Source organism: Brevibacterium sp. ACRRH (assembly GCF_022346365.1).
GTDB lineage: Bacteria > Actinomycetota > Actinomycetes > Actinomycetales > Brevibacteriaceae > Brevibacterium > Brevibacterium paucivorans.
In genome coordinates this window covers 1-57,671 of the sequence record NZ_JAKRMN010000011.1, presented here as the reverse complement: position 1 = coordinate 57,671, position 57,671 = coordinate 1, and the positions used below count along the sequence as shown (strand labels likewise).

General features: G+C 60.6%; 57 protein-coding genes and 1 tRNA gene. 33 read left to right on the top strand and 25 right to left on the bottom strand.

Features of this window, described 5'->3' with window-relative positions:
- Nucleotides 1-75 precede the first annotated feature (75 nt).
- The 5 genes from gcvP (at nt 76) to MHX53_RS10460 (ending at nt 6,976) form a co-directional block, all read left to right on the top strand.
- Complete coding sequence (gcvP, locus tag MHX53_RS10480; RefSeq protein ID WP_180965388.1) at nt 76-3,015, top strand: aminomethyl-transferring glycine dehydrogenase; 2,940 nt, start codon at nt 76-78, stop codon at nt 3,013-3,015.
- 27 nt (nt 3,016-3,042) lie between these two features.
- Nucleotides 3,043-4,179, top strand: a complete 1,137-nt coding sequence (gene gcvT, locus MHX53_RS10475) for a glycine cleavage system aminomethyltransferase GcvT (protein WP_102239301.1) — start codon at nt 3,043-3,045, stop codon at nt 4,177-4,179.
- Nucleotides 4,180-4,280: 101 nt separating this feature from the next.
- Entirely contained in the window at nt 4,281-4,670 is a 390-nt protein-coding gene (gene gcvH / locus MHX53_RS10470) for a glycine cleavage system protein GcvH (RefSeq protein ID WP_102239300.1), read from the top strand.
- A 126-nt stretch (nt 4,671-4,796) separates the two neighbouring features.
- Nucleotides 4,797-6,326 (top strand): L-serine ammonia-lyase, encoded by a 1,530-nt coding sequence (locus MHX53_RS10465; protein ID WP_102239299.1) that lies wholly within the window; start codon nt 4,797-4,799, stop codon nt 6,324-6,326.
- A complete protein-coding gene (locus MHX53_RS10460) occupies nt 6,320-6,976 on the top strand; it encodes a DNA-3-methyladenine glycosylase (protein ID WP_180965368.1) in 657 nt (218 codons plus the stop codon). Before MHX53_RS10465 ends, MHX53_RS10460 begins: the two co-directional genes overlap by 7 nt.
- A gap of 187 nt (nt 6,977-7,163) precedes the next feature.
- On the opposite strand, the gene MHX53_RS10455 is transcribed toward MHX53_RS10460, so the two are convergent.
- The 4 genes from MHX53_RS10455 to MHX53_RS10440 all read right to left on the bottom strand — a co-directional run bounded on the left by MHX53_RS10455 (nt 7,164) and on the right by MHX53_RS10440 (nt 9,947).
- Nucleotides 7,164-7,700: a TIGR00366 family protein gene (locus MHX53_RS10455; protein WP_257994591.1), complete on the bottom strand. Its 537-nt coding sequence runs from the start codon at nt 7,698-7,700 to the stop codon at nt 7,164-7,166.
- Between the two features lie 90 nt (nt 7,701-7,790).
- Complete coding sequence (locus tag MHX53_RS10450) at nt 7,791-8,858, bottom strand: replication initiation protein (protein WP_083290895.1); 1,068 nt, start codon at nt 8,856-8,858, stop codon at nt 7,791-7,793.
- 682 nt (nt 8,859-9,540) lie between these two features.
- Complete coding sequence (locus MHX53_RS10445) at nt 9,541-9,750, bottom strand: hypothetical protein (protein ID WP_070478506.1); 210 nt, start codon at nt 9,748-9,750, stop codon at nt 9,541-9,543.
- An 8-nt stretch (nt 9,751-9,758) separates the two neighbouring features.
- Nucleotides 9,759-9,947 carry a hypothetical protein gene (locus MHX53_RS10440; RefSeq protein ID WP_102239298.1) on the bottom strand — a complete coding sequence of 63 codons (189 nt, stop codon included), beginning with the start codon at nt 9,945-9,947 and terminating at the stop codon, nt 9,759-9,761.
- Nucleotides 9,948-10,184: 237 nt separating this feature from the next.
- On the opposite strand from MHX53_RS10440, the gene MHX53_RS10435 reads away from it, so the two are divergent.
- The 19 genes from MHX53_RS10435 (at nt 10,185) to trxA (ending at nt 24,712) form a co-directional block, all read left to right on the top strand.
- Nucleotides 10,185-10,394, top strand: a complete 210-nt coding sequence (locus tag MHX53_RS10435; protein WP_070478508.1) for a heavy-metal-associated domain-containing protein — start codon at nt 10,185-10,187, stop codon at nt 10,392-10,394.
- Entirely contained in the window at nt 10,394-11,335 is a 942-nt protein-coding gene (locus MHX53_RS10430) for a hypothetical protein (RefSeq protein ID WP_070478510.1), read from the top strand. Before MHX53_RS10435 ends, MHX53_RS10430 begins: the two co-directional genes overlap by 1 nt.
- Before the next feature lie 47 nt (nt 11,336-11,382).
- Entirely contained in the window at nt 11,383-13,653 is a 2,271-nt protein-coding gene (locus tag MHX53_RS10425) for a heavy metal translocating P-type ATPase (protein ID WP_070478511.1), read from the top strand.
- The gene (locus MHX53_RS10420) at nt 13,650-13,988 is read left to right on the top strand and encodes a YHS domain-containing protein (protein WP_306345856.1); all 339 of its coding nucleotides are present in this window, start codon (nt 13,650-13,652) and stop codon (nt 13,986-13,988) included. The genes MHX53_RS10425 and MHX53_RS10420 overlap by 4 nt, the downstream gene beginning before the upstream one ends.
- A gap of 85 nt (nt 13,989-14,073) precedes the next feature.
- Nucleotides 14,074-14,409, top strand: coding sequence for a metal-sensitive transcriptional regulator (locus MHX53_RS10415; protein WP_070478537.1), 336 nt, complete (start codon nt 14,074-14,076; stop codon nt 14,407-14,409).
- A 47-nt stretch (nt 14,410-14,456) separates the two neighbouring features.
- Entirely contained in the window at nt 14,457-15,602 is a 1,146-nt protein-coding gene (locus MHX53_RS10410; protein WP_070478515.1) for an NAD(P)/FAD-dependent oxidoreductase, read from the top strand.
- A gap of 3 nt (nt 15,603-15,605) precedes the next feature.
- Nucleotides 15,606-16,790 carry an MFS transporter gene (locus MHX53_RS10405; RefSeq protein WP_070478517.1) on the top strand — a complete coding sequence of 395 codons (1,185 nt, stop codon included), beginning with the start codon at nt 15,606-15,608 and terminating at the stop codon, nt 16,788-16,790.
- 89 nt (nt 16,791-16,879) lie between these two features.
- Nucleotides 16,880-17,209 carry a ferredoxin gene (fdxA, locus tag MHX53_RS10400; protein ID WP_070478519.1) on the top strand — a complete coding sequence of 110 codons (330 nt, stop codon included), beginning with the start codon at nt 16,880-16,882 and terminating at the stop codon, nt 17,207-17,209.
- 97 nt (nt 17,210-17,306) lie between these two features.
- Nucleotides 17,307-17,915, top strand: coding sequence for a YdhK family protein (locus MHX53_RS10395; protein ID WP_070478521.1), 609 nt, complete (start codon nt 17,307-17,309; stop codon nt 17,913-17,915).
- A gap of 63 nt (nt 17,916-17,978) precedes the next feature.
- A complete protein-coding gene (locus tag MHX53_RS10390) occupies nt 17,979-20,189 on the top strand; it encodes a heavy metal translocating P-type ATPase (RefSeq protein ID WP_099299404.1) in 2,211 nt (736 codons plus the stop codon).
- Between the two features lie 10 nt (nt 20,190-20,199).
- On the top strand, nt 20,200-20,505 hold the full coding sequence (locus MHX53_RS10385; protein ID WP_070478524.1) for a metal-sensitive transcriptional regulator: 306 nt from the start codon (nt 20,200-20,202) through the stop codon (nt 20,503-20,505).
- A gap of 411 nt (nt 20,506-20,916) precedes the next feature.
- Nucleotides 20,917-21,243: a hypothetical protein gene (locus MHX53_RS10380; protein ID WP_083290898.1), complete on the top strand. Its 327-nt coding sequence runs from the start codon at nt 20,917-20,919 to the stop codon at nt 21,241-21,243.
- A gap of 41 nt (nt 21,244-21,284) precedes the next feature.
- Nucleotides 21,285-21,464, top strand: coding sequence for a hypothetical protein (locus MHX53_RS10375; RefSeq protein ID WP_099299416.1), 180 nt, complete (start codon nt 21,285-21,287; stop codon nt 21,462-21,464).
- A gap of 67 nt (nt 21,465-21,531) precedes the next feature.
- Entirely contained in the window at nt 21,532-21,996 is a 465-nt protein-coding gene (locus tag MHX53_RS10370) for a carboxymuconolactone decarboxylase family protein (RefSeq protein WP_228073733.1), read from the top strand.
- Between the two features lie 15 nt (nt 21,997-22,011).
- Nucleotides 22,012-22,085, top strand: a tRNA-Cys gene (locus MHX53_RS10365).
- 140 nt (nt 22,086-22,225) lie between these two features.
- The gene (locus MHX53_RS10360) at nt 22,226-22,615 is read left to right on the top strand and encodes a metalloregulator ArsR/SmtB family transcription factor (RefSeq protein WP_070478528.1); all 390 of its coding nucleotides are present in this window, start codon (nt 22,226-22,228) and stop codon (nt 22,613-22,615) included.
- Between the two features lie 2 nt (nt 22,616-22,617).
- Nucleotides 22,618-23,559, top strand: coding sequence for a cation diffusion facilitator family transporter (locus MHX53_RS10355; protein WP_070478530.1), 942 nt, complete (start codon nt 22,618-22,620; stop codon nt 23,557-23,559).
- Nucleotides 23,560-23,679: 120 nt separating this feature from the next.
- Nucleotides 23,680-24,294 carry a CueP family metal-binding protein gene (locus MHX53_RS10350; RefSeq protein WP_180965366.1) on the top strand — a complete coding sequence of 205 codons (615 nt, stop codon included), beginning with the start codon at nt 23,680-23,682 and terminating at the stop codon, nt 24,292-24,294.
- A gap of 94 nt (nt 24,295-24,388) precedes the next feature.
- Nucleotides 24,389-24,712, top strand: a complete 324-nt coding sequence (gene trxA / locus MHX53_RS10345) for a thioredoxin (RefSeq protein WP_099299417.1) — start codon at nt 24,389-24,391, stop codon at nt 24,710-24,712.
- A 65-nt stretch (nt 24,713-24,777) separates the two neighbouring features.
- Here trxA and MHX53_RS10340 read toward each other — a convergent pair whose 3' ends face one another.
- On the bottom strand, nt 24,778-25,014 hold the full coding sequence (locus tag MHX53_RS10340) for a hypothetical protein (protein WP_180965365.1): 237 nt from the start codon (nt 25,012-25,014) through the stop codon (nt 24,778-24,780).
- Nucleotides 25,015-25,032: 18 nt separating this feature from the next.
- Between MHX53_RS10340 and MHX53_RS10335 the strand changes: the two genes are divergently transcribed.
- Nucleotides 25,033-25,983 carry a replication protein RepA gene (locus MHX53_RS10335; protein WP_099299418.1) on the top strand — a complete coding sequence of 317 codons (951 nt, stop codon included), beginning with the start codon at nt 25,033-25,035 and terminating at the stop codon, nt 25,981-25,983.
- 232 nt (nt 25,984-26,215) lie between these two features.
- Here MHX53_RS10335 and MHX53_RS10330 read toward each other — a convergent pair.
- The 10 genes from MHX53_RS10330 to MHX53_RS10285 all read right to left on the bottom strand — a co-directional run bounded on the left by MHX53_RS10330 (nt 26,216) and on the right by MHX53_RS10285 (nt 35,294).
- Nucleotides 26,216-27,408, bottom strand: a protein-coding gene (locus MHX53_RS10330) for an IS3 family transposase (protein WP_102239297.1) whose coding sequence is annotated in 2 segments (ribosomal slippage) — nt 26,216-27,129 and nt 27,129-27,408 — 1,194 coding nt in all. Because the reading frame shifts where the segments join, the coding sequence is not laid out codon by codon here.
- A 42-nt stretch (nt 27,409-27,450) separates the two neighbouring features.
- Complete coding sequence (locus MHX53_RS10325) at nt 27,451-28,341, bottom strand: TIGR00366 family protein (RefSeq protein ID WP_239272659.1); 891 nt, start codon at nt 28,339-28,341, stop codon at nt 27,451-27,453.
- Nucleotides 28,342-28,483: 142 nt separating this feature from the next.
- Complete coding sequence (locus MHX53_RS10320; RefSeq protein ID WP_102239296.1) at nt 28,484-29,137, bottom strand: PIN domain-containing protein; 654 nt, start codon at nt 29,135-29,137, stop codon at nt 28,484-28,486.
- Nucleotides 29,138-29,164: 27 nt separating this feature from the next.
- Nucleotides 29,165-30,343, bottom strand: a complete 1,179-nt coding sequence (locus MHX53_RS10315; protein ID WP_239272658.1) for a PLP-dependent aminotransferase family protein — start codon at nt 30,341-30,343, stop codon at nt 29,165-29,167.
- Between the two features lie 59 nt (nt 30,344-30,402).
- Nucleotides 30,403-31,386 carry an asparaginase gene (locus MHX53_RS10310; protein WP_102239294.1) on the bottom strand — a complete coding sequence of 328 codons (984 nt, stop codon included), beginning with the start codon at nt 31,384-31,386 and terminating at the stop codon, nt 30,403-30,405.
- Nucleotides 31,383-32,267 (bottom strand): prenyltransferase, encoded by an 885-nt coding sequence (locus MHX53_RS10305; protein WP_102239526.1) that lies wholly within the window; start codon nt 32,265-32,267, stop codon nt 31,383-31,385. The genes MHX53_RS10310 and MHX53_RS10305 overlap by 4 nt, the downstream gene beginning before the upstream one ends.
- Complete coding sequence (locus tag MHX53_RS10300; RefSeq protein ID WP_102239293.1) at nt 32,264-32,581, bottom strand: lycopene cyclase domain-containing protein; 318 nt, start codon at nt 32,579-32,581, stop codon at nt 32,264-32,266. Before MHX53_RS10300 ends, MHX53_RS10305 begins: the two co-directional genes overlap by 4 nt.
- Nucleotides 32,578-32,889, bottom strand: coding sequence for a lycopene cyclase domain-containing protein (locus MHX53_RS10295; protein ID WP_102239292.1), 312 nt, complete (start codon nt 32,887-32,889; stop codon nt 32,578-32,580). Before MHX53_RS10295 ends, MHX53_RS10300 begins: the two co-directional genes overlap by 4 nt.
- Before the next feature lie 43 nt (nt 32,890-32,932).
- On the bottom strand, nt 32,933-34,447 hold the full coding sequence (gene crtI / locus MHX53_RS10290) for a phytoene desaturase family protein (protein WP_239272657.1): 1,515 nt from the start codon (nt 34,445-34,447) through the stop codon (nt 32,933-32,935).
- A complete protein-coding gene (locus MHX53_RS10285; RefSeq protein ID WP_239272656.1) occupies nt 34,440-35,294 on the bottom strand; it encodes a phytoene/squalene synthase family protein in 855 nt (284 codons plus the stop codon). The genes crtI and MHX53_RS10285 overlap by 8 nt, the downstream gene beginning before the upstream one ends.
- A 58-nt stretch (nt 35,295-35,352) precedes the next feature.
- Between MHX53_RS10285 and MHX53_RS10280 the strand changes: the two genes are divergently transcribed.
- Both MHX53_RS10280 and MHX53_RS10275 read left to right on the top strand, forming a co-directional pair.
- On the top strand, nt 35,353-35,901 hold the full coding sequence (locus MHX53_RS10280; RefSeq protein ID WP_239272655.1) for a hypothetical protein: 549 nt from the start codon (nt 35,353-35,355) through the stop codon (nt 35,899-35,901).
- Nucleotides 35,902-35,956: 55 nt separating this feature from the next.
- Nucleotides 35,957-36,508 carry a hypothetical protein gene (locus MHX53_RS10275; RefSeq protein WP_239272654.1) on the top strand — a complete coding sequence of 184 codons (552 nt, stop codon included), beginning with the start codon at nt 35,957-35,959 and terminating at the stop codon, nt 36,506-36,508.
- A 19-nt stretch (nt 36,509-36,527) separates the two neighbouring features.
- Here MHX53_RS10275 and MHX53_RS10270 read toward each other — a convergent pair whose 3' ends face one another.
- A complete protein-coding gene (locus MHX53_RS10270; protein WP_239272653.1) occupies nt 36,528-37,247 on the bottom strand; it encodes a DUF2568 domain-containing protein in 720 nt (239 codons plus the stop codon).
- Between the two features lie 272 nt (nt 37,248-37,519).
- Between MHX53_RS10270 and MHX53_RS10265 the strand changes: the two genes are divergently transcribed.
- Entirely contained in the window at nt 37,520-39,640 is a 2,121-nt protein-coding gene (locus MHX53_RS10265) for a RecQ family ATP-dependent DNA helicase (protein ID WP_239272652.1), read from the top strand.
- A 73-nt stretch (nt 39,641-39,713) separates the two neighbouring features.
- Here MHX53_RS10265 and MHX53_RS10260 read toward each other — a convergent pair whose 3' ends face one another.
- Nucleotides 39,714-40,508: a DedA family protein gene (locus MHX53_RS10260; RefSeq protein ID WP_239272651.1), complete on the bottom strand. Its 795-nt coding sequence runs from the start codon at nt 40,506-40,508 to the stop codon at nt 39,714-39,716.
- A complete protein-coding gene (locus MHX53_RS10255; protein ID WP_239272650.1) occupies nt 40,505-42,073 on the bottom strand; it encodes a carboxylesterase family protein in 1,569 nt (522 codons plus the stop codon). Before MHX53_RS10255 ends, MHX53_RS10260 begins: the two co-directional genes overlap by 4 nt.
- Before the next feature lie 340 nt (nt 42,074-42,413).
- On the opposite strand from MHX53_RS10255, the gene MHX53_RS10250 reads away from it, so the two are divergent.
- The 5 genes from MHX53_RS10250 to MHX53_RS10230 all read left to right on the top strand — a co-directional run bounded on the left by MHX53_RS10250 (nt 42,414) and on the right by MHX53_RS10230 (nt 47,322).
- Entirely contained in the window at nt 42,414-42,953 is a 540-nt protein-coding gene (locus tag MHX53_RS10250) for a peptidoglycan-binding protein (RefSeq protein ID WP_239272649.1), read from the top strand.
- Nucleotides 42,954-43,164: 211 nt separating this feature from the next.
- Nucleotides 43,165-45,033, top strand: a complete 1,869-nt coding sequence (dnaK, locus tag MHX53_RS10245) for a molecular chaperone DnaK (RefSeq protein ID WP_239272648.1) — start codon at nt 43,165-43,167, stop codon at nt 45,031-45,033.
- On the top strand, nt 45,033-45,758 hold the full coding sequence (locus tag MHX53_RS10240) for a nucleotide exchange factor GrpE (protein ID WP_102239547.1): 726 nt from the start codon (nt 45,033-45,035) through the stop codon (nt 45,756-45,758). Before dnaK ends, MHX53_RS10240 begins: the two co-directional genes overlap by 1 nt.
- A gap of 70 nt (nt 45,759-45,828) precedes the next feature.
- Nucleotides 45,829-46,866, top strand: coding sequence for a DnaJ C-terminal domain-containing protein (locus tag MHX53_RS10235; RefSeq protein WP_102239548.1), 1,038 nt, complete (start codon nt 45,829-45,831; stop codon nt 46,864-46,866).
- A gap of 6 nt (nt 46,867-46,872) precedes the next feature.
- A complete protein-coding gene (locus MHX53_RS10230; protein WP_257994598.1) occupies nt 46,873-47,322 on the top strand; it encodes a helix-turn-helix transcriptional regulator in 450 nt (149 codons plus the stop codon).
- Between the two features lie 32 nt (nt 47,323-47,354).
- Here the strand turns inward: MHX53_RS10230 and MHX53_RS10225 are convergent, their stop codons facing one another.
- From MHX53_RS10225 to MHX53_RS10195, 7 genes are all read right to left on the bottom strand, one after another.
- Entirely contained in the window at nt 47,355-48,104 is a 750-nt protein-coding gene (locus tag MHX53_RS10225) for a maleylpyruvate isomerase family mycothiol-dependent enzyme (protein WP_239272647.1), read from the bottom strand.
- Between the two features lie 85 nt (nt 48,105-48,189).
- Nucleotides 48,190-49,791 carry a DASS family sodium-coupled anion symporter gene (locus MHX53_RS10220; protein WP_102239551.1) on the bottom strand — a complete coding sequence of 534 codons (1,602 nt, stop codon included), beginning with the start codon at nt 49,789-49,791 and terminating at the stop codon, nt 48,190-48,192.
- A gap of 218 nt (nt 49,792-50,009) precedes the next feature.
- Nucleotides 50,010-51,362: a hypothetical protein gene (locus MHX53_RS10215; RefSeq protein ID WP_239272646.1), complete on the bottom strand. Its 1,353-nt coding sequence runs from the start codon at nt 51,360-51,362 to the stop codon at nt 50,010-50,012.
- Nucleotides 51,363-51,622: 260 nt separating this feature from the next.
- Nucleotides 51,623-53,761: an HNH endonuclease signature motif containing protein gene (locus MHX53_RS11850; RefSeq protein ID WP_239272645.1), complete on the bottom strand. Its 2,139-nt coding sequence runs from the start codon at nt 53,759-53,761 to the stop codon at nt 51,623-51,625.
- Nucleotides 53,762-54,082: 321 nt separating this feature from the next.
- A complete protein-coding gene (locus tag MHX53_RS10205) occupies nt 54,083-55,558 on the bottom strand; it encodes an LPXTG cell wall anchor domain-containing protein (protein WP_239272644.1) in 1,476 nt (491 codons plus the stop codon).
- A 199-nt stretch (nt 55,559-55,757) separates the two neighbouring features.
- Nucleotides 55,758-56,933 (bottom strand): hypothetical protein, encoded by a 1,176-nt coding sequence (locus tag MHX53_RS10200; protein WP_239272643.1) that lies wholly within the window; start codon nt 56,931-56,933, stop codon nt 55,758-55,760.
- 193 nt (nt 56,934-57,126) lie between these two features.
- On the bottom strand, nt 57,127-57,671 hold a 545-nt coding region (locus MHX53_RS10195), incomplete at its 5' end, for an LPXTG cell wall anchor domain-containing protein (RefSeq protein WP_239272642.1).

The following is a 57,671-nucleotide window of genomic DNA, read 5'->3' as shown; positions in this document are numbered from 1 at the left end:
CGGGGAGGCAACCGATGTAATCGTTCCTACGTAAGGACTTATATGACCACCGGTTCCCACCAACCTGCAACATCGATGGCCGTCACTTCCGCCGTAACAGGGGATGCACCTCGGCCATTTTCTGACCGCCACATTGGCGCCCGTGCCCACGAAACCCAGCAGATGCTCGACGCGATTGGCGTGGACACGCTGGAAGATCTGGTTCGTCAGGCGTTGCCACAAAACGTTCAGTTCGAAGGCGAACTTGATCTGCAACAGGGCCTGGATGAGCACGTGGTTCTGGAGCAGTTGCGGGAAATCGCGGGCAAGAACCAGATGCGTGTGCAGATGATTGGTCAGGGGTACTACGACACCATCACCCCAGCCGTTATTCGCCGCAACGTTGCCGAAAACCCAGCCTGGTACACCGCTTACACCCCATACCAGGCCGAAATCTCTCAGGGTCGCCTGGAAGCACTCATGAACTTCCAGCAGGTCGTCATCGACATGACTGGCCTGCCCATCGCCAACGCGTCGCTCCTGGACGAAGCTACCGCAACCGCAGAAGCTGTTCTGCTCATGCGCCGGGCCAACAAGAAGGGCTCCACGGTTGTTCTGGACTCCGAACTGCACCCGCAGGTGATCTCGGTGGTCCGCACTCGTGCGCACGCCATGGACTTCCAGGTGCAGGTCGCTGACCTGTCCCAGGGCCTGGTGGGCGACGACGTGTTTGGAATCGTGTGCGCCCAGGTGGGTACCTCGGGTGAAATCCGCAACCTTGACGACGCTGTGCGCGGCGCCAAGGAACGCAACGCGCTGGTGGTGTTCGCGACCGACCTTCTGGCCCTCACCCTCATGAAGTCACCCGGCGAGCAGGGCGCCGACATCGCCGTTGGCTCCGCCCAGCGCCTGGGTGTTCCGCTGTTCTTTGGTGGCCCGCACGCCGGTTTCATTTCGGTCACCAGTAAGCTGCGTCGCCAGCTGCCGGGTCGCTTGGTGGGTGTCTCGACCGACCCCGAAGGCAAGGCCGCTTACCGCCTCGCCCTGCAGACGCGCGAACAGCACATCCGCCGCGAAAAGGCCACCTCGAACATCACCACCGCGCAGGCTCTGCTCGCTGACATGGCCGGGTTCTACGCGGTCTACCATGGGCCGGCCGGGCTGACGCGCATTGCCAGCCGCATCCACCGTTTGGCGCACGCGTTCGCGCAGTGCGCGGCAAGTATTTCCGGCGCCGAGGTGGTAACAAGTACGTTCTTCGACACCGTTACGCTCAAGGTGGCTGACGCCGCGGCCGCTGTCGCAGCCGCGGATGAAGCAGGCATCAACATCCGCCACATCGATGACGCTCACGTGGGTGTGTCCTTTGGTGAGTCCCACGACGTGGCCGTGGCAAACACCTTGCTCGAAGCGCTGGGTGCAAGCGAAACCATTGACGCTGAAGAGTTCGACAAGGCTGGCGAAGGAACGTTCGGGTCGGGTCACGTGGCAGCGCCGCAGTTGCCGGAAAACCTGGTACGCACCTCGGAGTTCCTCACCCACCCAACCTTCAACTCCTACGGTTCCGAATCCGACATGATGCGCTACATGCGCGAACTCGCCGACCGCGACTTGGCTCTGGACCGCACCATGATTCCGCTGGGTTCATGCACCATGAAGCTCAACGCGGCAGTCGAAATGGAGCCCATCACGTGGCCGGAGTTCGCTTCCATCCACCCGTTCGCGCCTGCCCAGCAGACTCAAGGCTGGACCCAGTTGCTCACGGAACTGGAAGAGATGCTGGCTGAAATCACCGGGTACGACAAGGTGTCCCTGCAGCCCAACGCGGGATCACAGGGTGAGCTTGCGGGTCTGCTTGCGTTCAAGGCGTACCACGAAGCTAACGGGCAGTCGCAGCGCGACAAGATCCTCATTCCAGCTTCTGCTCACGGAACCAACGCGAGCTCCGGTGCGTTGGCTGGGTTCGACGTGGTGACGGTCGCATCGGCTGAGGACGGGTCGATCGACGTGGACGACCTGGGTGCCAAGATCGCTGAACACGGTGACCGGGTCGCCGGAATCATGATCACCTACCCATCCACGCACGGGGTTTTCGAAGCCGACGTACGCAAAGTGTGCGACATGGTCCACGAAGCCGGCGGCCAGGTCTACATCGACGGGGCGAACCTCAACGCCACGATCGGTTGGGCCAAGCTGGGTCAGATCGGTGGCGACGCTTCGCACCTGAACCTGCACAAGACGTTCGCGATCCCTCACGGTGGTGGTGGCCCCGGTGTTGGGCCCATTGCTGTAGGTGCTCACCTGGCCGAATACCTTCCAGGCAACCCACTGGATGCACAGTACGTGGACGGAAGCAACGCAGACGGCCTGCCTGTCTCCGGTGCGTTCCAGGGATCCGCTGGTGTGACCCCGATTTCCTGGGCATACATCAAGCTCATGGGTCAGCAGGGACTGCGCGTAGCAACCGAGCACTCACTGCTCACCGCCAACTACGTCTCCCGTGAACTCCAGGAGTACTTCCCAACCCTGTACACCGGTACCACCGGGTACGTGGCACACGAATGCATCCTGGACTTGAAAGAGATCACCGCTCAGTACGGTGTGACCGCTGAAGACCTGTGCAAGCGCCTCATGGACTTTGGGTTCCACGCACCAACCTTGGCGTTCCCCGTGGCGGGAACCGTGATGTTCGAACCAACCGAATCCGAATCCAAGACCGAACTGGACCGCTTCATCGTTGCAATGAAGAAGATCCACCAAGAGATCACGGCAATTGGTTCTGACTACAGCTACGAAGAGTCGCCACTGGCACACGCCCCACACACCGCAACCGTGGTGCTGGGCGAAGAATGGGACCGCAAGTACAGCCGTGAACAGGCCGTGTACCCAGTGTCCAGCCTCAAGCGCAACAAGTACTTCCCACCTGTGGGACGTATCAACAACGCGATGGGTGACCGCAAGCTGGTGCCTTTCTGCCCGCCACTGGAAGCGTTCGACGTCGATGCGAACTTCGACCTCGTCGCAATCTCGATCTAATCAACCTCACACTCAAAGGAGTCGACGATGACCAAACACACTCCGCTGTATGACGTTCACGAAAAGCTGGGCGCTTCGTTCACCGACTTTGGTGGCTGGGAGATGCCTCTGAAGTACCAGAACGAACTGGACGAACACCGCGCAGTGCGTGGCACCGCCGGTTTGTTTGACCTCTCCCACATGGGAGAAGTCCGCGTGAAAGGTGCTCAGGCTGGGGACTACTTGGACTACGCGATGCTGTCCAAGTACTCCTCCATGAAGGTGGGCAAGGCTAAGTACGGTCTGCTCATTGATGAGAACGGGCACCTGATGGACGACCTCATCACGTACCGTCTGGCAGAAGACGAATACCTGATCGTGCCCAACGCGTCGAACACACCGGCTGACGTAGAAGCGTTTACGAAGCGAGTAGACGCGTTCTTGGCTGCCAACCCAGGAGCCGACGTCACGGTGACCGACGAATCGGCCGACACTGCGTTGATTGCAGTGCAGGGTCCTGCCTCGGAAGACATTTTGCTGTCCACGCAGGACTCCGACGAAGCTCGCAACGCCATCAAGGAACTGGCCTACTACGCGTGGGCACCACTGAAGGTGGGTGGCCTGGACATTCTGTTGGCCCGCACCGGTTACACCGGCGAAGACGGGTTCGAACTGTACCTGCCCAACGCAGGCGCAGAAGAGCTGTGGAATGTGCTGACCGAGGTCGGCGCAAAGTTCGATCTGGTGCCAGCCGGTTTGGCAGCGCGTGACTCACTGCGACTGGAAGCCGGAATGCCACTGTTTGGCAACGAACTTACCAACGACATCACCCCTGTCGAAGCAGGCATGGGTGGCATGGTCGCAGGTGCGCTGAAGAACAAGACCGAGTTCGTGGGACGCGAAGCACTCGAGAAGCTGGACACGTCGAAGGTCAGCCGCACCCTGGTGGGCCTCAGCTCGTCCGGCCGTCGCGCAGCTCGAACCGAGGCCGAACTCAAAGCCGGCGAAACGACGGTAGGGACGGTCACCTCGGGACAGCCTTCCCCCACCCTGGGACACCCCATTGCCCTTGCATATGTGGACGTGGACCAGGCGGAAGCGGGAACCGAACTGGAAGCCGACATCCGCGGCAAACGCTACCCCTTCACCGTGGTAGAAACTCCGTTCTACCGCCGCGAATCCTGACCCGAAAAGTTAGAACTTTTTGTACTGAACCACCCATACATGAGGCACACTTGAAGTGATGCCCATCGTGCCCCAGCTCGGGCACCACGAAAGGAACACACATGGTTAACCTTCCAAAAGAACTGTCCTACTCCGCAGACCACGAATGGGTCAACGCAGCTCCTGACGCAATCGCTGGGGCGACCGTGCGCGTTGGTATCACCGAAGTCGCATCGGATGCGCTTGGTGAGGTCGTATTCGTGGACGCACCCCAGGTGGGTGACACCGTCACCGCTGGTGAAGCGTGTGGTGAAATCGAATCGACCAAGTCGGTTTCCGACCTCATCTCACCAGTTTCCGGTGAAGTTGTGGCCGTCAACGAAGCACTCGAAGACAACCCAACCCTGGTGAACGACGACACCTACGGTGAAGGTTGGATCTTCGAAGTCGCCGCAACTGAAGCCGGCGAACTCATGGACGCAGACGCATACGCAGAACAGAACAAGATCTAAAACCACCACAGGGGGTGCGAGACTCTCTCATGCAGAGTCCCGTGCCCCCTTTTTGGTGCTTATTTATGAGAGTTCGGCGTGGAGCAGACGACGCGCGGTAGTCGACGTGGAACAGGGAGGACAACGATGCCAGTAAGTGTTTTTGAACTTTTCTCAGTAGGAGTGGGGCCATCGTCTTCACACACGGTAGGGCCCATGCGTGCCGCAGCCAGCTTCGTTGAGCTGGTGGGGGAGCGGGTAGACGAGCTCGCCTCTGTGCGCGTGGACGTGTTCGGGTCCCTGGCGGCAACCGGGCGTGGCCACGGAACGTTCGACGCGATCCTGCTGGGGCTCGAAGGGTGCAAGCCCGAAGAAGTCGAAGCCAACGACATGGACCAGCGCAAAGCGCGCATGGCCCAGACGGGTGCCGTCCGCTTTGGCGACGTGCGCGATATCAAGCTCACCGAAGACGACATGGTGAAGCGTCCGCTCACCGTGCTTAAGCGCCACACCAACGCCATGACGCTCACCGCGTTCGACGCTGCCGGTGAAGAGCTGGCGAAAGAAACGTACTACTCCGTTGGCGGCGGGTTCGTGGTCGCAGAGTCTGATGAAAACGAACCCATCGGTGGTGAACTGCACACCCCAGACGTTATCCACGAATCCCACGACCACATCGCCGGAACCACCGTCTTAGGTGAAGACCTGTCCCAGCTGCCAGAAGAAGAGGTGGCTACTGAACCCAGCAACGCGGAAACTGGGGGAGCGGGGTCAGAGGGAACGACCTCGGCGCCGGTGTACGAATACGCTTCCGCCGCTGACCTTTTGCGCATTGCCAAGGAAAATGACCTGGCGCTGTGGGAAATCGTGATGGCCAACGAACTCCAGGAGCGCACGGAGGACGAGATCCGTGAAGGGCTGCTGCACATTTACTCCGTGATGGACGAATGTGCGATGTCCTCGCTGGACCGAACCGGGTACCTGCCGGGCGGGCTCAAGGTAAAGCGGCGTGCCCACGACTGGTTCCTGCGGTTGAAGGCCGAAGACCCCCACAACGACCCCAAGTTCTACCAGGAGTGGGTCAACCTGATCGCGCTTGCGGTGAACGAGGAGAATGCGTCCGGCGGGCGGGTCGTGACCGCGCCAACCAACGGTGCTGCCGGGATCATCCCTGCCGTGATGTACTACGCGCTGCACTTTGTGGACCGGGTCGTGGAGGCCGGGCCGCAGGGGCGCGCTGACGCGATCGTGGAGTTCCTGCTGACCGCGGCCGCGATTGGCGGGTTGTACAAGGAGAAGGCTTCGATTTCTGGCGCCGAGGTGGGATGCCAGGGAGAGGTAGGTTCGGCTTCGTCGATGGCGGCTGGGGCGTTGGCACAGGTCATGGGTGGGACCCCTGAGCAGGTGGAAAACGCGGCCGAGATCGCCATGGAGCACAACCTGGGGCTCACGTGTGACCCGATCGCCGGCCTGGTGCAGGTGCCGTGCATTGAGCGCAACGCGATTGCTGCGGGCAAGGCCATTAACGCGGCCAAGATGGCGCTGTGGGGTGACGGGACGCACCGGGTGAGCCTCGATGAGGTGATCGAGACCATGCGGTCCACCGGTGAAGACATGAGCCACAAGTACAAGGAAACCGCGATGGGTGGTCTGGCGGTCAACGTCGTCGAATGCTGATGGACGCGGGTGTGCCGGGCGGTCCTGTGGAGAGCGGGCCGGACGGGCCGGTGGGCGCGTGCGATTGGCTCAGCCCTGATGCGCGTGCCAGTGCGCGTGTGTTGCTCGGGTGCTTTTTGGTCACATCAGATGTGACGGTTCGGATCACCGAAGTCGAGGCGTACGCAGGCACCGACGACCCCGCGTCTCACGCGTACAAGGGCCGGACGGAGCGCAACGCTGTCATGTTTGGGCCCGCGGGGCACCTGTACACGTACACCATGCATGGGCACACGTGTTGCAACGTGGTGTGTTCCCCCGCTGGTGTGGCGCAGGCGGTGTTGATTCGGGCCGGTGAGGTGGTTGACGGGGCCGAGGTGGCTTACAGTCGGCGCCGGCCTGGAGTGAGTGCCGCGCACCTTGCGCGGGGTCCGGGGAACCTGACCCGTGCGCTGGGTGTGACCATGGATCACTCCGGGGTTGATCTGTGTGACCGTGGCTCTGAGGTGAGGCTTCTACGTGGCGAGTTGCGCGCAGGAGAATCCGTGGCTGTGGGGCCGCGTGTGGGAGTGAGTAAAGCCGCCGATGACCCGATGCGTTTCTGGATTGAGGGTGATCCAACGGTGTCGGCGTATCGGCGCTCGCCCCGGGCGGGCAAACCTTCGCATTGAACAGGTGTGCGAGGGTAGTTAGTCAACACAGCTCGAGCTGGTGTGGTGACTAACTACCCTTTTTGTTCGTTTTGTTCACGTTTTTGGCCCAAAATCGGCCCATTACTCTACAACCCTCAGCAAAAACAGCTCGGAAGTGTAGAGTAACTCGACTCGAACAACTCTGCGGAAGCGCCTCGCCTGGCCCCTACGTCACTGCTCCGGCGACAAGGATCCCTCCGCCGAACGTGAAGAACGTCAGAATCAGCACCATGATGGTGTAACCCATGATCTTGCGCACGTGGATTCCGGCCACAGCCAGCAACGGCACAGCGAAGAACGGCTGAGCCATGTTGGTCCACTGGTCACCGTAGGCAACCCCCATGACAACGGTTGACGGATTGACGCCCAGATTCTTAGCCGCCTCGATGAAGATGGGCCCTTGGATTGCCCACTGCCCACCACCGGACGGAACGAACATGTTGAGGACTCCTGCAGACAGGAACGCCCAGAAGCCCAGCGTGAGCGGAGTGGAAATTGCCGTGAACCAGTCAGAGATCACCGTGATGAATCCGGTGCCCACCATCATGCCCATGATCCCGGCGTAGAACGGGTACTGCACAATGAGCTGCCCCACGGAGCCCGAGGCGTTGGCCACCAGTTTGATGTACTCCAGGATTGACCGCGACATGAGCAGCCCCAGGCACAAGAACGACCAGTTCACAATGTCCAAGTTGAGCGCCAGCCCGTTCTTGGGCCTGACCCCCGGAAAGTGGACACGTCGGGGGTTATCTATGCTGCTTGGGTCAGTGTAGCTGATGTGAGTGCTTCGAAGTCATCGGGGGCTAGAAGGTTGCACCAGGAGTGTCGTCTGCGCGTGTTGTAGCGCATGCTCATAGGCATCGATGATGGCCGCATCGGTGAGGCGTTGTCCAGCAGCACGGAGCCGGTGTCCGGTCTTTAAAGCATGGCGGAACGCCGTTTCATCACGGGCCGCGCACCCTTGACTAATCCAAAGGACACGGACGCCGTCGATCAGTTCTGGGTCATATTGATCAAGTCCTGCGCCTATTTCGTTTTCAACATCTTCTGCAAGAGCTTTGAAGGCTTGGGCTTCTTCTCGACGAGCCTTCACTGCATTGATGAGTTCACGACCAGAGCTAAATTGCTGACGCATGTTTTTACCGTACTGAGGGTGTCCAGCCATCTCACGCACCTGCCTTAGAAAGTCCTGGAGGCGAATGACGCGATCGTGTTGGTGATACCAGCGATATGCCTCTACTGACTTACCAGTATAAAAAGGACTACGACTAAAACGGTGCGCAAAGTGCGGGTCATGTGCGAGAAGAGCGCCTAACTCCTGGCTCGTAGCTTTTAGCAGCTCCATATTGCTGGAATGCTTATTTTTGCCGGTATACACCGGGTCAATCAGCCAAATAAACTGAGCTTTACCACTTAGCGGATTAATCCCGGCCCATGCTGGCCCAATGCCTCGCTGGACAAGGGCGAAGATAACGCTTTTAACATAAGCATTGAGATGAACTGGATGGCCTCCAGATTCTCCGGGCTGGTCAACATCAATAACCATAACCGCAGAATATTGCTTATTCGTCAGCATGACGTATTCACATCGACCGAGTTTCTCCGAATCAGTGCGATAAAGTCTCGGAACGCTGCGCTTCTTACCGGTTTCTTCATCTACCACGACACGGTAAGCACTTTGAAAGTCACGGCTGATAGAACCGTGTAGCGCATCACGCCCAAGATGCTGGAGAAGTTTTTCCCGGTCAAGCTGACTTGCCGGAGTATCATCTAGACCTGCGCAATCCTGGCGCACTCTAGATGGCGTACCAACACGCGCACCGGTCAAAGTGCCCGGAGAGGAATCATTAGATAGAATCATGCACATGCTTTCCCCCAGCTACTACTGGGTGATAAGCGAAGGTCACTTGGTTGCCGCCGAGTGGCCTTCTTTCGTCTTTAGTATCTCTCAACTGTAAAACACATGACTGTCATTTTGTGCGAGACACACATAAAGATATGTTTTACCTGCAGTAACAGTGTTTGAAATATATTGCAACAAATGCTAAAACCGCAGAGTATCCTGCATAGATACAAGACATCGACTATGGATCATAGGGGTTAGCGGTACTCATGTGTACTGCCGTCCAAATCAAAGGCTTGGTTGTCACCGAGGCAACCAGGACTACTCCAAGCACCACAGCCTCCAGGACTACAGATAACCAAAGAGCCTTTAAAGAGAAACCACATAGATAAACCCCAGTACTTTCTTCCTCACTGCCAATGCTCACTGGAGTGAACAATCCCTTGTGACTTTTGTCGAAGCTCCGCACAATGGTTATAGGCTGCTTCCCCCCGAACGGCCACTATGTATAAGTTCTAGCCCTGCCTCTCGCCCCTCAGGCAGGGCTAGAACTCGTTAATGATTTCTGAGTCAATCGAATACGAACACTTCAGAGTACTAAGAGTGCAACTCCTACGGTAATCATCCGTTCTCGCCACGTAACTACTAGATGAGGGCACCCCTACCGGTAATCACTAATACAGGGTGCCTATCGTGATGATTACTTTGACTGCTGCTCGTCCTTGGCGGCGACAATCATGTGCGCTAGCACCTCCAGGAACTTATTGAGGTTGCCTGGATCTGCCGTGATGGTTTCGAAGACTTCCTGAGACTCCCGGGCCGCCTGCACGAGTGCGCCGAACCCTTTGTTTTTAAAAGCGTCAGTGCCAGCAACCTGTGAGGGGTTATTTTTCCTGACTAATGCCTGCACAGGGGCTGCTAACTGTCTCCGGCGTAACTGAGCACTCCAGCTGGGATTCGTCTGTTCCACTCACCAATCTCGAACGCCTGCGAATCCAGTTGACATGGCCGGCTTCGTACCATGAGCACCAGCGACTGATCGGTGTTTGGTGGTGTCCGGCCCGTACCGGTCGTCACTGCCTTCGCCGACGTGGCAAGGAAGTCCACGGTTCTCATTAGACCGGGACCACTACTCTCCGACGCGCAGCGACACCGTCCAGCGGGTCGCCCCGCAGCATCGTTTCGCCACGAGGCGCATGTCGGACGCTCCAGCCATCGTCTGCAGCACGCGTGCGATGTGGCTCATACGACCACCCCCTTCTTGCGGAATACCTGCCAGGGGTATACTGTTGACTTGTACAGGTACCCGGTAGGGGTACTACAGAGACACAAGGAGGATACATAATGGCTTCGAACAATTACCAGGTGACGGGCATGACCTGCGGGCACTGCGAGATGTCGGTCCGCGAGGAAGTCGGTGAGATCCCCGGCGTCCAGGACATCCAGGTCAGCGCGCAGACCGGCAAGCTTAACGTCACCGCCGAGGGCGAGATTGACGATGCCAAGGTCCTCGCGGCGGTCGAGGAGGCCGGCTACTCGGCGGTGCGTGTCTGATGAAGGCCGGAGGACGGCTTGCGCTCTACGGGGCCGGGCTGGTGGTGGCGTTCGGCGGGGCCTTCGGCCTTGCCGGCGCCGTCATTCCTGACAGCTTCGTAGCAGCATGGGCAGAAGGAAGTGACGTGAACACACACGGTGAAGGACACGGCGGCGCTGCGCAAGAAACTGCGGAGCCCACTCTGAACGGGGTCTCCGCAAGCGCGGACGGCTTCGTACTTTCCCCAGTCCAGGCTCCCACGGCTGCAGGCGAGGATGGAGACCTGAGTTTCCAGATCCTCGACGAGTCCGGCGAAGCGGTGACCGAGTACACTACCGCGCACGAGAAGGACCTGCATCTGATCGCCGTTCGCACCGATGGTACTGGTTTCCAGCACGTGCACCCCGAGCTTGACACGAGCACAGGCACTTGGTCGGTGCCGTGGACCTGGGACGAGGCGGGCACCTACCGCGTGTACGCCGACTTCACACCCGAGGGCGAGGGAGCCGAAGGGATCACCCTGACTCGCGCCGTCGAGGTGGCGGGCGACTTCGCCCCTGTTGAGACCGAGTCACAGACCACCGACGAGGTCGACGGATACACCGTCTCCCTGAATGGCGACCTTACCGCCGGCACCTCAAGCGAGCTCACCATCTCGGTCGAGCGCGACGGTCAGCCGGTGACCACGCTGGAGCCCTACCTGGGCGCGTTTGGCCACCTGGTGGCGCTGCGCGAAGGCGACCTCGCCTACTTGCACGTCCACGCCGAGGGCGACGAGCCCCAGGCCAGGGACACGGCCGGACCCGAGATCGGATTCGCAGCGGAGGCCCCGACCGCCGACCGTTACCTGCTCTACCTGGACTTCCAGGTCGATGGGCAGGTGCACACCGCCGAGTTCGTGATCGACGCCGAGCATGGTGACGGCTCGCAGACAGACGATTCGCATACCGGCGGCCACTGACCCGCAGGGCCTGGCGTCGCACGAGAGATGAAGAGAGAAGGAAGAGGATGAGTACATTAGCGCCCCCCATCGGTGGGCCGGACATCGAGCTGGAGATCGGCGGGATGACCTGCGCCTCCTGTGCGAACCGGATCGAGAAGAAGCTGAACAAGCTCGAGGGCGTCGCGGCCACGGTCAACTACGCCACCGAGAAGGCCAAGGTCACCGTGCCTGCCGGCTACGATCCGGGCCTGCTGGTCGCCGAGGTCGAGAAGACCGGCTACACGGCTGCGCTGCCCAAGCCCAAGGGCACCACGGCGAACACGTCGGAGACCGAGGCCGGGGAGGAGGAAGACACTGAGCTCACCTCGCTGCGCCATCGGCTAGTCGGCGCCATTGTGCTCACGGTTCCCGTGATCGCCATGGCCATGATCCCCGCACTGCAGTTCGTATATTGGCAGTGGGCCTCACTCGCGCTTGCCGCCCCGGTGATCATCTGGGCAGCCTGGCCGTTCCATAAGGCCGCATGGACGAACCTCAAGCACGGTACCGCGACGATGGACACACTCATCTCGATGGGCACCTCGGTCGCACTGCTGTGGTCCGTCTACGCACTATTCTTCGGAACCGCTGGCACACCCGGGATGACGCACCCGTTCGAGTTCACGATCGCTCCCTCGGATGGCGCGGCGAACATCTATCTCGAAGTTGGCGCGGGCGTGACGATGTTCATCCTCGCCGGCCGCTACTTCGAGAAGCGCTCCAAACGCCAGGCCGGGGCCGCGCTGCGCGCCCTCCTGGAGCTCGGCGCGAAGGAAGTCGCCGTGCTCCGCGACGGCGTTGAGGTGAAGATCCCCACCTCTGACCTCCAGGTCGGCGACGAGTTCATCGTTCGTCCGGGTGAGAAGATCGCCACCGACGGCATCGTGGTCTCCGGCTCCTCCGCGGTGGACGCCTCCATGCTCACCGGCGAGTCCGTACCGGTCGAGGTCCGCGAGGGCGACTCGGTCACCGGTGCCACCGTCAACGCGGGCGGCCGCCTTGTCGTGCGGGCGACCCGTGTCGGTTCGGACACGCAGCTTGCGCAGATGGCGAAGCTCGTCGAGGATGCGCAGACTGGCAAGGCCGAGGTGCAGCGTCTGGCTGACACGATCTCCGGCGTGTTCGTGCCGATCGTCATCGTCGTCGCGTTCATCACCCTCGGCGCCTGGCTGGGAGCCGGATTCCCCGTCGCCGCCGCGTTCACCGCAGCGGTCGCCGTGCTCGTTATCGCCTGCCCCTGCGCGCTGGGACTCGCGACTCCGACCGCGCTGCTGGTCGGCACCGGCCGCGGGGCGCAGATGGGCATCCTCATCAAGGGCCCAGAGGTGCTGGAGTCCACCCGCAAGGTCGATACCGTCGTGCTCGACAAGACCGGTACCGTCACCAGCGGCAAGATGACCCTGACAGATGTGATCACCGAATCCGGTGTGGACCGTGCCGAGCTGCTGCGCTTCGCGGGTGCGTTGGAGGACTCCTCGGAGCACCCGATCGCGCAGGCGATCGCCAAGGGCGCCACCCAGGAAGTCGGCCAGTTGCCCACGCCCGAGGACTTCGCCAATGTTGAAGGCAAGGGCGTGCAGGGCATCGTCGAGGGCACCCCGGTCGTCGTCGGACGCGAGTCGCTGCTGGCCGACTGGTCACAGAAGCTCTCTCCGGAGGTCGCACGGGCGAAGGCTCAAGCTGAGGGTGAAGGCAAGACGGTCGTCGCGATCGGCTGGGACGGTGCTGCGCGCGGCATCCTCGTCGTCGCCGACACCGTCAAGCCCACGAGCGCGGAGGCGATCCGCGGGCTCAAGGAGATCGGCCTGACCCCGGTGCTGCTCACCGGTGACAATGAGGCCGTGGCCCGCCAGATCGCCGCCGAGGTCGGCATCGAGGAGGTCATCGCCGAGGTGCTGCCCAAGGACAAGGTCGACGTCGTCACCCGTCTCCAGGGCGAGGGCAAGATCGTCGCGATGGTCGGCGACGGCGTCAACGACGCCCCCGCGCTCGCGCAGGCCGATCTGGGCCTGGCGATGGGCACCGGCACGGACGTCGCGATCGAGGCCTCCGACATCACCCTGGTCCGCGGCGACCTGCGGGCCGCGGTCGACGCGATCCGTCTGTCTCGGAAGACACTTTCGACGATCAAGACCAACCTGTTCTGGGCATTCGCCTATAACACCGCCGCGATCCCAGTCGCAGCGCTGGGCATGCTCAACCCCATGCTCGCAGGCGCGGCGATGGCGTTCTCCAGCGTCTTCGTCGTCGGCAACAGCCTCCGCCTGCGCGGGTTCAAGAGCGTCGCCACGAAGTGACGAACGAGAACCCACCCATCCATACCAATCCGATACAGAACCCACCCATCCATACGAATCCGATACAGAAGGAACACCAGAAAATGAGCAACTGCTGTAGCACGAACGAGACTAACCCCGCCGCCGAGAACGGTGGACGCGAGAACCTGCTCGGCGGGGGCGCCGATGACATGACCACCTGCCCGGTCATGGTCGGCACCCCGGTCAGCAAGAAGACCGCCGAGGCCGCCGGCCTCTACCGCGACTTCAAGGGCGAGCGCTACTACTTCTGCTGCGCCGGCTGCGGCCCCGCATTTGATTCGGACCCCGCCAAATACGCCGCCAACATGGCGTAATCCACCAGCGTGCCGGGGTGCCGCGGCACCGCTGCGGCACCCCGGCACCTGATCGGAGCGAACCGACATGACCACCCCGACCTCAATGACCGAACCTCACATCGACACCTGCCCGGCGGGAGGCGACGGCGATCCGTCCGTCCACGGATACATCAGCGACAAGGCGACGTACCGCAATCGCCTGCGGCGCCTCGAAGGCCAAATCCGCGGCATCGATCGGATGATCGATGAGGACCGCTACTGCATCGACATCTTCACCCAGATCTCCGCAGCCACCAGGGCACTCGAAAACGTCGCCCTCGGACTGCTCGACGATCACCTCAAGCATTGCGTCCTCGACGCCGCCCTCGCCGGTGGACCAGTCAGCGAGCAGAGGCTCGGCGAGGCATCCGAGGCCATCGCCCGTCTCGTTCGCTCCTGACGCCCGCACACCAAATCGATCACGACCTGCAGCCCAGGAGTTTCCCTATGACCACACAACACGTCCTCATCCTCGGTTCAGGAGCAGCCGGAGCCGCAGCCGCCCGCACTCTCGCCACACGTGACGACGTCCGGGTGACGATGGTGACCCGCACCGGGGAGACGCCTTACACGCGAATGCTCATCAAAGGAATCGCGTTCGGCCCGACCCCGCCGGAGATGATCAAGCTCCCGCTACCTCAGATTGAGGTCATCGCCGACACCGTGCTCGATGTCGATACTACGGCGAAGCGGGTCCAACTGACCTCCGGCGCGCAGGTCTCCTACGACGCGCTCATTGTCGCGACAGGGAGCGTGCCCCGCTCTCTGCCCGCGGGTGTACTCGAAGGCGACGACGTCGGACAAGGCCGGGTCACTGCTCTGCACTCCTTGGAAGATGCCATGGGTATCCGCGATCTGCTGACCAGCCTGGCACGGCCGGCGCGAGTGACGATCTATGGCGGCGGAATCATCGCAGCCGAGACCGCTTCGTCGCTGCAAGCCGACGGACACATGGTCATGCTGGTCTCTCGCAGTTCTGTTCCCGGCATCGGAGCGTTTGGGGCGCCGGTGGCTGAGCGCCTCGCCGCTGACCATGCCGCCAAGGTGCAGACTCGATTCGGTCGCACTCTCCAGCATGTCGACGAAACAGAATCCGGTGTTGCCATCACCCTCGACGACGATCAACGCATCGTGGCCGACTTACTCCTCGTTGCGCTCGGCACGACGCCCGCAGCCCCGTCGCCGTGGACGAACGGCATCGACGTCGATGATCGCCTCCGTGCCGCAGCAGACCACGTCTACGCCGCCGGAGGTGTAGCTACGCATCACGACGAAGCACTGGGCGTCTGGCGCATCGACCATTGGGAAGACGCCGCCGCGCAGGGCACGCACGCCGCACAGGCCGCACTGCACGACCTCGACATCAGCGACGATCCGGGCACCTACCTGCCGCGCAGCCCCTACATGGCGCTGGTCTACGGTCAGATGATCTCCGGAGTCGGGTACACCGCTGGTGCAGACGCCCAGGTGGAAGCCGGCGAGGAGTTCATCGTGCGCCACGAGACCGACGGCACCGTCGTCGGCGTCACCGGCATCGACGCGGTCGGCACCGTCTACCAGTGGGGTCAGCAGCTCCACGGCCTGCAGGCATAGACGATGGCGGGCGACTATACGAGGCAGATCCCGCGGCGGGGTTTCGCGCTCGCGATGGCAGCGACCATTCTCATGATGGCGGCTGCCAGCGCGCCGTCGTTGTTCTACCCCCAGATCGCAGAACAGCTCGGACTCGTCCCCGTCGCCACCACACTCGTATTCGCGGTCTACACCTTCACCCTCCTGGCCGCGCTGCTCTACCTCGGACCGCTCTCCGATCACATCGGCCGACGTCCGGTCGTAACCGCCGGTTCCCTGGCGCTGGCACTCAGCCTGGCCATGTTCTGGTTCGCCGACAGCCTCGCGACACTCCTGGTCGCCCGCGCTCTGCAAGGACTCGCAGCGGGTCTGCTCATCCCGGCCCTGTCGGCGATGATGATCGACTTCGAGCCGCCGTCGCATCCGAACATCGCAGCCCTGTGGAACACGATCGGGCCGATGATCGGTCTCGGGACCGGGGCACTCGGTGCTGCGCTGCTCCTCGATCTCACCCCCGAACCGACAACTGCGGTCTTCGGCCCGCTCGTGCTCGCCTTCCTCACCGTGGCAGCGACGGTGTGGAGCACACCGGAACTGGTCCCCAAGACCCGGATACGACGTGGCGACCTCCGCCCGCGGTTTATGGTGCCACTGCACCTGCGCCGCATGTTCACCGCCGGTGTGCCCGCGATTATCGCCGGGTGGGCGACCAACGGACTCTTCCTCGCGCTCGGAGCCGGCCTCGTCGGCAGTGAGCTCGGGGGCTCCACGCACACCCACGCGGGCATCGTCATCTTCGCACTGGCGATCTCCGGAATCACCGCCTCGTCCGTCCTGCAGCGGCGTTCCGCCCGCACCATCAGCCTGTATGCGACCAGCGCCCTGGCATTCGGCACCGCAGCGAGCATCGTCGCCCTCGCACTCGGTTCCTACCCGGCCTACGTCGTGTCGGTCGCGATCGTCGGTTCCGGGTTCGGCACAGCGTTCCTCGGGGTGCTGCGCACACTCATGCCCCACACGGCATCGTCGGAACGCGCCGCCGTGATGGCTGTGATCTACACGGTCGCCTACCTGGCATTCGGCGTGCCCACCATCGTCGCCGGGTTGCTCGTGCCGGTACTCACCCTGTCAGGAACGATGACAGTCCTCGGTGCGATCATCATCGCCCTCAGCCTTGCAGCCACCGTCCTACGCCTGCGCATTCCTTAGCCGGCCGCAGATCCGGCAGAGACTGACGACTTCTCCGAACTCCCCACCGACTCTCGCCGCCGAACCGCACCCGACCAAGAAGAGCAGCCATGACCTATGCGATCGCGCTTCCCTGCGCGGACGTCAAGGACCGCGCCTGCATCGACGAATGTCCTGTCGACTGCATCTACGAGGGCGAACGCTCGCTCTACATCCATCCCGACGAATGCGTTGACTGCGGAGCCTGCGAACCGGTTTGTCCCGTCGAGGCCATCTACTACGAAGACGACCTGCCCGACGAATGGTCTGACTACTACAAGGCCAACGTCGAGTTCTTCGACGAATTTGGTTCTCCCGGTGGAGCCGCGAAGATCGGACCGGCGGGCTTCGACCATCCCCTCATCGCCGCATTGCCCATCCAACATGAGCAGTCCCTCTGAGAAGGACAATTCGATCGATTCACGCCGGTACAACGCGCAATCCTTGACTAGTACCCCTGGGGGGTATAGGGTAGGTGTCATGATGAAAGGAGCTGACATGCAGAGGAGACTGCGAGCAGGGCTGGCAGCAGGAGTGCTCGGAGTGACACTCGTGCTCGCCGGTTGCAGCAGCGGAGCAGACGAAGACCAGCAGACCGACCCTTCGGCTACTGAGGAGCAGGGCCACGGCGGCGACAATGCAGAAAGCGGAGATGAGGAAATGGATCACTCGATGGAGCACCCGATGGACGGCGGACCGGCACCCGAGGGTATCGCCGAAGCCAGTGACCCCACATACCCGGTCGGCACAGAGGTACAGCTCACGGCCGACCACATGGAAGGCATGGACGGTGCGACAGCGACGATCTCCGGCGCATTCGACACGTACACGTACTCCGTGAACTACACTAACGCAGGTGGCGGCGACCCCGTCACGGACCACAAGTGGGTCGTGCAGGAAGAAATCGAGGATGCCGGCGACGAGCGCCTGACCGATGGCACAGCGGTGACGCTGCTCGCCAAGCACATGGAGGGCATGGAGGGCGCGAGGGCCACCATCGCTTCGTCCACCGATGAGACGGTCTACATGGTCGACTACGAGACGGACGGCATGAAGATGACGAACCACAAGTGGGTCGTCGAGAGCGAGATCCAACCAGCGCCCTGAGCCGACGTTCGCTTGCCCGGCGACCGGGTGAGCGGCATGGCTCGATGACGAAGGAGAAGAACGATGACGGACCCGAACTCACACCAGCACCACGGTCACGGAACCGATGCACCCGCTCACGGCGAGCATCACCACGGGTCTGTGTCCGCGCACGCCTCGGCGGAGGCGCACGGCACGCACGAGGGCCAGCACACTGGACACCAGGGCCACGCCATGAACCACGGGCAGCACTCAGACCACACGGGCCTCGATGAGAACGGTGTCCACGGAGATCACAGCGGCCATGGCGGCCACGGGGACCACGTTGGCCAGTTCCGCCGGCTGTTTTGGATCAACCTCGTCATCGCCATCCCCGCGGTCACCCTCTCGCCGATGTTCTCCATGCTGCTGGGCTACGAGGTCCCCGGCTGGGCGGGCTGGGTCGCCGCGGTACTGGGCACCGTCATGTACGTCTGGGGCGGCAGGCCCTTCCTCACCGGCGCCGTCAGCGAGTTGAAGTCCCGCAAGCCCGGGATGATGCTGCTCATCGCTCTGGCGATCACGGTGGCCTTCTTCGCCTCCTGGGCCGCGACCCTCGGGCTTGTCCATCACGAGCTGGAGTTCTGGTGGGAGCTGGCGCTGCTGATCGTGATCATGCTGCTGGGCCACTGGATCGAGATGCGCTCCCTGGCCCAGACCACCTCGGCGCTCGACTCGTTGGCTGCACTGCTGCCCGACGAGGCCGAGCGCGTCGAGGGCGAGAACGTCGTTAAGGTGGCCCCAGCCGACCTCGTTGTGGGTGACGTCGTGATCGTGCGCCCCGGCGGCAGCGTTCCGGCCGACGGCACCATCGTCGACGGCCGCGCCGACATGGACGAGTCCATGATCACCGGCGAGTCCCGCCCGGTCTCTCGGGGCGAGGGCGAGACAGCTACCGCCGGCACCGTCGCCACCGACTCCGGCCTGCGGGTGAAAATCACCGCCACCGGCGACGACACCGCCCTGGCCGGGATCAACCGGCTCGTCACCGAGGCCCAGAACTCCTCCTCCCGCGCCCAGCGGATCGCCGACAAGGCCGCGGCCTGGCTGTTCTGGTTCGCTCTCGGCGCGGCGCTGGTCACCGCTGTCGTCTGGACGCTCATCGGCATGCCCGACGAGGCCGTGGTCCGTACCATCACCGTACTCGTCATCGCCTGCCCCCACGCCCTCGGCCTGGCGATCCCGCTCGTGGTCTCCATCGCCACCGAGCGCGCCGCCCGCGGCGGCGTGCTGGTCAAGGACCGCCTCGCCCTGGAGTCGATGCGGCAGGTCGACGCAGTGCTCTTCGACAAGACCGGCACACTGACCAAGGGCGAGCCCACCGTCACCGGCGTCGAACCGACCGGCGACCTCGACGCCGACCAGGTCCTCGCCCTCGCGGCCTCGGCCGAGGCCGACAGCGAGCACCCGCTCGCCAAGGCCATCGTCGCCGCCGCCAAGGACAAGGGCCTCGCCCTTCAGCAGGCCAGCGGCTTCTCATCCTCGCCCGCCGTCGGAGTCACCGCGACTGTCGCCGGCCAGGAGGTCCGCGTCGGCGGCCCCCGGCTGCTTGAGGAGACCGGCCAGCACGAGGTCGGCACAGCCGAGGAATGGCGTTCTGAGGGCGCGATCATCCTGCACGTCCTCCGCGACGGCCAGGTGGTCGGCGGCCTCAAGCTCGCCGACGAGATCCGCCCCGAATCCCGCAACGCCGTCGACGCCCTCCACGCCCTGAGCGTCGAGGTCGTCATGATCACCGGCGACGCCGAGGCCGTGGCGAACGAGGTCGGACGGGAGCTCGGCATCGACCGCGTCTTCGCCGGCGTCCGCCCCGAGGACAAGTCCGCCAAGGTCGCCCAACTGCAGCACGAGGGCAAGAAGGTCGCCATGGTCGGCGACGGCGTCAACGACGCCCCGGCACTGGCCCAGGCCGACGTCGGCATCGCGATCGGCGCCGGCACCGATGTCGCCATCGCCTCGGCCGGGGTGATCCTGGCCAGCTCCGACCCCCGGTCGGTGCTCTCCATCATCCAGCTCTCACGACGCGCATACGGTAAGATGAAGCAGAACCTGTGGTGGGCCGCCGGATACAACCTCATCTCCGTGCCGCTTGCGGCCGGCATCCTGGCACCGGTGGGATTCGTCCTGCCAATGTCGATCGGCGCGATCCTGATGTCGGCCTCCACCGTGGTCGTCGCGCTCAACGCCCAACTCCTGCGGCGCATCGACCTCACACCCGAAGCCAGCACGCGTTCCGTCCTGGAACGCCAGAAGTAAGGACATGCCCATGTCTGTCGACACCGATTCTCATCAGCACGGATACATCAACGACAAGGAGCGCTACCTCGGCCGTATGAAGCGCATTGAGGGTCAAGCCCGAGGGATCGCGAAGATGATCGATGAAGAGAAATACTGCATCGACATCCTCACCCAGGTATCCGCCCTGACCCGCGCCCTCCAGGGGGTCGCGACCGGTCTACTCGACGATCATCTCAAGCACTGTGTGCTCGACGCAGCGAAGCTCAGCGACGAGGCGGCCGTCGAGAAGATACAGGAAGCCACCGACGCCATCAACCGACTCGTCCGCTCCTAATCCCGGACCCCGAGGCCGCGTTCCAGGACACGGCGGGAAGCCCTCACGACGCCCTCCACGCCTGATCCTCACCGACACGCCGTCCGCCCGCGATGCGCCCACTTTCGCTCAACGGGCCAGGCGAGCCGGCGCCCACGGCGTGCGCTTGCAGGCCGCGGCCGGGCTGCTGCGCATGAGTGCGGTGTACCAACGCCCCGTGGTCCGCTCGACCGCACCCCTACGATCCTCGTCCTTCGCACGCTCCATTCCGACCCCGAGCTGCAGTGCGACGTCACCGTCGAAACCCTGACCGCGACCGTCGACCCCCTGTCCCTCGAACTGCCGGAGACCTCGCTGGCACCCGCTTGGACCAGCGTCGAACCCCCACAACACGGGTGGAGATACATTGCGGACGTGTCCAGTCTGACGCTGATGCGTAGCGTCCGTGCCGGCATCGAGGCCGTGGCCCAAGCACTTCCCGACAAACCCGGCGACGATGTCGCCCGCAAGATCCGGGGCATGGTCTGGGGCACCCCGGACACAGCCCTCGCGTCGCTGCCACAAGGCGTCGCGTTCGCCGCCTACGTCTTCGGGTTCCTCAGCTCCGAAGGAGAGGCCGCGATCTCCACCGCCGGCCGCTGGACGCGGTTGACCCTTCCGACTGGACACGTACTCCTGCGCGGACCCGTCGTCTCTGGCCTCACCTCAATCCGCCGCACCCGGCCACGCGTCTCCGAGTCCTTCAAACCAATCGGATAATACTTGATACCCCATAGGGGTAAAGGGTAGGATTGGTGACTATGAGAGAGGCTGAACACGCGCACGCCACGTATGACACACCGCACCTGGATGCGGCCGGGATCGTGAGTCGGCAGCAACGCGAGTCCGGCGACTTCTACCTATTGACCGGTGTACATGCCGGGCATCAGCAGCAGGAACGCATCCCTGCGGGTTCAACCTCGAACTCGCGACCAAACTGACTAAGGAGGCATTATGCCCCGTTTTTCCCGATTGACCCCTGAGACCGCAGTGGGGAGCTCACGAGACTTGCTCGGCGATCTCGTCGAGCGGCACGGCGAGGTCGGAGACATGGTCTCGACGATGGCGCATTCCCCGGCGGTGCTCGGCGGTTATCTCCAGCTGAGCAAAGCCATGCGTCGCGCCAAGCTCGACCGCAAGGTCAGCGAGCTCGTTTCGATCGCCGTGCAGTCGCAGCAAGGATGCGGAATGTGCCTGGCCTCGCACATCAGCGCGGCACGATCACTCGGGGTCAGCGATAACGAGATCGCACTCGCCCAGCAGGGTACGGCGATGACCGGCCCGGTCGCGGCGATGATCGCGCTCGGCCTCCAGGTCTACCGTGAGCCTGCGTCGATCACCGACGAGCAGATCGACGAGCTTCGGGGGTTCGGGTACAGCGACCGTGAGATCTCTGATGTCGTCGGGGTCGTGTCGCTGAACATTCTCACCGGCGCCTTCAACCTGGTTGCCGGCCTCACGCCGGGCGACTGATCTTGCCGGCGACTTGGCGCCTTGGCCGAGAGGATAGGCAGCGGTCTGCAAAACCTTGTACACGGGTTCGAGTCCCGTAGGCACCTCCACTTTCCGCCGAATCCAATAAGGCACGCGTCGCAGGAAGCGGGCAGTCCACCCTCGGGCGCGCCGGAACCTCTGAGCTTCATTTCGCATCGAGCGACAGATCACACTCGACAATATCGTCATAGAGCGATATAATCGCTATATGACTATGAATCAACAAGAGGGGGCAACCCTCGACGAGGTGGCGACAGCAGCGTACGCCCACCTGTTCCAGGCATTTGCAGAACCGACGAGGTTGGCGATCGTGCAGCACCTCGCCTCGGGCGAGCACCGGGTCCGCGATCTGGTCGAGCACATGGGCCTGGCCCAGTCCACGGTAAGCAAACATGTCGGCTTTCTCGTTGAGTGCGGCCTGGCGACGATGCGCCCGGAAGGGCGCTCCACCTGGTACTCGCTGACACAGCCCGAACTCCTGCGTACCCTCGTCGCCGCTGCCGAATGCCTCCTCGATGCCACCGGCACGCAGGCCCTGCTCTGCACGCACCTGCGACTCCCACATACCCACCACGCGACAGATACGGAGAAGAAGTAGACATGGGCGCAGGACACAATCACGGCCCCGCAGCCAGCGAGACCGGGCACCCTGGAGATTTCCGCAAGAAACTCTGGATCGCATTCTCGATCACCGCGACGATCGTCGTCGCCCAGGCCATCGGCTCGGTCATCACCGGCAGCCTCGCACTGCTAACCGACACCGCCCATGCCATCACCGATGCCGTCGGCCTACTGGTCGCACTGATCGCCGGGACGCTGATGCTCAAGCCCGCCAACTCCAAGCGCACCTGGGGGTTCCGACGTATCGAGGTGATCGCAGCCCTCGGACAGTCGGCACTGCTGCTGGTGGTGGGCACGTACGCCGCCATCGAAGGAATCCGGCGACTGTTCGAGCCGCCGGAGGTGCCCGCAAGCGAACTGCTGATCTTCGGCATCATCGGCCTGGTCGCGAACATCATCGCCATCACCATCCTCGCCTCCAGCCGCGGTTCGAACTTCAACATGCGTGCCGCGTTCCTCGAAGTCCTCAACGACGCCCTCGGCTCACTCGGAGTGATCATCGCGGCGATCGTGATCTCCACGACCGGGTTCATGCAGGCCGACGCCATCGCCGGACTGTTCATCGCCACCCTGATCGTGCCTCGCGCGTTCAAGCTGATGCGCGAGACCACCGGCGTCCTCATGGAGTTCACTCCTAAGGGCCTCGACCTCGACAAAGTCCGCTCACACATCCTCGAACTCGACCACGTCCAGGATGTTCATGATCTGCACGCCTCCACTGTGGCGACCGGCCTACCGACCCTGACCGCCCACGTCGTCGTCGACGACGAATGCTTCACCGACGGTCATGCCGCCCAGATGCTCCAAGAGATCAAAGACTGCGTCGCAGGACACTTCGAGGTCTCCGTCCATCACGCAACCTTCCAGATCGAGACCGAGCACATTGCCGAACATGAACCGGAAGTCAGCAAGCACGACTGAACGCAGCGCCCCCTCCCGGGCTCGTACCGGGCGGGGCGCTTCCGCATCACACAGGTAGGCACTACCCCTATGGGGTACTATGGCCAATTGGCACCACGGGCAGGCACGAGAAGGAATCCCATGAAAAACCTCAGGTCATTGCCGAAGTACGGCGGGAAGAAAACCGCTGCAACCACCGTCGTGATCGGCGCTTTCCTGCTCACCGGATGCGCGGCCGCCAACGACTCACCCTCAGCCACCTCGGCCAGCGGAGCCGAGATTCTTGTCGAGAATGGTCTCGAAGGCCTCGACGTGCGGGAGCTGGTCGAAACGCTCGATGCGATCCCGCTGGACGATCGCACGGAGACCTTGACCACGTCGATCACTGCGGAGATGGTCACGCTCACTGATCAGCACGAGCACGCGACAGAGGTGCGGTTGCCCAGTGACGAGATCTACGTATCCGTTGCCCCGTATCGGTCGCAGACCCATGATTGCTACTACCACAGCCCGACCGGATGCCTGGGCGAGCTGCGCAACGCAGACGTGGCCGTAACGGTGACGGATGCGACGACCGGCGAGACGATCGTCGACGAGGAGTTGAGAACCCTCGACAACGGCTTCGTCGGGATCTGGCTGCCCCGAGGCATCGAGACATCGATCTCGATCACCCACGACGGCCAGACCGTCACCTCCGAACTTTCGACCGTCGGCGACGATGCGCAAACCTGCCTGACCACGATGCGACTGGTCTAAAACTAGCACCACGGGAATACCCCCACCGGGTAGGGTGTTGTGATGTGCGCGCGGTCTATCGCACGCGACGTGTAATAGGAAGGAAAGCAGTCCCATGAGCGAAGTCACCACCGTCGACACCCAGGCCTTCGAAGAGGTTGTGCTCCAGAGCGAGGTCCCCGTTCTCGTGGACTTCTGGGCAGCCTGGTGCGGCCCGTGCCGTGCGATCGCGCCGGTCCTGGACCAGATTGCAGCTGAGCAGGATGGAAAGCTCCTCATCGCCAAGCTCAATGTCGACGAGAACCCCGACATCGCCTCACGCTACAACATCAGTTCGATCCCTGTGATGAAGGTCTTCGACAAGGGTGAAATCGTGCGCGAGATCATTGGGGCGATGCCGAAGCCGCAGATCGAGCAACGCCTCGAAGGCATTATCTGAGGCTCGGCCGTCGAACCGTTCCCGAACTCCGCCGACCGTTGCGCGGCAGTTGATGGTCGCCCGACTCAGCGTGATTGCATACGTAATGCAAGACTGCGCAGTGCAACGAGCGCTTGAAGTGGCAGGACCCCGTTACCGAAGGCGGTCTTCTGCTGATTTGCAGTCAGTCCGCCCATCGTGTCGGTAATCCATCTGACTGGCAGATCCATAAGCCATTCCACGAACTCCGGCGACGGGCGTGGCCCTCTGTCCTCGTTCATATACACCAAATACACGGTTTGCAAGAAGTTAAGCAGTGTCACCAGAAAAGGGATTCTTCCATGGCACTGCCACCAGAAAAAATTGCTCAGCTTCAAGCAGCCCAAAAGACTGCCCAAGACCGAGAAGTTAATCAAGCAAAAGAACTTATAAACGCCCAAGACATTGGCTACACATCCAAACTCTTCGTCCAAGCATTATTTCCATACCGCAAGACCGACGAAGAAAAACGAGTCATAGAGACAGCACAAGGCCGAATCGTTGTCTACGCCGATGGAGGATTGCCCTACGGCAAATATCCCCGACTAATCATGGCCTACATCGTCACCCGTGCCGTGGAAAACGCAGGAAAGCTCAAAGCAGGCAAAATAGACCTTGAGCAAGCAGTCCGCATCCCTCTCGGACACTCCATGAACCACTTCCTCCAAGCCATCGGAGTAACTGGACGCGGCACAGGTGGCGCAACAGGGAACTTGGCCAATATCCGCGAGCAATTATTGCGCCTGGCTGATGCTCGCGTGACCGTCAAAGAGGACGATGGCGTACGCGCACGTGGTAAACACACTCAAATTATGGATGAATGGGACTTATGGTTTGATGCACGCGACCCTAATCAGGGAAGCTTCATCGAGTCCTACATCAAACTCACGCCACAATTTTTCCAGCACATTGTCGAAGCCCCCATCCCTATCGACCTTGCTGTACTACGCCAGCTCACCAAGCCACGGTCAATGGACATTTATATCTGGCTAACGGTCAAGCAGTTTTGGCTTAGCAAAAACAACCGAGACTCCTACCTTTTTACCTGGGACATGATGGCACAAAGCTTCGCCACCAAAGAGCTAGTATCAGGGCAAGACTGGGTGAACTTCCGCAACGAAATCAAGAAAGCCATCCACGATGTTCAGGCGATATGGCGTAATTGTGGAATAAAAGCCGACCTCGATGGAGTCACCGTCACTAAGACATCTCCCTCAGTTGAGAAAAAACCGCCACGTCCGCAGCTGGATTAATACTCATCAACGAGTGAGCGCCCCCTTGTGGGCGCTTTCTTTATGCCCTGGTCAGGCTGCGCATATTTACCAATACGGCTGCGCATATTTACCAATATCCAAGCAGTTATCCACAGGGCTTGAACTGGGATTTTATCTATTTCCCCTGGTCGCTTATAACTATAAACTGTAGAACTATATCCAGCAGGGGTAAAGGGCCTGACCCCCGGAAAGTGGACACGTCGGGGGTTATCTATGCTGCTTGGGTCAGTGTAGCTGATGTGAGTGCTTCGAAGTCATCGGGGGCTAGAAGGTTGCACCAGGAGTGTCGTCTGCGCGTGTTGTAGCGCATGCACCACCGGAAGACTTCCTGCCGGCAGGTTATCGGATTGTCAAAGATTTTCCGATCACGCAGCACTTCACGTTTTAGGGTGGCGTTAAATGATTCTGCCAGGGCATTATCGGCACTCGTTCCTACCGCTCCCATGGATTGGCGTACACCCAGCGACGAGCAGTATTTTCTAAACGCTTGTGAGGTGTACACGCTGCCGTGATCGGAATGAAAAATGGCCCCGTCAAGACTTCCACGCACACCATGTGCGTGGGCTAGAGCATCAATGACCAACGAGACACGCATGTGGTCTGCGAGTGCATAACCTGCAAGTTTCCGTGAATAGGTGTCAATGACTGTGGCCAAATACATGTTCTTGCCACCCTTACAGGGCAGGTAGGTAATGTCGCCGACATACACACGGTTCGGCTCGTCAGCTGTGAATGTACGGCCTACTAGATCTGGCATGACACGGTGACCAGGCTTGCGCCTGGTGGTGATGCATCGACGCCGTTTGCTAAAGCCTTTTAGCCCCATGTTTTTCATGATGCGTGCGACTTTCTTGTGATTGATCGGGGAAATGTCTGTATCGTCGTTGAGGCTTGCAGCGATGCGTTTAGCACCATAAAGCCCGTGCTCGTCATCGAAGATGGTCTTGATTTTTGCGCCAATAAGAGCATCAGAACACGTCTTTAACCTGCGTTTTTCGCGGGTTTGCACCCATTTGTAGAACGAGGAGCGATTGAGCTTTAACACGTGGCACATCCGCTTGACCGAGTACTCGGTTCGGTGGTCATAGACAAACTGGAAGCGGATCACCAGCGTGTCTCTTCGGCAAAATATTTCGCGGCCTTGCGCAGGATATCGCGTTCTTCGCGCAGCTTCGCGTTCTCTTTTTCCAGCTGGCGGATTCGCTCAGAATCATTCGTCGCTTGGGCTTTATCATGCACGGCTTTAATGCGGGCACGTTTGCCGGTGCCGTACTTTTTGACCCAAGAATGCAGCGAGGCTCGATTAATACCGAGCTCCGCTGATGCTGAGTTCAACGAGAGGTCCTCATTGTTTTCATAGAGGGCCACGGCATCGCGTTTGAACTGTTCGGAATACCTGGACATGGTGGTAGATTACCTTTCTTCCCAGCCCAACCGGGCTGGATATCAGGTGTCCACCAAAAAGGGGTCAGGTCCCTTCACAAAGTAACTGATGAGGTAGACCAAGAGCGCCAGCCCGGGAATCAGCACCAGGATGCGTGTGCCGTCCAGTCGTTGCGCAATGGTGGGTCCGGCCGAGGTGGTTTGGGTTTCGTCGCTACCGGTTGCGTTGGCGCGGAGTTCGGACTCCAGCTTTTCCTGTTCGTTTTGGTAATCGGTGATGGCTTCGTCGTTGATCTCGATGAGTTCCTCACGCTTGTCTTTAGGATGCATGAGCGGCATGAGAACAACGATTGCTGCCAGGGTGACGGCTGCTGTGATGACGTTCCAGGGCGCGAAAATTGTTTCAGATACGGGGATCAGCCCGCCGATTGCTTCCTGCATCTTATTGCCTTCAGTGGCAACGAACAGGGGTGCCGAGCCGGAGTAGCCCATGTGCCACACTACAAATCCGGCGTATGCGCTGGCCACAAGGAGTGGGTAGTGTACGCGGATGCCTTTTTCGCGCATTTCAATGGCCACTTGGCGGGCCACAAGGGCTCCTGCAACCAGCCCAAATGCCCATGCGAAAAGCGAACCGATACCCGCGGTCAGCACCACCAGGCTGTACGCTTGCCAGCCCTTGCGTGGCAGACGACCCAATGCGGAGAGGAACCTGCGCGCCGGACGCGTGTGGGCCAGCGCGTGCGCGCACAGAACTGTCAATGAAATCTGCGCCATGAACGACAGAAGGTCGGCCAAACCCGTTCCCCACGCGTCGATGATTTGCATGGGCCCGGAGTCAGTGAGCCCCCAACAAGCCAGAAAAACCACGATGCTCAGCCCGATGGCAAAGACAAACGATTCGGGAAACAACTTTTCGACCATGATCACAAACGGTCGCGCTAACTTGTTCATGCTCCTCCTTGAGCGTGAGTCCAGGCACCCTCACCTGTGCTTTCTGCGAGTTTCGTGTACCTGTCAGAGCAGTGTCAAGAGTGTGTCAATATGTGAGGTGGGGCACACTTAGTTCCGGTCGACTCGGGTTGCCCACACCCATCTAACCCAAGCCTTTGAGTCGCTTAGCCAACTTAAACGCCCGCGCCCGCCGGAACTGTTCACTCACCGTCCGGCGATCCGGCTCCAGCCCACACGCCTGGCAGTACTGCTCGTACAATGCACGCCACGTGTCCACGAAATGCGCGCGACACGCACCAGCCTGCGCATCCCACAACCGCACCAAAAGTGCGTCCCCAGTAACCAGCTCATAGCCACGCTCAGCCTTCTCATCCACGTGCGATGACACTGGCTTAAACGCTCGCACATCATTGCTGACCAGCACGTCCATCCCGCCCTGCCACGCGGCAACATCCAGGTGCGCATCGTCGGGGTCCTTGACGAAACCCCGCCTGGTCATGTCCATGCTGGCCATATCCAGGTGCCTCAGCGACTGCCGCCGCGCCTCAAACGCGCCCCCAATCTGTAGCCGGGTCCGTTCCCGGTACACGCGCCTGAGTGCCGGCCGTAGTTCCTCTAAGATCGCCGAGGTCGTATACAGTTCCAGCGCGACGCCGCCCAGCGCGACGCCACGCGCGCCGTCACCTCGGCCGCCACCAGGGGAGGCGCCACCCAGCTGGCGCATGGTGAGCAACCCAAGCCACAGAAGGTCCGACACCAGCACGCTGGTGTCGACCAACGCCCGAAGCCTCGCCACTAAACCGACCCCACTACAACACCCGCACTAGAACACAGTGGCCAGACGCGCCACGCCTTCTTCAATGACATCCGGTTCGGCGGACACGAACGTCAAGCGCATGGACTGGTAGTTGGGGTTTTCCATGTAGAACGGCGCACCCGGCACAAAAATGACACCAGCGTCAATCGCCTTGTACACCAGCTCAGACGTGTCGTAGCGCTCCGGTAGGTACACCCACACGAACATGCCACCTGAGGGTTCGGCAATATAGGACCCGGTGGGCAACACCCCGTCCAGCGCATCAACCTGGGCGCGCATGCGCTGGCGGTACGTTTCACGCACCGGCTCCAGTTTCTTGTCCAGGTCGTTAGTCTCCAAGTAGTGCGCGACCGCCAACTGGTCAATCGTCGAGGACTGGATGACGGTACCCTGCTTGGTCACTGTGACACGTTCCAGGATCTCGTCGGGCCCGTGGATCCACCCAATACGCACCCCAGGTGAGAGCACCTTAGACAAAGACCCCAGGTAGAACGCCCGGTCAGCAACCCGCGGGTCCGCACTAATCGGCTGCACCCGCTCGTCCGTGAACCGCAACTCCGAATACGGGTCGTCCTCAATGAGCCACATGTCCGACTCGGACAACACCTGCGCAATGTGATCCCGCCTGGACGCCGGCATGGTGATCCCGGTGGGGTTCTGAAACGTGGGAATCGTGTACAGCGCTTTGGGGCGGTAGTAGTGGATCGCCGCCTCGAGGGCTTCGGGCACGATGCCACCTTCGTCGGTGTCGATTGCCACGAACTCGATCCCGTGCATCCCAAACGCCTGCAGGGCAGACATGAACGTGGGGTTTTCACACAGAAGAACATCACCCGGGTTAAACAGGGTGTGCGCCAGCAGGGAAATCCCCTGCTGAGAGCCCGAGGTGATAAGGACATTGCTCGCTTCTGCACTGATCCCGGTTCCGCGAATCCGCTGCGCTGCGGCTTGGCGAAGTTCCCATTCTCCGTCGGTGACACCGTACTGCATGGCGCGCCCACCTTGCGTGTCGAACACGTGTGAGTACGCGGCCTTCATCCCATCAACGTCGAAGAGCTTTTCGTCTGGGTGCCCACCGGCGAAACTAATGATGGCCGGGTCGTGCGCGATCCTAAACAGTTCCCGAATAGGGGACGGTGGCATCTGTGAAATGCAGTCATTTAGACGCGCTCGAATTGGTTCCATGTGAGTCATGGTAAACCGAAAATCCGAGGTGTAAAGAATCCGCTAAGGGCGGCAAAAAACTACTGTCTGAAGTAGCTAAATACGTCCTCAATTTTTGTGCCCGACTCCAACGCCAGAATGGTGAGAATCCGGGCTTTTCGAGCGTCCAATCGGCCGGCGGGAATCATGCCGGCAGCCTGCAAATCGAGTTCCGCGCCGGGGTATCCGTAGGTCGTCTCCAACGTGCGCCCCGCACCGGTGCGCGCGCAGTACACCACCGGCATCTGCGTGGCCAGCGCCGTGACCCGCTCAAGCACGTTGACGGAAACGTGCCCGCCACCCACACCGGCGAGCACCGCCGCGCTGTACCCGGCCTGTTTGAGGAAGTCGACATAGGCCAGTGAGTCGTCCAGCGTGGCCTCCACGAGTGCCACCTGCGCCTTTTGCTCCGAGGTTGCGCGAGTGAGCGTGCCCGGCAGGGCCGCGGGCATGTGTATGAACACTAGGCGGTCTTCACTCACCCAACCCAGCGGGCCTGCCCCGGGACCGGAAGAAAAAGGCGCGGCCGAGGTGGTATGAGTCTTACGTACGAGCGACGGATCGTGGACCTCATCTGCGAAAACGAGCACAGCGGGCAGCATGTGAATGCGCGGGTCCGCTGCCGTGATGATGGCCGAACGTACGTTCGCCGGGCCGTCAGTCCCGGGAAGCGTGGGGTTGCGCATCGCACCGGTGGTCACGATAGGAATACCCGAATCGTTCATGAGCGACAGCGCGAACGTGGTCTCTTCCAACGTGTCGGTGCCTTGCGTGAGAACGACCGCCGTGGCGCCTTCTTCACGCGCTTTCTTAGCCGACTCCACAACCTGGCTCACATGGTCCAGCGTGATCGATCCAGACCCCACCTGCGCCACCTGTTCGTATGTGACGTCAACAGGAAAAGGGAGCGTATCGATCCGAGCGGCTTCGACGATCGCCTGCGCAGTTGCACTGGGCGCGACCCCGCCTGTGTCGCTGGCCGTTGACGCGATGGTCCCACCAAGAGCAGCAATGTGAATCCTCATGCTCTCACCATACTGCTCCAGATCATGAGCATGGTGACAAAGAATCCCACGGCGTAGTTGAGTGGAATGAAAAGCTTCCAGCCCGCATTGGCCGCGCCCGAGGTGGTATCAGTGATCTGCCAGAACCGTCCCGTGTTGAGAATGTACGGAACAGCAAGCACTGCGCCCAAGCAAACGGGGAACGGCGTGAACAACACCAGCCCACCAGCCACAACGTAGAGCACAACAGCTAACCGAACCGTGGCACGGGCACCCAGTACGGTAGCAATGGACGCTAAACCTCCCTCACGGTCAGGCACCACGTCTTGAACCGCGCCAAAAGCATGACTGGCACATCCCCACAGGAAGAAAGCAACCAGGGTGAGAACGACCTCGGCGGTGGGGGCGAACCCCACCAGCGCCAGACCAAACCAGGCAGGCGACGAAAAGTGGGTGGACGAGGTGAGCGAATCCAGGAACGGTATCTCCTTAAATCGCAGGCCCGCCACCGAGTACGCGACCACCGCGAACATGCTCAGCACGAACACGCCCAGCGCCCACCAGTTCCCTTGGTCTAGGCCCGCGATCACGGTTCTGACCAGGAAGTACACGACGAACGGCAGGGCGCTCACGGCGGCTGAGGTCAGGATGAAGCGGTGTCGTGCAGGGTCGGCGAGCGCGCCCTCGACTCCGCCTTTGCGCGGGTTGTGGACATCGGAGGCGTAGTCGAACACGTCGTTGACCCCGTACATCACCAGGTTGTACGGGATTAGGAAGAATAGGCAGCCCAACCACAGGTCCAGCCCCAGGGGCCCGCCGGCCAGCACGTACGCAGCGCCAAACGGGAATGCGGTGTTGATCCACGAAATCGGGCGGCTGACCTCGAATAGTGTGCGCACTATGAGTCCTTCCGGTCGCGGTCGCCACCTGTGCTCAGCAACTCCCACAGGGCGGGTAACGCTAGCGCAGTGAACACCACGTACGCCAGGTCTTCGACCGGCATGAGGCCCAGGCGCAATCCCAGGGTGTGTTCGTTGGCGTAGAAGAACAGGCCTGCGGCGATCATGAGGTTGTCGAAGATGACCGTGAGTATCACCAGTCCCACCAGGCAAACCCAAAAACCGGCCCGCGAGAAGCCCGGCGTGCGTGCCCTGGCCAGCATCAGGAGCGTGGCCGCGGGAACGAGGAAGAACAGGTTGAACAGGGTGTAGGTCATGGGCGGGCCACCAACTTTGCCAAACCGTAGAGGTTCATGGTGAGCCAGCACAAGAAAAACAAGAAGAATAGTTCTTCGATCGGCAAGTGCGGGGCCAGGTTTAGCCCGGTCATGTAGGGGGAGTCGCCTCGGTGGAAAACACCTGCGCTGATCCCCACGAAATCCCACGCCAACAGGCTGAAAAACCCCGCCCCGTGGACCACGGCAGCTCGGCCAGGGTGTGCGAACCAAAACAGCTGAAACCGCGCATCCAGGATCGCCATACCAGCGATGGAAAACAGCAGGAAGCCCAAATACGCCCAGCTCACAGCGCCGCTCCCGGTGCTGCCCCTGCGGTCTGAAGTCCGTCACTCACAGCGCCTCCACCGCGTTGTGCGCGCTGATCAGGCACATGGGCAACCCAACCCCTGGGGCTGCGAACGCGCCCGCATGAACCAGGTTGTCCACGTGCGGTGCGCGCACGGGATACCGGAACATCGCCGACTGAAACAACGTGTTCGCCGGTCCCAACGCCGTTCCTCGCCACGCATTGAACTGCGTGGTGAAGTCCCCCGGGCCCGTCACCTTCTTCATCAGCAGGTGCGACTCCAGGTCCGGCACACCCACTCGTTCACCCAGCGACGCGATCACCCGGCTGGCATAGTCGCCCAACTGTGCGCCCGTAAGATGTGCGCTCGCCGGTGCAGGAATGAGCACGAACAGGTTCTCACACCCCGGCGGCGCCACCGTGGCATCCGTGCGACTGGGCGCGCACACATACGCCGAGGCCGGCTCCGGCAACCGCCCATCGACGAAAATCTGATCGAAGTTCGCGTCCCAGTCGCGCGTGAAAAACAGATTGTGGTGCTCCAGCGCGTCCAGTTTGCGATCCACCCCCAACAGCAGCGTCACCGCACCAATCCCCGGGTCGCGTTTACCCCAGCCACGGACGCTGCGGGTGCGCCTACCGGGTGGCAAGAGTGCGGTATCCAGGTGGTGCAGATCGCACGCCGCGATCACGTTCTCAGCCGGGAAAACCTCCAGCCCAGCCCCGCCCGAGGTGGTATTCGGCACCGTCCGGGCGACCACCTCGGTGATGGTGCGGCCCTCCAACGTAAGCGAGACCACCTGGGTTGACGTGCGAATATCCACCCCGCGGGCCCTAGCCAGGCGAGTGAGTGCCCGCACAATTTCATACATGCCACCGCGGGGGTAGCGCACGCCGTCCACCAAATCCAGATAGCTCATGAGGTGAAAAAGCGACGGGGCGCGGCGCGGTTCGGTTCCTAAGAACACCGCCGGGTACCCCAGAATCTGGCGCAAAAGCGGGTGGGCCACGGTGCGCGAAACCATCGTGTCCAGCGGGGAGGCCAGGAACCTCGGCAACCGGTGGGCATGCCTTGCCACCTGGGGTGACGCGAACTCCCGCAACGACGAAAACCGGGTATAGAGGAAGTGCTCAAGCGCTAAGTTGTGGGTGTTACGCGCGGATTCAACGTAGGCGTCCAACGCCGGACCCACGCCCGGCTCCAGTCGCTCGAACAGCGCACGCACGCCCGCGTAGCCGTGCGGAACATCGACGGTGAGTTGGGGCGCGGAGTCCAGGAGACCTCGGTCGCTCACCCGGTACCCCGGATCCAGAGTGACCAGGTCAAGGTGCTCAGAAATGTCCTCACCCACCGAGGCAAAGAACCGCTCAAACACCTGAGGCATGAGATACCAGCTGGGGCCGGTATCAAACGCGAACCCTGCCTCGTTGTGCAGCCCGGCACGGCCACCCACCTGCGGATTCATCTCCAGGAGAGTGACCTGATGCCCCCGGTCAGCGGCCAGAATTGCGCTCGCCAGCCCGGCAACCCCGCCACCAATGACCACGGTCTCACTCATGTGTCCGCCCCCGCCGAGGTGTCGCCCGGCTCATCGCTTTCGCGGCCAGTGCCGCTTTCTTGGCTGACGGGACTGAGATCCGTGTGCGCATGAGTTCACTGGCGGGAACCTGTTCGATGCGGTCGGTGAGCTCAGCGAAAAGGTCGTGCGCGATGAGCACACCCAAACGGGCACGACCGGGGAGCAGGTCGATGGCCGGACGGGCCACCGCGAGTTTCTGCCTGATGCGCGCGATCTCTTCGCGTTTCACTTGGTCAGTGAGATGCTGGGCCACATATGTGCGGTTGAGTACGCGGGCGTCGTGGCCGTAATCGCGCAGGAAGTTGATCCGCTGGAACGCGTTACCCAACGCCCGCGCACCCTCTTCCACCTGTAGAGACGCTGGAGGTGCGCCACCGAAAAAGATACGGACGCACATGAGGCCGACGACCTCGGCGGAACCATGAATATACGTGTCCAAATCCAGGGGCGGCTGACCTTCGATGTCAGAACGCATGGCGTCAAAGAACGGGGCCCACAGTTCGCGGGTGATACCGCACTGCCGGGCGGTGTGCGCGAACGCGTGAACGGGCATATCCGTGGAGAAGCCGGTGCGTGTTGCGGACTCCAGCCGTTCCTGGAAGTCATTGACCAGGGTCAGCTGATCGCGTGGGGAGGCGGGGGCTGCGCCGTCGACGATTTCGTCGGTGATGCGCACGATCGCGTACAGTGCGCGGATGCGGTCGCGGTCTGGGTTCTTGAGCGCCGAGGTGGCTAGTGAGAAAGACGTGGAATAGCCACGGATCACGCGGCTGGCAACCGAATAGCTCACCCGCGTGTATGTATCGAACCCGGAACCGAAACTCATGGCCCCATCTTTTCATGTGCCCGTACAGTGGAGACGGAGCACTAACGAAAGGACTGGAATGCGGCTGGCCGGGAAAATCATTTTCTTCATAGGAATTATTGGGCTCGTGCTTGTGATTGGCGGCGCGATCTTCATGGGCGTGTTCAGTTTTGGCAAAATCTCCTCAACGACTGACAGCCTGAAAACGTTCAATACTGAGACGACCATTGATCACGATGGTGAGTCGAACCTCACGGTCTACGCGCGGTCATCTAGTGCTGCGGCTTCGGTGTCGACCGACTGCACGGTCGAAGGGCCAGGTGGCGAAGCCATGTATAAGGGTGGTTCGTCAGGCCATTACTCCAGCGGTTCGGACGGAGAGTGGCACTACGCCGGTTCGTTCGACGCGAAAACCGCGGGGAAATACACCGTCACTTGTGGCGGAGCGTTGAGCGATGAACAGCTTATGGTGGGTCCTCCGATCGGGCTAGGGTCGATCTTTGGTCTAACAGGGGCCGTGCTGATTGGAATTTTTGGCGGCTTTGCCTTTGGTGGTCTGACCATCCTGGGGCTCATCCTGTGGATCGTAGGACGCAACAAGCGGAAGAAGCAGTTTGGTCCTGCCTAAAGTACAGCGTTTCTTCATGCGCGGTCACTAAGGCATAAGTTCGAAAGGAAAGACAGTGGCAAAAGCCGGACGAATCTTCTTCTACGCAGGACTCATCGGGCTTGTGCACGTGATTATTGGCGTGAACATCGTGGGCGGTTTCTGCGGTGTGGTATTGGCAGCGCCCGGTGCCCAATTGAAGCCGTTCACCAACCAGATCACCTTCGAACACGATGGCGAATCGTCCTTCGCTGTTTACGGGTCATCGCGTGCTGCAGCGGATGCGGTGTCAAAAGAATGTAAGGCCCAAGGGCCAAAATACAGAGCCAAACATTGGGGTTATGGGTCAGGCACAGTCATTAGTGTTCGTGGCCAAGGGTGGCACTATGACGGCAGTTTCTCTGACAGCGCTCCTGGAACATACACCATCACGTGCGGTGGGGTATTGAAAGATCAGCAGCTCATGTTTGGTCCCCCAATGCATTGGGCAGCCAAAGTGGGAAGAGTGATGAACATGGTGGCCGGCGTGACCGGAATCGTTGTGTTCGCCGGGGTCACCGCCTTGGGATTCATCATGTGGATTAGAGGGCGCGAAGCACTGGATCAACCGTCACCGCTATTTGGGTAAACATCAGCGTTTCAGATGTTCAGCGTTTCTTCTTGCGCGGTCGCTTAGGCGTTTCACCAACGATACGGGCGGAGGTCGATCCACCGGTGTGCTCGTTGCCGGCTTTACCGTTGCCGACTGTACTGTTTCCGTTTTGCCCGTTGCCGGCTTTCACCTCACCAGCCTGCGCCGTTGATTCTGGCTTCCCACCGGCATGAGCTCCGCCGTCCTTCGCTTGAGCCTCGCGGGCCAATCGGGCTTCACGCCGGGACATGAACTGCCCGGTTCGTTGCTCACCCGAAGTCGGCTGCACCCCAGGCACAATGCGGGGGCCACGGTTTGAAGGAGTGCGACGTTCGGCAGTTTTAGGGTTCCCGTCTGACACCAACCTAGCCTGACCGCCACTGTGCGGGTGTAAGGCCGGGTGGGCTTTAAACCCAATGAGGATTCCTTCTGTGAGCACCAGAAGAACAGCCAAAATGATCGCTTCGATATGTAACCCGGCTACTACTAGCCCTGCAACAGCTAACGCGTAAAGCAGTACACGTGATGCCACGACCGCGATGGGGCTGCGGAAAAATGCGCGAGACGACGCGAACAGAGACCACACCGAGGTTGTAGCGATCAGCGCCAAACCTCCACACAGAATGCCTAACCATCCGCGCCCAAAAATGAGGAACGCAGAGTACGTGATGGCTCCCCAGCTGAGTGCCTCGGCAAAGTAGTGGAGCGTGTGAACGACCTTAATGAACTGCGTCATATCGCGCATTCTACGCTCTCACATGTGCTCAAGCACGGCCAGGGTATTTAGAGCCGCGGGTATGGCTTCGCTACCCTTATCTTCTGACGCCCCGGGTCCACCGGAAGATCTCCACATCCACCGCGTTGCCACAACGCTGATTGCTTAACGATGATCCAGACTTTGACCGCCGGTACGGACTTTCACCGTCCCTGGAACTGGTGGATAAACATAGCCGTGTAGCCAGAAGAAAGCAATTCGCGAGTAGTGTAGTGACAACCGGGAGGAACCACATGACAGCATCTGAGTCCCTTCACCAGCGAGCGCGCGCAATCCTGACCGAACTCACGGGCAACCCTGATGCCCAGTTCCGCGACGGCCAGTTCGAGGCCATCGAATCTCTGGTGGACGAGCGTTCCCGCGTGCTGGTGGTACAACGCACCGGGTGGGGTAAATCCGCCGTGTATTTTGTGGCAGCTCGCCTGTTACGCGAACAAGGTGCGGGCCCCACGCTCATCATCTCCCCGCTCATTGCGCTCATGCGCGACCAAGTGAACGCGGCCACGCGGGCCGGAGTAAAAGCCCTCACCATCAATTCGGCCAACGCCGCGGAATGGGACGACGTGCTACACCAGGTGCGTGCCGGTGACGTGGACGTGCTCCTCATTTCGCCCGAACGCCTCACCAACCCCACGTTCGTCAACACGGTGCTCACCCCGCTAGAAAACACGCTGGGCATGATTGTGGTCGACGAAGCACATTGCATTTCCGACTGGGGACACGACTTTAGGCCCGACTACCGGCGAATCGGAGCCCTCCTTGAGCACCTGCCAGCCAACACGCCCGTGCTGGCCACCACCGCAACAGCTAATTCCCGCGTCGTTGACGACGTTGCCGCCCAGTTAGGCCACAACACCCGCGTCATCCGTGGACCCTTGTCCCGCGCAAGTCTGCGCTTAGGGGTAGCCGGGACCACCTCGGCGGCCCACCGGATCGCGTGGCTCACCGAATACCTCAACGACTTCACCGGCAGCGGAATCATCTACACGCTCACCAAATCCGCGGCCCAAGACATCGCCACGGCGCTCAGCCATGCGGGCCACACGGTCGCCGCATACACCGGCGGGACTGACCCGGAAGAACGGATCGAACTCGAGGACGCACTCAAGGGGAACGCGCTGAAGGCGCTGGTGGCGACCTCGGCGCTGGGGATGGGATTCGACAAACCGGACCTGGGGTTCGTCATCCACGTGGGTGCGCCCAGCTCAGCCGTCGCGTACTACCAGCAGGTGGGGCGCGCTGGGCGCGCGACCGACTCCGCGGACGTGCTCCTGCTGCCCGGGCACGACGACGAAAACGTGTGGGAGTACTTCGCCAACGCCACCATGCCCAACGAACGGGACGCCACCGCGGTGCTGGACGCGTTGGGAGATGAGCCACGGTCAGTCCCCGCGCTGGAACCACTGGTGGGAATCAAACGCAACCGGTTGGAGCTGCTGCTGAAAGTGCTCACGGTTGACGGGGCGGCCCAGCGGGTGCGCGGGGGATACGTGCGCACCGGGGTGCCGTGGACGTATGACGCTGGACGTTACGCGGCCGTGGCCCAGACCAGGGCTGATGAGGCCCGCGAAATGCTCGCGTACGAAAAGACCACGCAGTGCCGCATGGTGTTCTTGGCGGGGACGTTGGACGACGAAACGGCTGTGGCGTGCGGGCGGTGCGACACATGCGCTGGCGTGTGGTGGAACGAAACCGTGAGCGCGCAAGCACAAACCGTGGCGCGGAGTGAACTTGACCGGGTGGGGCTCATTATTGAACCGCGCAAACAGTGGCCGGCGCACCTCAACCGGATTGGGGTGAACCTCAGCGGCAAGATCCCTGCTGACCAGCAGTGCGAGCCGGGGCGTGCCGTTGCCCGGCTCAGCGACCTGGGTCCCGGACAGGTGTTGCGCGAATTCCTGGCCCCCGGCGCGCCCGACCAGCCGATCCCAAACCACATTGGCCAGCTGGTCACTCAAGTCCTCGCGCAGTGGGGGTGGAAGGCCGGCGAGCTTGGGGAACGCAGCGCGCCACCTCGGCCGCAGGTTGTAGTGGCCGTGCCCGGTTTCACTCGCCCCAACACGGTCGAATCCCTGGCCCGAGGCATCGCCACCACCGGGCGCATGGAGTACGCGGGGGCCCTGGACGCGCTGAAAGACCCGGGGAGCCCAGACGTCAACTCGCCTTTCCGGGTAAAAAACCTGCATGACGCCTTTGCGGTGAGCCCGGAGTTGGCGGCGCGCGTGAACGGGCGGGCGGCGTTGTTGGTGGACGCCGAGGTCGTCTCCCGCTGGACCTTCGCCATCACCGGACGCTTGCTACGGGAGGCGGGAGCCACCTCGGTGTTGCCGTTCGCTTTGGCCCAAAGAGGGTAGGGCTTCCCAGCAGGCGGGCGTCAGGAATGCGCGGACAGGAAACGCGCGCAGGAACGCGCGGACCGGCGCGTTTTTAGGACGCCTGGCGTTTCTTGTTGCTGCGAATGCTGGACCACGCAATGAGCCCAAAGACCAGTGCAAGCGAAATGAAGATCGCGTACTTGTCGATGGTTTTGAGGACGTCGACGGCAGGCTGGCCAATCACGTAGCCCAGAGTGGCGAGTGCTGCGGATATGACGAGTGCTCCGGCGGCGGTGAGCAGGAAGTACGGCAGAAAACGCACGCGACCCCAGCCAGCGATGAGCGCGATGATGGGGCCAGGAACGCCAGGGAAACGGCTGAAGAACAGCAAGATGTAGAGCAGCCACCGTGGCATGCTTTTGATCTTGTCGAACTGGCGCTTCTGTGCAGGGGTCGTGGCGTACAGCTTGACCACGCCTTCGCCCCACATTTTGCCGGCTAGCCAGAACAGCCAGTCAAACTTCAGCATGCCGAAGAGCCCGGCAAGGATCACCAGGGTGAGCGACCGGCCTTCAACTGCGGCGAATGCCCCAGCGCCTGCGATGACCGTGCGAGCACCAGTGATGAGCGCAAGCACAGTGGGGATTTTTGCGATCAGGAAGGGGCGGAACGGCAACAGCACCATGTAGAACGCGGGTACACCGAACAGGAACCACAGGAGAACCTTGTCGCCAGTGCGGGCCTCGCCCTCCCACGGTTTCAAGTCTTTGAACGACTGTGGGCGTGGGTCAGTCTCTTGCGACTGCTCTTGTTCTGCCTGCGCCTGCGCGTCTGGCCGCGCGTCTGCCTGCGACTGCGCCTGCGAGCCTGGCTGTTCTTCTGGGGATGTGCTGTTCGGTTCGGTCATGAGGCCCTCTCGTTACTACCCAGTAAGGGTAAAGCGCGGGAAGGAGCATGGTCAAAGGCTGTGAACCGGTCCATGAACGGGTGGGCGCACGTGCGGTCCTCGTAGCCAAAGACGCGGGTTGTGGGCTGCTCGCGCGTCCAGGGTTCCCAACCCGGGTCGCCGGTGCGCGCAAACTGAACCCACGCCTCGCGCATGCGCTGACCCAAGGCGTGGTCCGCCTCGGTGGGGTTGGGGTACAGCAACTTGCCGTGGAAGGAGCGGAACGAGTCGAACAGCGGCGGAAGGTCGGCCACGTGGGGCGAACCCATGCCACCGTCCGGGGCGACCGCCAGCAGGTACGAGTGCGCGGGTGTGCCTCGCTTCTGCGCGGCATCGGCGACCAGAAGGGTGGGCACGGTAAACATGTAATCGGTTTGGACCCACTCGAACAGCTGCTCAGGCGTGACATCGCCCAGAGCCTTGACGTACTTCATGCTCAGTTCGCGCGCCTGAGACTGGGCGGCCTCAAGATCCCCGGTGCCCTGCGCGTCCTCCAGGAGCTGCGATCCGGGACCCACCATGCCCACCCGCTCATACGCGCGCTCCTTGGTCACCTCGCCGTTCATCAGGTTGGTGAACAGCCGGAACTCGTCGCGCGTGTGCCCCACCAGAACATCCACGCCGTCCGGGAGCGGCAGAGACCACGGATCGGCGGGCAACACGGTGCCGTCGACAACCGGAACCAAAGGCGGGGTGAACGCGGCCGCCTTGCCCCACCTCGGGAAATACCGGCCCTGCCCCTGCGAAAACGCGACCATGAGTTCTTCGCCCTGCTCAGGGGTGAGGTTGGCAAAGGACTGTGCGGTTGGTTCCGTGACGGGCAGGCCCAACTGGGTGGCGTGGGCTGCGAATTCCGCGGTCACGTCCAGTGCTAGCTCTTTTTCCAGCACCATGGCGGGTGGGCTCTGGAGGACCGCGCGGTCGCACAGCCCCTGGGCTTCAGGCATGACCAGCAGACAGTGGACGGATCCGGCGCCGGCGGACTCACCAAACGCCGTCACGTTCGCTGGGTCCCCGCCAAAGGCCTGGGCGTTCTCCCGCACCCACCGCAGCGCTTGCGCCTGGTCGAGCAGGCCACGGTTCGACGGCGCGTCCGGGAACTCCATGAAACCTTCGATGCCTAGCCGGTAGTTCACCGACACGAACACCACGCCCATCTGTGCAAACACCGCGCCCATGTACAGCGGGTTCGCCGCCGAGCCTTCCACATACGCACCCCCATGGATCCACACCATGACCGGTGCGTTTTCAACCGGTTCGAGCGGCGCCCACACGTTGACGGTCAGCCAGTTGGGGTCATCGGTCCGCTTGGGTCCGTCGCCCATGGGGTTGAACTGGGGGACAGGGTTGGAGAACCGCGTTGCGGGAAGGGGGTCGGTGTGAGCGGTGGCTTCAAAGGGCCGAGGTGCCTGAAACCGGTCTGCCCCCACCGGCGGGTGCGCGTAGGGGATTCCGGTCCAGCGTCGGGTGTCGCGTGAGGTGGTGCCTTCGAAAATGCCCGAGGTCGTTGTCACGGTGAGGTTCATGTGTCCAAGCCTACGCGGGTGAGGGATTCATCGAAGGTGAGGACAATTTTCAGGTGATGGCCAGGGAGCATCTCAAAATGTGATGGGCTTTCGTGTGTGTTTCGCATGTGCAAGCCGTTCGTGGTGGTGATTCGGGTTTCGGACGGTCATTGATCGGCCAAGGAACAGTGAGATTCCTTTGACTAAAAATCGGTTGTTGAGGCCTCTGACCTGTGTGAACGTAGACATTGGCTCCGAGATTCGGTTCCTCGACTTCCCCGGCAGTTCAGCATGAGCACACTGCAGATGACGCGAACTGGGGCCAAGGAAACGAGAACAATCCATGACAGGAGCGAACATCGTGAAGACAATTACCCGCATCACAACGAGCACCGCAATTGCAACCGGAATTCTCGCCGCAGGCTTCCTGGCTACGGGCCCAGCAATGGCAACCGAAGGCACCAAGCCAGCCTTCCCTGACGCAGAGGCTGTTGCTGCCGCTGACCTCAGCCCAGAACAGGTTGAAAACGCAAAGACCATCATTCAGGTGGGTAAGGAAAATGGCATCAGCCGCCAGGGCATCAAGATCGCCCTCATGACTGCATCGCAGGAGTCCAACCTCATCAACGTTGACTACGGTGACCGTGACTCCTTGGGTCTGTTCCAGCAGCGCCCATCGGCAGGATGGGGTACCCCTGAGCAGGTTCAGGACCCAGTGTTCGCTGCCAAGTCCTTCTACGGTGTGAACCCTGAAGTATCGCCAAACGGTCTTCTGCAGATCCAGGGTTGGGAGCAGATGGCACCTGGTGACGCTGCTCAGGCAGTTCAGGTTTCCGCGTTCCCTGACGCTTACGCCAAGTGGGAAGGCCAGGCTGAGGAGCTTCTCAACCAGCACTTCTAAGTCTTACTTTAAGGCGAGCGGCCCTGCGCAGAGTGTTGCGCGGGGCCGCTTATGTTGTGTGCGCGCAAAGAACTTTTGGACCGCGGAATAAAAGGCGTGACTTCAAAGTTGAGTCTAGTGAACGCAAGTTTCCTGATATGTGGTTTGACATGTCAGGCAGAAGGTTTAAGGCTTGAGTCAAAAGCACTCAACTCTGAGGAGGAATGATTTTATGGCACGCGCAGTTGGTATCGACCTCGGTACAACAAACTCAGTAGTGGCTGTCCTGGAAGGTGGAGAGCCCAAAGTTATTGCTAACGCTGAAGGTGGACGCACCACCCCATCGGTCGTGGCTGTCAACAAGAACGGTGACTCGCTGGTTGGTGAAATCGCAAAGCGCCAGGCAGTCATGAACGTCAAGAACACGGTTGCTTCAGTTAAGCGCCACATGGGAACTGACTGGACCACCGAACTGGACGGCAAGAAGCTCACTGCTCCAGAAGTTTCGGCACGTATTCTGCAGAAGCTCAAGCACGACGCTGAAGAATACCTGCAGGAAGAAGTCACCGACGCAGTGATTACCGTTCCCGCATACTTCAACGACGCTCAGCGTCAGGCAACCAAGGACGCAGGTCAGATCGCTGGTCTGAACGTTCTGCGCATCATCAACGAGCCAACCGCGGCAGCTCTCGCATACGGTCTGGAACGCGGTAAGGAAGACGAACTCATTCTGGTGTTCGACCTCGGTGGCGGTACTTTCGACGTGTCGCTTCTGGAAGTCGGCAAGGACGATGACGACTTCTCCACGATTCAGGTGCGCGCCACCTCGGGAGATAACAAACTGGGTGGTGACGACTGGGACCAGGCGATCGTGAACTGGCTGGTTGAAAAGGTCAAGAGCGGATACGGCGTTGACCCAACCAAGGACTCCTCGGCAATGCAGCGCCTGAAGGAAGCAGCTGAGCAGGCCAAGAAGGAACTGTCCAGTGCAACCAGCACCAACATCAGCCTGCAGTACCTGTCCATGAGCGAAAACGGCCCAATCCACTTGGACGAAAGCCTGTCCCGCGCCAAGTTCGAAGAACTGACCCACGACCTGCTCGAGCGCACCAAGGCTCCTTTCCAGGCAGTCATCCGTGACGCTGGCGTGGACGTCAAGGACATCGACCACGTTGTTCTGGTTGGTGGTTCGACCCGTATGCCAGCAGTCGCTGAAGTCGTGAAGGACCTGACTGGTGGTCGCGAACCTAACAAGGGTGTAAACCCAGACGAGGTTGTGGCAATCGGTGCAGCTGTTCAGGCTGGTGTGCTCAAGGGTGAACGTAAGGACGTTCTGCTCATTGACGTCACACCACTGTCCCTGGGTCTGGAAACCAAGGGTGGAGTGATGACCAAGCTCATCGAACGCAACACCCCAATTCCAACCAAGAAGTCGGAAACTTTCACCACTGCTGAAGACAACCAGCCTTCGGTTTCTATCCAGGTGTTCCAGGGTGAACGTGAGTTCACGCGCGACAACAAGGCACTGGGAACCTTTGAGCTGACCGGAATTGCGCCTGCGCCACGCGGCTTGCCACAGATCGAAGTGTCGTTCGATATCGACGCCAACGGTATCGTCCACGTGTCCGCAAAGGACAAGGGCACTGGTAAGGAACAGTCCATGACCATCACTGGTGGTTCGGCTATTCCTCAGGAAGACATCGAACGCATGGTGCGTGAAGCTGAAGAGCACGCGGAAGAAGACAAGAAGCGTCGCGAAGCAGCCGACAAGCGCAACGTTGCTGAGAACATGGCTTACCAGACCGACAAGCTCATCAAGGACAACGACGACAAGCTTCCTGAAGACGTGAAGAAGGAAGTTCAGGCCGACGTTGACGAGCTGAAGGAAGCGCTCAAGGGCGACGACGACGCAGCTGTTGAAAAGGCACTGGAGAAGCTCCAGACCTCGCAGACCAAGCTGGGTGAAGCACTCTACGCACAGCAGCCTGCTGACGGTGCCGCAGGTGCTGACACTGCAGGTGCCGGTGCGGCTGACTCCGCAAACGCGGACGACGACGTGGTAGACGCTGAAGTGATCGATGAGGACGAGGAGAACAAGTAATGTCCACCGAGAAACCGTTCGACAGCGCTGGGGAGCCTGCTGAACAGGGCTTCTCGTTTACCGACAAGCGCCGTGTGGACCCCGAAACCGGTGAAGTGCGCGCCCCTAAGGACGCGCAGGAACAGGCAGGCGGGGAGCCTGTAGGCGCGGAACCAGCGGCCGAGCCCGCTGGGGCCGAAGCCACGGAAGCTGGAGAGCCAGCAACTGGCGAACCTGCAGCCGGAGAGCCAGCGGCCGACGCGAGCGACCTCGGGGTGGACATCCCCGAGGACGCCTCGGATCTCAGCGACAGCGATGGTGCGGAAGTGTCAGCGGAAGCTGCGCAGCACCTCGAGGATCTGCAGCGACTCAACGCCGAATACGCGGCCTACCGTCGCCGTTCCGAACGTGAGCGCGACCGCGCCCACGAAAACGGAATGGTCAAGGTGACCGAGGCGCTCATGCCGATCCTGGACGACGTTCGTCTGGCGCGCGAAGCGGGCGATGTCGAAGGACAGTTCGCAAAGCACGTCGACAGGCTGTTTGAAGCCCTGGGCAAGCTGGGCATTGAGCAGTACGGCGAAGTCGGTGAAGTGTTCGACCCGAACGTTCACGAAGCGCTTATGCAACAACCAAGTGAGGAAGTCGAAGAACCCACGGTGTTCCTCGTTATGCAGCCGGGATACCGGATGGGTGAACGAGTCCTCAAAGCCGCACGCGTGGGAGTTCACGTACCCGCAGAGTAAGACGGGCGCGTGCTACGGCCATAAGTGCCGTAGCACGCGAGCGGAAATGTAAGAAGGAAGGAGGTGCCAGATGAACTCGGGACCTCAGAACGAATGGTTTGAAAAGGACTACTACGCAACCCTGGGGGTCTCTAAGGACGCCTCCGCCTCGGAAATTAAGAAGGCCTACCGCAAACTGGCCCGCAAGTATCACCCGGATGCCAACCCGGGCGATAAAGCAGCGGAAGAAAAGTTCAAGGACGTCAGCGCCGCAAACCAGGTGCTGTCGGACCCGGAAACTCGAAAGCAGTACGACCAGGTTCGGGCCATGGGGTCCGGCGCACGTTTCAGCGCCGGATCCGGTGGCTCCGGCCAGGGGTTCGAGGACATTTTCTCCGGACTGTTTAACACCGGTGGTGGCTACACCACCCGTGGAACCGGCGGTCCTGGTGGACCCGACCTGGGAGACATCTTCGGAAACTTTGGCGGGGGGAACTTTGGCGGCGGATACTCGCCGGGAGGCTTTTCCGGTGGAGGGTACTCACCAGGTGGGTTCTCCGGTGGAGGATTTGGCCCGCAGAAGGGTGGCGACTTCAAAGCTTCGACACGCTTGTCGTTTAAAGAAGCGGTTGAAGGTGCCACGGTGAAACTGACGATGCCCGGTGGTAAACCGCTGACCGTGCGCACCCCGGTGGGGGTGAGTGACGGGCAGAAGGTTCGTTTGGCAGGCAAAGGCAAGCCGGGAACTAACGGTGGCCCAAATGGAGATGTGATCCTCACGGTTCACGTTGACAAGCACCCCGTGTTCACCCGCGATGGCAACAACCTGCGCATGAACCTGCCGGTGACGTTTGCGGAAGCGGCTTTGGGCGCGACGGTCGACGTTCCAACCTTGGGCGGCGGTTCCGTGCGCATGCGGGTGCCGGCGGGCACGCCGTCTGGACGGGTTTTGCGCGTCCGTGGCAAGGGGATCAACGGTAAGCAGACCGGTGACTTGCTGGTCACCATTGAGATTGCGGTGCCGCGCAACCTGAATGCGGATGCGAAAGCTGCCGTGGAAGCCTTCGCAAAAGCCACTGAAGGCGAGGACCCTCGTGAGGGACTCGCAGCCAAAGCAAGCCGAGGATGATGCGCCGTGATTAGTTCAAGCGCAGCAGTGTATGTCATATCGGTGGCAGCGGACCTTGCCGGGATGCACCCGCAGACGTTGCGCCAATATGACCGGCTTGGCTTGGTGATCCCTGAGCGGACTGCCGGCCGAGGTCGTCGCTACTCCGCTGACGACGTCGCCAAATTGCGTCTCATCCAGAGCTTGAGCCAGGAAGAAGGTATCAATCTTGCTGGTATCAAGCGGATCCTCGAGCTTAAAGAGGAAGTCGACGAAGCCCGTCGCCAGCTCAGGGCCATGGAAGAGAAAGTGGAGGCCGCGCGTCAGCATGCCGCCGCGGTCGACCGAGTGTTCGCCGCCGGTTCAGCGGGAGACGTGGTGTCGATTCTCAAGGGGGAACGACCTCGGACGCGGATTGCGGGAGCATTGCTCCCGCCAGCACGTTCGGGCCGACCCACGCTAGTACACAGGCGGTAGGTAGAGCCTCAGATAGGTAGAGCCTTAGAACCTTACAGCCACTGAGGGGGCGCAGGGAGATCTCGAGGAGTCGAGTCACCCGCGCCTCCTTTTGCATTGTCATCGCGCCCTGACACCGGCCAACCGCGGCCCAGCAGGTGTTGGAGAACCTCGGCTTTGTGGCCGGTCACCTGGACCTGTTGGGTGTCTTCGCTGGTGCAAATGTGCAGGTCTTCGCCCGTGTCGGTGAAGTGAAGCAGATAGTTCACGGGTTCTCCCCGGTCCTCCCACGTGGAGGTGACGTCCGTTAGGAGCCGGTCTGTCACCTCGGCGGGAAAGTCCAGTGCAGTCATCCCAATGTTGAGGTCAAGCGCGTGGATAAAGCACTCACGGGCACGCAGCCACGGAATGTCAGAGGCGGGGATGGTGGCCCCGCGCCCGCTGACCACCTGGGTTTCCCAGCGGTCCTGGGGGAGGAGGCCGAGGTCGTGGGCGAGTTCGTCTGCAACTTCGTGTGACATGGTGATGACGTCGCCGTTTTCGAGGTGTTTGACGTCATCTTCGATTGCTTGGTCGCGGGCGTCGCGGGACGGGTACATGGGGGTCTTTTCGCCGGTGCGAGCCCAGTGCAGCAGACGCATGAACCCTTCCGCGTTGTGCATCATGTGTACGGCCACGTGTTTGCGCGACCAGTCTGGTAGGAGCGACGGTTCGTCCAGGTTGGCCCTGGAGAGCTGGTCGAGGGTCTGAAGGTAGAAGGCCTCGGCCAGTGTGCGGAAGTCAAGGTCTTTTTGAAGAGACATAAATGTACCTTTGTGAGGTGGGTTGGTTGGCCGTGGGCCGGAGCGCCCGGGGTGGGCGCCCGGGGTTAGCGCCCGGGCGCGTGCTTTAGACCAGGCCGATCCACTTCCAGTAGGTGGCCGAAAGTAGCAAGACCAACAGGTACCCGACCACGGTGATGGGGATACCGGCCTTGAGGAACTGCTTGGCAGTGAACGCACCGGTTCCGTACGCCAGCATGTTCTGTGGCGCGGAGATGGGGAGCAGGAAGCCGAAGCAGATGAGGAACTGCTGGATGATGACGAACCCGATTCCCCCGTTTGCCGCGCCGGGCACGGACTGGGCGAGCGCGATGAACACAGGGATGAGGGCCGAGCTGAGCGAGGTCGCTGAAGCGAAGCCCAAGTGGATGAGAATGGTGAACAGACCGACGATGGCGATCATGGCCAGCATTGGCATGTTCGTGATGCCGATTGCGCCGAAGGTCTTTTCTGACAGCCATTCTGCGGCGCCGGTCTTAAGGAGGAGGCTACCGAGCGAGATTCCCACCGCGAACACGATGAGGGTTCCCCAGTTGATGAGCTTTTCGGCGGTCTTCCACGAGAACACACCAACTTTGGGGAGGAGCAGGAAGCCGATAGCGACGATGGTGACCGTTGCGGAGTCGAATGGGTGGAGGGACTTTTCGGTTGCCCATAGGAAGAGCAGGATGACCGCGACGATGATGAGGCGGATTTCCTTACCGGAGATGGGGCCGAGTTCTTTCAGATTGCGTTCGATGACTGCGCGACCACCTTCGATGTGGTCGACTTCGGGTTTGATGGCCCACCGCATGATGAAAAACAGGGCGATGCTCATCAGGACCGACCATGGGGCGGCCCACATGAACCACTGACCCCAGGACACCTGCTGGTGCATGGACGTTTCGATGAAGTTGGTGGCGACGATGTTCTGTGCGGCCGCGGTCTTGATACCGACGTTCCACACGGAGACTGCTTGAGCGGCGGTGATGATCAGCAGGGCGCCCAAGCGGGAGTTGGTTGCCAGGCCGAATGCGGCGACCATACCCAGAAGGATGGGGACGACTGCGCCGGCGCGTGCGGTGGCCGAGGGAACGAAGAACGCCAGGATTGTGGAAATTGCGATGGCGCCGATGAGGACGTTGCTGGTCTTTTCACCGGCGAATTTGAGGACGAGGAGGGCGAGGCGTTTGTGGAGGCCAGTGGCCTGCATGGCGGCGGCCAGTGCGAGGGCGGCTGCGACGAGGGCTACTGCTGAGCTGGCGAAGCCGCTGAGGGCGAGTTTGATGGACTCTGTGGTGCCCATGGCTTCTGTTGTTTCGCCCGTGAGGGGAGCGGCGAACGACAGGGCAATCGTGATGATGCCGACGATGAGAATTGAGGACACCGTGTAGCTGACGGCTTCGGTGACCCACATGATGATGGCGAATGCCAGGATGGCGAGTGCTTGTTTACCTGCGAGGGTCAGGCCTTCGCCGGTGGGGATCAGCAGGATTCCAAAGAGGGCGATGAAGGAGACGGCAAACCAGATGGGTTTGAGGTTGAGGTGGGCTAGGAAGCCGTCGGGGTGTTTGTTGGATTCTTCGGCGCTTGCGCGTGCGACCGCCTCTTTTTCGCGTTTGACCTCAGCGGAGGCTTGCGAGCGTTGTTCAGCCTTTTTACGAAGTGAGCTTTTGGCGGGCTCGGCCATGGCATTCCAATCTTTGGGTGCGGGTGTTCCTGCAGTCACCGAAGAGGATACGCCCCGTGCGTGACATTTTCGTGAACTGTCACATTGTGGGTGAGGGCTTCTACGTATGTGGGCAGGCGCTGAATTTGGGGTGTGGATGTGCAAGAGGGCCGAGGCTGTTTTGTGTGCCCCGGCCCTCTTGCGTGCCGTATTTAGTTGTTGCGTTCTTTTACCCGGTTTTACTTGGTGCGACGGCGGGTGATCAGCACGGTTGCTGCGCCGACGGTGAGGAGTGCCCCACCGGCGAGCAGGCCGGTGAGTCCTGCACCGGTGCGTGGGAGGTCCGAGGAGTTGCCGGAGCTGGAGTCGTTGCCGGAACCTGAACCGTTATCCGAACCGCTACCCGAGCCGTTGTCGCCTGCTTCAGCGTCATCGTCGTTGTCGCTCTTCTTGCCGTTGGTGACGGTGAAGTGGTCGGTCAGTTCACCTTGTTCGCTCTTGATGGTGACTTTGTACTTGCCGACGAAGCTTTCAATGCTTTGGCCCCTTTGAACACCGTTAAGCGTGGTTCCCCAGCGACCTTCTTCGTCAGCGGTTGCTTCGTTTTCGTAGTCTTCGACCTTGCCTTCGCCATCAACCTTGGTGACCGAGTAGGTGAATTTCTCGTTAGGTTCGAGGCCCACGACGCCGATTTGAACGCCGGTTTTTTTGTTGAGGAATTCTTTTGCGGTCAGTTCGTGGCGGTCCAGTGTCAGCTTGTAACGAGTTTCGTCTTCGTCCGGGTTGCCACTGTCTTCGCTGTCTTTGACGACGGTAAATGATGTGTTGGTGTTGATGACGTTGCCTTCTCCGTCAAAGAGCTTCACCGTGTACTCGCCGAGCAGTGCTTCTACGGCGGTGTCACTAGAAACGGTGACGTCGAAGGACCCGTTTGCTTCCTTGGCTGTGAATGGGCGGGCGATTTCAATCCCCTTGCCGCCTTCGATGACCCACGTGTAGTTCTTGCCAGGTTCCAGGTTCTTGTATTCGACGGTGAGTCCGTTGTCGCGGAACGGGGTGGCACGAATTTTGTCGTGTTCGACCGTGGCTTCTGGTTTGGGGGCGTCAGGGTTGGCATCGTCGCTCGGGTTGTCATCATCGCCTGTGTTCTCGTCGTCACCGATTACTGAGAACGTGGCGGTGCCGACAGTCTCACCGTTTTCGTCCTTGACGGTCACGGTGTAGTTAGCGATAAGGACGTCTGCCGCTCCGTCCGGGTTTGGAAGTGTGACAGTGAAGTTCCCGTCGCTGTCTTCGGCTGTGAAGGAGCCTGGCTCTTCAATATGGTGGTCACTGGTGAGCGTCCACGAGTACTTCTTGCCGGATTCCAGGTTCTTGAAGTTGACGGTTTGCCCGTTGTCGCGGAAGTCGGTGGCCTGCTTCTTCTTGTTCTCAACTGAAAATTCAGGCTTGGGTGCCTCCGGCTCGTCTGTAGCTGAAGCGGATCCGGAGTCGGGGTTTGTGGTGGCTGGGGATGCGACTGCAGCGGAGCCAGCGAACGCTACTGATCCTGCTACTACTGCAACGGCTGGGGCGAGGAGAATTTTCTTCATGATGTACCTTCCGCAATTTTTTCGCGTGTAGTTCCACTATGGTTGTAATCTGAAGCTAAAACAACATGTGTAAGTTTTGTTCGTCACATTTTTCGTGGCCTCCAGTGAATTTTTAGTTGTTATGCAGGTCACACGGATTGCGGGTTGTGTTACTGAGAAGCGCGTGTGTGCCCACAGGGCAGCCGGGCGACGGGAGCCAGGCAACTAGAACCGAGCGGCCAGCACGTGACGGCCAGAGTCGGAGAACTGGAGCCAGGCAACTAGAACGGTGGCGGGTCATCGCCGGGCTGCGGGCTAAACGCTTCCCATGGATCCATGGGTGCTGATATTGGCGCTTGTGCGGTGGCGACAGCTACATGTGGGGCGTGGATGGCAACTTGCGGGATGTGCTGGGTCGTTGTTTCTGTCGTTGTTTCTTTGGCCCCCGTTCGTTCACGAGCTTCGCGTTCCTCGGCAAGGAACTTGTCGATGCTGTGGCTGACGTCGACCTCGCCGGTGTCAAAGTATTCAAGGAGCTGTTCGTAGTGAGCTTGATTGATTCGTGATTCCGGAGGGTAGACAAGCGTGGTGCCGATCCGTGGGAATTCCCATGCAAGTGCTCCGTCCTCAAGTCTGGTTACGTTGATCCGTTTCTGCGTTTTCTCTTGATGGTGCTTCTTGCAAAGTGGATGTAGGTTTTCGAGCACGGTCTGCCCGCCTTGCGCAGGCTCGGCGTGGTTGAACGGTTCGATGTGGTCTTTTTCACACACTCTGGCTGGTACAGGGCACCAGGGCACAGAGCAGTCATCCCACCTGGCTTCCAATGTGCGTTTCAGGGGTGCGGTTACCCGGTATTTGGTGGGCGTCGATTCGAGTACTACGCCGGTTTGCGGGTCAGTGAACATGCGGTACAACCATGTTGCGTCCATGAGCACTTGGTCTGCCGTTTGCGGGTCGATGGGTATGCGGTTGTTCAGCATGACTGGCACATGCACTCGATCTTTAAGCGCTGGCTGAAGCGCGTGCTCATCAGGCACGATTCCATGTATTGAGTTTTCACCGAGTCGCATTAATTGAAGTTGTTTACCCGGCGGACTTTCCTTTTTGAGCCCTTGGCGTGAGACTTTGCCAGGTGGTTTTTCGCTGACCATGTGTATGAGGGGAACCGTCAGGTTGATGCTGGCTTGGGATTTCAACCACTCTTCGTCGGCGGGCATCGAAATGTACAGCTCGAGTTCGTGTACGTTCTGTGCCCGGTTCGCTTCCCATCGATCTTCGAACACGGGCATCTGGGTGAGTCCCGAAGCTCCTTCGCGACCGCTCTCGCGCTCGGACTTTTCAACGCGTGCGGGTGCCTGCTGGCGAGTGGGAATGATCCGGGCCCGCACAGTAGTCGATGGTTTGGAGCCGAGAAGCAAATCAAACATCAGCTGGTTCATCAGCCGCCCGTCGTCGATCACTACCTTGCCGAGATCACCCACTCGCACCTCGGTCTTTCCGCTCGATGGGCGTGTGAAGAATACCTCGTGGTCTTTTTCGTCAAGGGTCGTGGTGAACGGGTCGATGTGGTTGGATTTGATCGCTTTGGCGGACCCGCGAAGTCGTTGGAAAAACGCTTGAACGCGAAGCGTGGGCCCGGCGACTCTGAGCGTGGAAGTGCCGTCGCCGTTGTCCCAGCACTGGACAGTTCGGTTTCGTGTGTCGTCATCATTCCGCGACTGTGGCGACGTGAGCATCGCGAGGATCTCATTGACATGTTTCCGGTACGTCTTGTTGGTGACATCGACGCGCTTGGCGGTCAGTAATTCATCAAAGCGAGGGATGCACACGCTGGTATAGCTGACCCGGCTGACGGTGTACATGAGTCGGTCAAAACTGACCACCCCTTGCTTCACAAGAGACCAGAGCTTGGGCATCAAAAGCGTTGCGGTTATGGTTTTCCGCGCTCGGGTTATCACATTTGGCCCGGTGCAATCCATGATTTCGGCTAACGCGCCAATCGTGGATGACGGCAGTGTCTCCATCAGTTTTTCTATTGCTTTAACGGCGAATGTTCCACGGTTGGGTACGACCACGCACGCCACCGTGTCTTCCAGGTAAACAGTAGGTCGATGTTTGCTCTTGAGTCCGAACGCGGCTCCTTGGCCCGAACCGCCGCCGGCCCCTGTGGTAGCAACTTGGCCGGTGATTGTGGGTGCGACGCCAGGCTCGGAGTTAAACACGGCCCGCAGTTCCGTGGAGTCCTGGTCGAGCGGGGAGAGGTGAGAAATAAGGATCTCGCTGAGTGCGTCTGCGCGTTGGACCTCTATTAAATGGGCCTCACGCTCAACTTCCCTATATGCATCGAATGCGCCGTCGTCCGGGTAGTTGTATGCATCCTCAGTCGATTCGTTGTGTGTGTGTATAGCATCTTTGCTCACCTCCTTGTGTGTACATTCTATTATCGTTCTAAACTGACGTCAAGTCACTTTAGCGCTAAAATCAATCAGGTTCGAATCACATTCGAATGATCTCCTGCGCAAACCGAGCAATACGGTGCGCTATATTGCGCCGGAACGCTCACTTTGCGCGGAACAAAAGTGGGGCCCGAGCATTCCGCTCGAGCCCCAAAACAGACTCCGCCACCTACGTAGCGGTTCACTCACTCGTTCACTTACTCCCGCGACGCTAAACGGGGAAGGCGGCTGCCACCTCGGCGGGGGCAGAAACCGGCTCACCCACCCGAGGCGGCAGAAGCACGACTACTTTTTACGGCGGCGCGTCACCAGTACGGTTGCCGCACCTACCGTGAGGAGTGCCCCACCGGCGATCAGGCCAGTGACGCCCATACCGGTGCGGGGCAGGTTGCCAGCCTCGCTAGCGTCACTGCCGGCCCCACCGTCACCAGAGCCACTGTCGTCACCGGAACCGTCGCCGGCCTCGGCGTCATCCTCTGAACCGTCACCTTCAGTGCCATCTTCAGTGTCACCAGTGTTGCCGTCGCCTGAGCCACCTTCAGTGTCACCGGAGTCACCACCGTCGCCACCCTCGGCATCGTCACCTTTGCCTTCGTGGACAACCGTGAAGGTCTCAGTCAGCTCGCCTTGTTCGCTCTTCACCGTGATTTTGTACTTGCCGACGAAGCTCTCGGCGCTCTGACCTTTCTGAACTCCGTGAATGGCGGTGCCGCCGCGGCCTTCTTCATCGGCGGTCCCTTCGCCTTCGAAGTCCTCGAATTTCCCGTCGCCGTCAACCTTGGTCACGGTGTACGTGAACTTCTCGTTTGGCTTCATGCCCACAATGCCGACCTGAATGCCAGAATCTTCGCTCAGGAACTCCTTGGTGGAGATCTCGAGGCGGTCAAGCGACATCATGTAGCGAGGTTTGTCTTCGTTGTTGTTACCGGCCTGCTCATCGTCCTTGACGACCTGAAACTCAGCGGAAGTGTCCACCGGTGTGCCGTTTTCGTCGTCCAGGGTCACCGTGTAGTTGCCCAGTAGGGCGTCCAGTTCAGTGTCGGACGCGACTTCAACGTAGAACGAGCCACTGTTCTTTTCTGCGGTGAAGGTGTCGGAGTTTTCGACCCCCGCTTCGCCACCCTTGAGGTTCCATGTGTACTTCTTGCCTGGTTCCAGGTTCTTGTAACGCACAATGAAGCCTTTATCGCGGAACGGCGTCACATGGATTTTGGTGTCTTCAACCGCAAGGCCTGGCTTGGAGCCGTCGGGCCCAGAAGCTTCATCGTCGGTAACCGTGAACGTCTCCTCGAGGTTCAGGTCGCTACCCGTGACAGTGACGGTGTATTCGCCGGTGACGTCCTCGAGGTCCTTGAAGATCGAGTGGGCAGTGAAGTTTTCCTTGACCTCTCCCGATGGGCCACTGCCAAGGGTCTTGGTCCACGGCTTAACGTCGCTTCCCTTCTTTGTCACCTTGTAGGTCACCATCTCGTGAGGAGACAGGCCCGTGATGTTAATGGTTACGGTCTTGTCGATGTCCTGGAAGTCCACCGCCGAAATGTTCTTAGGCGTAATCTTCAACTTGGGTTCGGACGGCTTTTCGTTGTCGTCCGCCGGCTCTGAGCTTCCGTCGTTTCCTTCCTTGGAGGTGGGTGCGTCAGTCGCCTTCTGTTGGGCGGGTGTTTCGTTAGGGGTCGCCGAGGTGGCAACGGCTGCGGGACCTGTAAAGGCTACGGATCCAGCAACGACTGCGACAGCTGGTGCGAGAAGTAGTTTCTTCATCACTATCCTTTGCTCGTGGGTACAGGTTCCCTTTCACCATGCGCATGGATGTGTGACGCAAACAACTTTTGTAAGTTTTGTAGGCACGAAAAATGCGGGGTCTGAGCGAATACTCAGACCCCGCACACTGTCGCCTAATGCGGCGACGAGTTCTGTGCTACTAGCCCCGTACTACGAATGACAGGACTGTTTCTTTGTCTTATTTGGTGCGGCGACGGGTAACCAGAACGGTTGCTGCACCCACGGTGAGGAGCACGCCACCGGCGATGAGGCCGGAGAGTTCCATACCGGTGCGTGGCAGGGTGTTCGAGGACTTACCGTTGCCCTTAGCGTTGTTGCTCTTACCGGAGTCGTTACCGGTGTTCTTAGCGTCGCCGTTACCGGAGTTGTTGTCTCCACCCTTAGCGTCACCCTTGTCTTTACCGTCACCCTTGTCGCCAGGCTTTGCGTCGTCCTTCTTGCCTGGGGTGTTGGTGACCGTGAAGGTGTCGGTGAGTACGCCTTCTTCGCTCTTGACGGTGACCTTGTAGGTTCCAACGAAGCCCTCGATGCCAGCGCCACCTTCGCGACCGTAAACGGTGTATGCCCATACGCCGTCCTTGTTGGCCTGAACATTCTTGAAAACGTTTTCGACTTTACCGTTACCGGCCTGCTTGGACACGGAGTAGGTGAACTTCTCGTTTGGCTTCAGGCCGGTCACAACAAGGTCCACACCCTTGTCCTTCTTTACGAAGTCACCAGGGGTAACTTCCTTAGGCGAAACCTTCAGACCGTACTTGGCAGCTTCTTCCTTAGGCTTGTCGCCTTCACCAGGCTTAGGTGCCTCTGGCTTCGGAGCTTCAGGCTTAGGTGCCTCTGGCTTTGGCTTCTCAGGCTTAGGGTCGTCCTTCTTGCCGGAGGTGTTGGTGACTTTGAAGGTGTCTGTGAGTGCGCCTGCTTCGCTCTTGACGGTGACCTTGTAGGTTCCAACGAAGCCCTGCAGGTCAGCGTCACCTTTTTGACCGTATACGGTGTATGCCCATACGCCGTCCTTGTTTGCCTGGACGTCGTTGAAGAGGGTTTCTACCTTACCGTTACCGGCCTGCTTGGACACTGAGTAGGTGAACTTTTCGTTTGGCTTAAGGCCAGTGACAACAAGTTTGACACCCTTGTCCTTTTTTACGAAGTCACCAGGGGTTACTTCCTTAGGCGAAACCTTCAGAGCGTACTTAGCAGTTTTTTCCTGGGACTTGTTACCTTCAGCAGACTTAGGGGCGTTTTGCTCGGCCTTAGGTGCTTCTGGAGCCGGGGCGGTAGCGGCGAATGCTACGTTTCCAGCGAGGGTCATGGAACCGGCTACAACTGCAACTGCTGGGGCAAGCAAGAACTTTTTCATTTCCGTCCTTCGTTATCGCTAAAGATTACTTGGAAATCATATGAGCATTGTCCAAGTTTCGCGACTTTTGTAACTTTTGGTCGCAGAAGTGCTGAAAACGACCAGTGGCCCGAGCGCGATGCTCGGGCCACTGGTCGTGGTTGCTAGTGCCGTTTAGTTTGTCTTGTGTTACGAGTTACGGCACTGTTTTGTCTTATTTGGTGCGGCGGCGGGTAACCAGAACGGTTGCTGCACCCACGGTGAGGAGCGCTCCACCAGCGATGAGGCCGGAGAGTTCCATACCGGTACGTGGCAGGGTGTTCGAGTCCTCTTTGCCACCCTTAGCGTTGTTGTCCTTAGCGTCGTCCTTACCGGAGTTGTTGTCTCCGCCCTTAGCGTCGGCCTTGCCGTTGCCGTTGTCGCCAGGCTTAGCTTCGTCCTTCTTGCCAGGGGTGTTGGTGACTTTGAAGCTGTCGGTGAGTACGCCTTCTTCGCTCTTGACGGTGACCTTGTAGGATCCCAGGAAGCCGGACAGTCCGTTGCTGCCTTCCTGACCGTAAACCGTGAAGGACCAGACACCGTCCTTGTTAGCCTGTACTTCTTTGAAGAGGGTCTTTACCTTACCGCCATCTTGCTTGGACACCGAGTAGCGGAACTTCTCGTTTGGCTTCAGACCAGTAACAGTAAGCTGAACACCCTTGTCCTTCTTCACGAAGTCACCAGGGGTAACTTCCTTAGGCGAAACCTTCAGACCGTACT

Bases quoted from the DNA above. Each gene is read 5' to 3' on its own strand.
- MHX53_RS10410 (WP_070478515.1), top strand. From the start codon at position 14,457: ATGACCACACAACACGTCCTCATCCTCGGTTCAGGAGCAGCCGGAGCC.
- MHX53_RS10460 (WP_180965368.1), top strand. From the start codon at position 6,320: ATGCTGATGGACGCGGGTGTGCCGGGCGGTCCTGTGGAGAGCGGGCCG.
- MHX53_RS10235 (WP_102239548.1), top strand. From the start codon at position 45,829: ATGAACTCGGGACCTCAGAACGAATGGTTTGAAAAGGACTACTACGCA.
- MHX53_RS10430 (WP_070478510.1), top strand. From the start codon at position 10,394: ATGAAGGCCGGAGGACGGCTTGCGCTCTACGGGGCCGGGCTGGTGGTG.
- MHX53_RS10395 (WP_070478521.1), top strand. From the start codon at position 17,307: ATGCAGAGGAGACTGCGAGCAGGGCTGGCAGCAGGAGTGCTCGGAGTG.
- MHX53_RS10465 (WP_102239299.1), top strand. From the start codon at position 4,797: ATGCCAGTAAGTGTTTTTGAACTTTTCTCAGTAGGAGTGGGGCCATCG.
- MHX53_RS10285 (WP_239272656.1), bottom strand. From the start codon at position 35,294: ATGAGTTTCGGTTCCGGGTTCGATACATACACGCGGGTGAGCTATTCG.
- MHX53_RS10205 (WP_239272644.1), bottom strand. From the start codon at position 55,558: ATGAAGAAACTACTTCTCGCACCAGCTGTCGCAGTCGTTGCTGGATCC.
- MHX53_RS10315 (WP_239272658.1), bottom strand. From the start codon at position 30,343: ATGGAACCAATTCGAGCGCGTCTAAATGACTGCATTTCACAGATGCCA.
- MHX53_RS10450 (WP_083290895.1), bottom strand. From the start codon at position 8,858: ATGATTCTATCTAATGATTCCTCTCCGGGCACTTTGACCGGTGCGCGT.
- dnaK (WP_239272648.1), top strand. From the start codon at position 43,165: ATGGCACGCGCAGTTGGTATCGACCTCGGTACAACAAACTCAGTAGTG.
- MHX53_RS10280 (WP_239272655.1), top strand. From the start codon at position 35,353: ATGCGGCTGGCCGGGAAAATCATTTTCTTCATAGGAATTATTGGGCTC.
- MHX53_RS10225 (WP_239272647.1), bottom strand. From the start codon at position 48,104: ATGTCTCTTCAAAAAGACCTTGACTTCCGCACACTGGCCGAGGCCTTC.
- MHX53_RS10405 (WP_070478517.1), top strand. From the start codon at position 15,606: ATGGCGGGCGACTATACGAGGCAGATCCCGCGGCGGGGTTTCGCGCTC.
- MHX53_RS10360 (WP_070478528.1), top strand. From the start codon at position 22,226: ATGACTATGAATCAACAAGAGGGGGCAACCCTCGACGAGGTGGCGACA.
- MHX53_RS10390 (WP_099299404.1), top strand. From the start codon at position 17,979: ATGACGGACCCGAACTCACACCAGCACCACGGTCACGGAACCGATGCA.
- MHX53_RS10300 (WP_102239293.1), bottom strand. From the start codon at position 32,581: ATGACCTACACCCTGTTCAACCTGTTCTTCCTCGTTCCCGCGGCCACG.
- MHX53_RS10260 (WP_239272651.1), bottom strand. From the start codon at position 40,508: ATGACCGAACCGAACAGCACATCCCCAGAAGAACAGCCAGGCTCGCAG.
- MHX53_RS10240 (WP_102239547.1), top strand. From the start codon at position 45,033: ATGTCCACCGAGAAACCGTTCGACAGCGCTGGGGAGCCTGCTGAACAG.
- MHX53_RS10335 (WP_099299418.1), top strand. From the start codon at position 25,033: ATGGCACTGCCACCAGAAAAAATTGCTCAGCTTCAAGCAGCCCAAAAG.
- MHX53_RS10375 (WP_099299416.1), top strand. From the start codon at position 21,285: ATGAGAGAGGCTGAACACGCGCACGCCACGTATGACACACCGCACCTG.
- MHX53_RS10215 (WP_239272646.1), bottom strand. From the start codon at position 51,362: ATGAAGAAAATTCTCCTCGCCCCAGCCGTTGCAGTAGTAGCAGGATCA.
- MHX53_RS10310 (WP_102239294.1), bottom strand. From the start codon at position 31,386: ATGAGGATTCACATTGCTGCTCTTGGTGGGACCATCGCGTCAACGGCC.
- MHX53_RS10270 (WP_239272653.1), bottom strand. From the start codon at position 37,247: ATGACGCAGTTCATTAAGGTCGTTCACACGCTCCACTACTTTGCCGAG.
- MHX53_RS10385 (WP_070478524.1), top strand. From the start codon at position 20,200: ATGTCTGTCGACACCGATTCTCATCAGCACGGATACATCAACGACAAG.
- gcvP (WP_180965388.1), top strand. From the start codon at position 76: ATGGCCGTCACTTCCGCCGTAACAGGGGATGCACCTCGGCCATTTTCT.
- MHX53_RS10380 (WP_083290898.1), top strand. From the start codon at position 20,917: ATGCGTAGCGTCCGTGCCGGCATCGAGGCCGTGGCCCAAGCACTTCCC.
- trxA (WP_099299417.1), top strand. From the start codon at position 24,389: ATGAGCGAAGTCACCACCGTCGACACCCAGGCCTTCGAAGAGGTTGTG.
- MHX53_RS10425 (WP_070478511.1), top strand. From the start codon at position 11,383: ATGAGTACATTAGCGCCCCCCATCGGTGGGCCGGACATCGAGCTGGAG.
- MHX53_RS10200 (WP_239272643.1), bottom strand. From the start codon at position 56,933: ATGAAAAAGTTCTTGCTTGCCCCAGCAGTTGCAGTTGTAGCCGGTTCC.
- MHX53_RS10265 (WP_239272652.1), top strand. From the start codon at position 37,520: ATGACAGCATCTGAGTCCCTTCACCAGCGAGCGCGCGCAATCCTGACC.
- MHX53_RS10220 (WP_102239551.1), bottom strand. From the start codon at position 49,791: ATGGCCGAGCCCGCCAAAAGCTCACTTCGTAAAAAGGCTGAACAACGC.
- MHX53_RS10415 (WP_070478537.1), top strand. From the start codon at position 14,074: ATGACCGAACCTCACATCGACACCTGCCCGGCGGGAGGCGACGGCGAT.
- MHX53_RS10355 (WP_070478530.1), top strand. From the start codon at position 22,618: ATGGGCGCAGGACACAATCACGGCCCCGCAGCCAGCGAGACCGGGCAC.
- MHX53_RS10350 (WP_180965366.1), top strand. From the start codon at position 23,680: ATGAAAAACCTCAGGTCATTGCCGAAGTACGGCGGGAAGAAAACCGCT.
- MHX53_RS10435 (WP_070478508.1), top strand. From the start codon at position 10,185: ATGGCTTCGAACAATTACCAGGTGACGGGCATGACCTGCGGGCACTGC.
- MHX53_RS10325 (WP_239272659.1), bottom strand. From the start codon at position 28,341: ATGAACAAGTTAGCGCGACCGTTTGTGATCATGGTCGAAAAGTTGTTT.
- fdxA (WP_070478519.1), top strand. From the start codon at position 16,880: ATGACCTATGCGATCGCGCTTCCCTGCGCGGACGTCAAGGACCGCGCC.
- crtI (WP_239272657.1), bottom strand. From the start codon at position 34,447: ATGAGTGAGACCGTGGTCATTGGTGGCGGGGTTGCCGGGCTGGCGAGC.
- gcvT (WP_102239301.1), top strand. From the start codon at position 3,043: ATGACCAAACACACTCCGCTGTATGACGTTCACGAAAAGCTGGGCGCT.
- MHX53_RS10255 (WP_239272650.1), bottom strand. From the start codon at position 42,073: ATGAACCTCACCGTGACAACGACCTCGGGCATTTTCGAAGGCACCACC.
- gcvH (WP_102239300.1), top strand. From the start codon at position 4,281: ATGGTTAACCTTCCAAAAGAACTGTCCTACTCCGCAGACCACGAATGG.